At 66.2% G+C, this 57,671-nt stretch carries 50 protein-coding genes (2 of these 50 only partly in view); 20 read left to right on the forward strand and 30 right to left on the reverse strand.

What is annotated here, in order from left to right; translation table 11 throughout:
• From shc to D4Q52_RS09445, 5 genes are all read right to left on the reverse strand, one after another.
• Positions 1–1,782, reverse strand: partial view of a squalene--hopene cyclase gene (gene shc, locus D4Q52_RS09425; protein WP_119856299.1) — the 5' portion only. It extends 183 nt beyond the left edge of the window; the window shows 1,782 of its 1,965 coding nt (coding positions 1–1,782); its start codon is at positions 1,780–1,782; its stop codon lies off the left edge, out of view.
• A 42-nt stretch (positions 1,783–1,824) separates the two neighbouring features.
• Positions 1,825–3,081 (reverse strand): hydroxysqualene dehydroxylase HpnE, encoded by a 1,257-nt coding sequence (gene hpnE / locus D4Q52_RS09430; RefSeq protein WP_119856300.1) that lies wholly within the window; start codon positions 3,079–3,081, stop codon positions 1,825–1,827.
• Complete coding sequence (gene hpnD, locus D4Q52_RS09435; protein ID WP_119856301.1) at positions 3,081–3,920, reverse strand: presqualene diphosphate synthase HpnD; 840 nt, start codon at positions 3,918–3,920, stop codon at positions 3,081–3,083. Before hpnD ends, hpnE begins: the two co-directional genes overlap by 1 nt.
• A complete protein-coding gene (gene hpnC, locus D4Q52_RS09440) occupies positions 3,917–4,795 on the reverse strand; it encodes a squalene synthase HpnC (RefSeq protein WP_119856302.1) in 879 nt (292 codons plus the stop codon). The genes hpnD and hpnC overlap by 4 nt, the downstream gene beginning before the upstream one ends.
• Positions 4,796–5,010: 215 nt before the next feature.
• Entirely contained in the window at positions 5,011–5,250 is a 240-nt protein-coding gene (locus tag D4Q52_RS09445; RefSeq protein WP_119856303.1) for a hypothetical protein, read from the reverse strand.
• A gap of 402 nt (positions 5,251–5,652) precedes the next feature.
• On the opposite strand from D4Q52_RS09445, the gene D4Q52_RS09450 reads away from it, so the two are divergent.
• The 8 genes from D4Q52_RS09450 (at position 5,653) to D4Q52_RS09485 (ending at position 12,392) form a co-directional block, all read left to right on the forward strand.
• Complete coding sequence (locus tag D4Q52_RS09450; RefSeq protein ID WP_119856304.1) at positions 5,653–6,150, forward strand: hypothetical protein; 498 nt, start codon at positions 5,653–5,655, stop codon at positions 6,148–6,150.
• 206 nt (positions 6,151–6,356) lie between these two features.
• On the forward strand, positions 6,357–7,889 hold the full coding sequence (locus tag D4Q52_RS09455) for a pyridoxal phosphate-dependent decarboxylase family protein (protein WP_119856305.1): 1,533 nt from the start codon (positions 6,357–6,359) through the stop codon (positions 7,887–7,889).
• 2 nt (positions 7,890–7,891) lie between these two features.
• Positions 7,892–9,442, forward strand: a complete 1,551-nt coding sequence (locus D4Q52_RS09460; RefSeq protein ID WP_119856306.1) for a hypothetical protein — start codon at positions 7,892–7,894, stop codon at positions 9,440–9,442.
• Between the two features lie 86 nt (positions 9,443–9,528).
• Positions 9,529–9,966, forward strand: a complete 438-nt coding sequence (locus D4Q52_RS09465; protein ID WP_147407777.1) for a hypothetical protein — start codon at positions 9,529–9,531, stop codon at positions 9,964–9,966.
• Positions 9,963–10,769 carry a hypothetical protein gene (locus D4Q52_RS09470; protein WP_119856308.1) on the forward strand — a complete coding sequence of 269 codons (807 nt, stop codon included), beginning with the start codon at positions 9,963–9,965 and terminating at the stop codon, positions 10,767–10,769. The genes D4Q52_RS09465 and D4Q52_RS09470 overlap by 4 nt, the downstream gene beginning before the upstream one ends.
• A gap of 50 nt (positions 10,770–10,819) precedes the next feature.
• The gene (locus tag D4Q52_RS09475; RefSeq protein ID WP_147407778.1) at positions 10,820–11,305 is read left to right on the forward strand and encodes a hypothetical protein; all 486 of its coding nucleotides are present in this window, start codon (positions 10,820–10,822) and stop codon (positions 11,303–11,305) included.
• A gap of 42 nt (positions 11,306–11,347) precedes the next feature.
• Positions 11,348–11,818 (forward strand): hypothetical protein, encoded by a 471-nt coding sequence (locus D4Q52_RS09480; protein ID WP_119856310.1) that lies wholly within the window; start codon positions 11,348–11,350, stop codon positions 11,816–11,818.
• A gap of 7 nt (positions 11,819–11,825) precedes the next feature.
• Positions 11,826–12,392 carry a cysteine hydrolase family protein gene (locus D4Q52_RS09485; RefSeq protein WP_119856311.1) on the forward strand — a complete coding sequence of 189 codons (567 nt, stop codon included), beginning with the start codon at positions 11,826–11,828 and terminating at the stop codon, positions 12,390–12,392.
• Between the two features lie 98 nt (positions 12,393–12,490).
• Here the strand turns inward: D4Q52_RS09485 and D4Q52_RS09490 are convergent, their stop codons facing one another.
• From D4Q52_RS09490 to hpaR, 11 genes are all read right to left on the reverse strand, one after another.
• Complete coding sequence (locus D4Q52_RS09490; RefSeq protein ID WP_119856312.1) at positions 12,491–14,860, reverse strand: efflux RND transporter permease subunit; 2,370 nt, start codon at positions 14,858–14,860, stop codon at positions 12,491–12,493.
• A gap of 303 nt (positions 14,861–15,163) precedes the next feature.
• Positions 15,164–15,928 (reverse strand): ethanolamine ammonia-lyase subunit EutC, encoded by a 765-nt coding sequence (gene eutC, locus D4Q52_RS09495; RefSeq protein ID WP_119856313.1) that lies wholly within the window; start codon positions 15,926–15,928, stop codon positions 15,164–15,166.
• Positions 15,929–16,225: 297 nt separating this feature from the next.
• A complete protein-coding gene (gene hpnP / locus D4Q52_RS09500; protein ID WP_119856314.1) occupies positions 16,226–17,809 on the reverse strand; it encodes a hopanoid C-2 methylase in 1,584 nt (527 codons plus the stop codon).
• A gap of 247 nt (positions 17,810–18,056) precedes the next feature.
• Positions 18,057–19,439, reverse strand: a complete 1,383-nt coding sequence (locus D4Q52_RS09505; RefSeq protein WP_119856429.1) for an ethanolamine ammonia-lyase subunit EutB — start codon at positions 19,437–19,439, stop codon at positions 18,057–18,059.
• 74 nt (positions 19,440–19,513) lie between these two features.
• Positions 19,514–20,392 (reverse strand): transglutaminase family protein, encoded by an 879-nt coding sequence (locus D4Q52_RS09510; RefSeq protein ID WP_119856315.1) that lies wholly within the window; start codon positions 20,390–20,392, stop codon positions 19,514–19,516.
• Complete coding sequence (locus tag D4Q52_RS09515; RefSeq protein WP_119856316.1) at positions 20,389–22,890, reverse strand: circularly permuted type 2 ATP-grasp protein; 2,502 nt, start codon at positions 22,888–22,890, stop codon at positions 20,389–20,391. The genes D4Q52_RS09510 and D4Q52_RS09515 overlap by 4 nt, the downstream gene beginning before the upstream one ends.
• Before the next feature lie 23 nt (positions 22,891–22,913).
• Positions 22,914–26,258, reverse strand: a complete 3,345-nt coding sequence (locus D4Q52_RS09520; protein WP_119856317.1) for a DUF2126 domain-containing protein — start codon at positions 26,256–26,258, stop codon at positions 22,914–22,916.
• Positions 26,259–26,621: 363 nt separating this feature from the next.
• On the reverse strand, positions 26,622–28,145 hold the full coding sequence (locus D4Q52_RS09525; protein ID WP_119856318.1) for a UxaA family hydrolase: 1,524 nt from the start codon (positions 28,143–28,145) through the stop codon (positions 26,622–26,624).
• 167 nt (positions 28,146–28,312) lie between these two features.
• Entirely contained in the window at positions 28,313–29,089 is a 777-nt protein-coding gene (locus D4Q52_RS09530; RefSeq protein WP_119856319.1) for an HpcH/HpaI aldolase family protein, read from the reverse strand.
• 142 nt (positions 29,090–29,231) lie between these two features.
• A complete protein-coding gene (locus tag D4Q52_RS09535) occupies positions 29,232–30,317 on the reverse strand; it encodes a malate/lactate/ureidoglycolate dehydrogenase (protein ID WP_119856320.1) in 1,086 nt (361 codons plus the stop codon).
• A 71-nt stretch (positions 30,318–30,388) separates the two neighbouring features.
• Positions 30,389–30,922, reverse strand: coding sequence for a homoprotocatechuate degradation operon regulator HpaR (gene hpaR, locus D4Q52_RS09540; RefSeq protein WP_119856321.1), 534 nt, complete (start codon positions 30,920–30,922; stop codon positions 30,389–30,391).
• Between the two features lie 226 nt (positions 30,923–31,148).
• On the opposite strand from hpaR, the gene D4Q52_RS09545 reads away from it, so the two are divergent.
• The 5 genes from D4Q52_RS09545 to D4Q52_RS09565 all read left to right on the forward strand — a co-directional run bounded on the left by D4Q52_RS09545 (position 31,149) and on the right by D4Q52_RS09565 (position 37,003).
• Positions 31,149–31,547 (forward strand): 5-carboxymethyl-2-hydroxymuconate Delta-isomerase, encoded by a 399-nt coding sequence (locus D4Q52_RS09545; protein WP_119856430.1) that lies wholly within the window; start codon positions 31,149–31,151, stop codon positions 31,545–31,547.
• The gene (gene hpaE, locus D4Q52_RS09550; RefSeq protein ID WP_119856322.1) at positions 31,540–33,090 is read left to right on the forward strand and encodes a 5-carboxymethyl-2-hydroxymuconate semialdehyde dehydrogenase; all 1,551 of its coding nucleotides are present in this window, start codon (positions 31,540–31,542) and stop codon (positions 33,088–33,090) included. Before D4Q52_RS09545 ends, hpaE begins: the two co-directional genes overlap by 8 nt.
• A 253-nt stretch (positions 33,091–33,343) precedes the next feature.
• Positions 33,344–34,321, forward strand: coding sequence for a 3,4-dihydroxyphenylacetate 2,3-dioxygenase (gene hpaD, locus D4Q52_RS09555; protein WP_119856323.1), 978 nt, complete (start codon positions 33,344–33,346; stop codon positions 34,319–34,321).
• 158 nt (positions 34,322–34,479) lie between these two features.
• Positions 34,480–35,352 (forward strand): fumarylacetoacetate hydrolase family protein, encoded by an 873-nt coding sequence (locus D4Q52_RS09560; protein ID WP_119856324.1) that lies wholly within the window; start codon positions 34,480–34,482, stop codon positions 35,350–35,352.
• A 25-nt stretch (positions 35,353–35,377) separates the two neighbouring features.
• The gene (locus D4Q52_RS09565) at positions 35,378–37,003 is read left to right on the forward strand and encodes a thiamine pyrophosphate-dependent enzyme (RefSeq protein WP_119856325.1); all 1,626 of its coding nucleotides are present in this window, start codon (positions 35,378–35,380) and stop codon (positions 37,001–37,003) included.
• A gap of 233 nt (positions 37,004–37,236) precedes the next feature.
• On the opposite strand, the gene alkB is transcribed toward D4Q52_RS09565, so the two are convergent.
• Positions 37,237–37,884 (reverse strand): DNA oxidative demethylase AlkB, encoded by a 648-nt coding sequence (gene alkB, locus D4Q52_RS09570; protein ID WP_119856326.1) that lies wholly within the window; start codon positions 37,882–37,884, stop codon positions 37,237–37,239.
• Between the two features lie 22 nt (positions 37,885–37,906).
• On the reverse strand, positions 37,907–38,806 hold the full coding sequence (locus D4Q52_RS09575; RefSeq protein ID WP_119856327.1) for a LysR substrate-binding domain-containing protein: 900 nt from the start codon (positions 38,804–38,806) through the stop codon (positions 37,907–37,909).
• 98 nt (positions 38,807–38,904) lie between these two features.
• Between D4Q52_RS09575 and D4Q52_RS09580 the strand changes: the two genes are divergently transcribed.
• Positions 38,905–39,525 carry a pyridoxamine 5'-phosphate oxidase family protein gene (locus D4Q52_RS09580; RefSeq protein ID WP_119856431.1) on the forward strand — a complete coding sequence of 207 codons (621 nt, stop codon included), beginning with the start codon at positions 38,905–38,907 and terminating at the stop codon, positions 39,523–39,525.
• 60 nt (positions 39,526–39,585) lie between these two features.
• Positions 39,586–39,918: a YkgJ family cysteine cluster protein gene (locus D4Q52_RS09585; RefSeq protein ID WP_119856328.1), complete on the forward strand. Its 333-nt coding sequence runs from the start codon at positions 39,586–39,588 to the stop codon at positions 39,916–39,918.
• On the opposite strand, the gene D4Q52_RS09590 is transcribed toward D4Q52_RS09585, so the two are convergent.
• Positions 39,915–40,352, reverse strand: a complete 438-nt coding sequence (locus D4Q52_RS09590) for a hypothetical protein (RefSeq protein WP_119856432.1) — start codon at positions 40,350–40,352, stop codon at positions 39,915–39,917. The two genes, D4Q52_RS09585 and D4Q52_RS09590, sit on opposite strands and share 4 nt — an antisense overlap.
• Before the next feature lie 232 nt (positions 40,353–40,584).
• Here D4Q52_RS09590 and D4Q52_RS09595 point away from each other — a divergent pair, with 232 nt between their 5' ends.
• Positions 40,585–40,965, forward strand: a complete 381-nt coding sequence (locus tag D4Q52_RS09595; RefSeq protein ID WP_119856433.1) for a hypothetical protein — start codon at positions 40,585–40,587, stop codon at positions 40,963–40,965.
• 144 nt (positions 40,966–41,109) lie between these two features.
• Here the strand turns inward: D4Q52_RS09595 and D4Q52_RS09600 are convergent, their stop codons facing one another.
• The 3 genes from D4Q52_RS09600 to D4Q52_RS09610 all read right to left on the reverse strand — a co-directional run bounded on the left by D4Q52_RS09600 (position 41,110) and on the right by D4Q52_RS09610 (position 43,312).
• A complete protein-coding gene (locus D4Q52_RS09600) occupies positions 41,110–41,514 on the reverse strand; it encodes a DUF3307 domain-containing protein (protein ID WP_119856329.1) in 405 nt (134 codons plus the stop codon).
• A 217-nt stretch (positions 41,515–41,731) separates the two neighbouring features.
• Complete coding sequence (locus D4Q52_RS09605) at positions 41,732–42,622, reverse strand: DUF6537 domain-containing protein (protein WP_119856330.1); 891 nt, start codon at positions 42,620–42,622, stop codon at positions 41,732–41,734.
• A gap of 15 nt (positions 42,623–42,637) precedes the next feature.
• Complete coding sequence (locus D4Q52_RS09610) at positions 42,638–43,312, reverse strand: Crp/Fnr family transcriptional regulator (RefSeq protein ID WP_119856331.1); 675 nt, start codon at positions 43,310–43,312, stop codon at positions 42,638–42,640.
• A 259-nt stretch (positions 43,313–43,571) separates the two neighbouring features.
• On the opposite strand from D4Q52_RS09610, the gene D4Q52_RS09615 reads away from it, so the two are divergent.
• Positions 43,572–44,354, forward strand: coding sequence for an enoyl-CoA hydratase/isomerase family protein (locus D4Q52_RS09615; protein ID WP_119856332.1), 783 nt, complete (start codon positions 43,572–43,574; stop codon positions 44,352–44,354).
• A gap of 207 nt (positions 44,355–44,561) precedes the next feature.
• Here the strand turns inward: D4Q52_RS09615 and D4Q52_RS09620 are convergent, their stop codons facing one another.
• From D4Q52_RS09620 to D4Q52_RS09655, 8 genes are all read right to left on the reverse strand, one after another.
• The gene (locus D4Q52_RS09620; RefSeq protein WP_119856333.1) at positions 44,562–45,257 is read right to left on the reverse strand and encodes a nitroreductase; all 696 of its coding nucleotides are present in this window, start codon (positions 45,255–45,257) and stop codon (positions 44,562–44,564) included.
• Positions 45,258–45,432: 175 nt separating this feature from the next.
• Complete coding sequence (locus D4Q52_RS09625; RefSeq protein WP_119856334.1) at positions 45,433–46,677, reverse strand: acyl-CoA dehydrogenase; 1,245 nt, start codon at positions 46,675–46,677, stop codon at positions 45,433–45,435.
• Between the two features lie 115 nt (positions 46,678–46,792).
• On the reverse strand, positions 46,793–48,040 hold the full coding sequence (locus D4Q52_RS09630; protein ID WP_119856434.1) for an acyl-CoA dehydrogenase: 1,248 nt from the start codon (positions 48,038–48,040) through the stop codon (positions 46,793–46,795).
• A gap of 116 nt (positions 48,041–48,156) precedes the next feature.
• Complete coding sequence (locus D4Q52_RS09635) at positions 48,157–49,284, reverse strand: acyl-CoA dehydrogenase family protein (RefSeq protein WP_119856335.1); 1,128 nt, start codon at positions 49,282–49,284, stop codon at positions 48,157–48,159.
• A 157-nt stretch (positions 49,285–49,441) separates the two neighbouring features.
• The gene (locus D4Q52_RS09640) at positions 49,442–51,316 is read right to left on the reverse strand and encodes an AMP-binding protein (protein ID WP_119856336.1); all 1,875 of its coding nucleotides are present in this window, start codon (positions 51,314–51,316) and stop codon (positions 49,442–49,444) included.
• Between the two features lie 77 nt (positions 51,317–51,393).
• On the reverse strand, positions 51,394–52,200 hold the full coding sequence (locus tag D4Q52_RS09645) for an enoyl-CoA hydratase/isomerase family protein (protein ID WP_119856337.1): 807 nt from the start codon (positions 52,198–52,200) through the stop codon (positions 51,394–51,396).
• 240 nt (positions 52,201–52,440) lie between these two features.
• Positions 52,441–53,199 (reverse strand): SDR family NAD(P)-dependent oxidoreductase, encoded by a 759-nt coding sequence (locus tag D4Q52_RS09650; protein WP_119856338.1) that lies wholly within the window; start codon positions 53,197–53,199, stop codon positions 52,441–52,443.
• A gap of 554 nt (positions 53,200–53,753) precedes the next feature.
• Positions 53,754–54,449, reverse strand: a complete 696-nt coding sequence (locus D4Q52_RS09655) for a TetR family transcriptional regulator (protein ID WP_119856339.1) — start codon at positions 54,447–54,449, stop codon at positions 53,754–53,756.
• 130 nt (positions 54,450–54,579) lie between these two features.
• On the opposite strand from D4Q52_RS09655, the gene D4Q52_RS09660 reads away from it, so the two are divergent.
• The 3 genes from D4Q52_RS09660 to D4Q52_RS09670 all read left to right on the forward strand — a co-directional run.
• The gene (locus D4Q52_RS09660) at positions 54,580–55,755 is read left to right on the forward strand and encodes an acetyl-CoA C-acetyltransferase (RefSeq protein WP_119856340.1); all 1,176 of its coding nucleotides are present in this window, start codon (positions 54,580–54,582) and stop codon (positions 55,753–55,755) included.
• Positions 55,756–55,910: 155 nt separating this feature from the next.
• Complete coding sequence (locus D4Q52_RS09665; protein WP_119856341.1) at positions 55,911–57,455, forward strand: acyl-CoA synthetase; 1,545 nt, start codon at positions 55,911–55,913, stop codon at positions 57,453–57,455.
• 171 nt (positions 57,456–57,626) lie between these two features.
• Positions 57,627–57,671: the start of a DUF1328 domain-containing protein gene (locus tag D4Q52_RS09670; RefSeq protein WP_119856342.1), read on the forward strand. It continues 129 nt past the right edge of the window; 45 of the gene's 174 nt are visible here — the first part of the coding sequence; the start codon lies at positions 57,627–57,629; its stop codon lies off the right edge, out of view.

The raw sequence follows: 57,671 nt of genomic DNA on the forward strand, positions 1-57,671 counted from the left end.
CTCAACCCCGCGCGCCACGGCCGGATGATCGACCTCACCCGCAGCCATAAGCGCAAGCAAAGCCCATGCCGTCTGCGAAGCGGTCGAGGCTGATCTTTCGTAGCCCCGGTAGTCGAGCCGATAGCTGATCGCATCCTCGCCCCAGCCGCCGTCGGGATTCTGCACCGACTCCAGCCAGGCGACCGCCTTGCGGATCGCCGGATCCTGATGATCGAGGCCGGCGGCGTTGAGCGCGCACAGCACCGACCACGTTCCGTATACGTAATTCAGGCCCCAGCGGCCGTACCACGAGCCATCGGCCAGCTGCGTCTTGCGCAGATACTCGACGCCGCGCGCCAGCGCCGGGCTGGTTGCGGACGTTTCGCCGAGCTGCGCCAGCATCGACACGCAACGCGCGGTGACGTCCTCAGTCGGCGGATCGAGCAGAGCGCCGTGGTCCGAGAACGGGATGTTGTTCAGATAATACTCGGTGTTGTTCACATCGAAGGCAGCCCAGCCGCCGTCGTCGCTCTGCATCCCCTCGATCCACTCGCGGGCCCGGGCGATCGCGGTGTCGTAGGCCGGGTTCGGCTTGTCCTTGCGGGCGCGGTCCAGCGCCATCACCACCACGGCGGTGTCGTCGAGGTCCGGATAGTGGGCGTTGTTGTACTGGAACGCCCAGCCGCCGGGACGCACGTCGGGAGCCTTGGCGGCCCAGTCACCCTTGAGGTCGAGCACCTGACGCGGCAGCAGCCAGTCGAGCGCAGGCTGCACCGTCTTGGCCCCCTCGGTGCGATCGGCCTCGAACATTGCGTGGCTGGCCAGCGCCGTATCCCAGATCGGCGACACGCAGGGCTGGCAGTAGGCTTCGTCGCCGCGATCGACCAGCAGCAGTTCGATGCCGCGGCGCTGGCTCGCCCGCGGCGGATAGTCTTCGCCGTAGCCGAGCGCGTCGTACATCATAACGGTGTTGGCCATTGGCGGGAAAATCGCGCCGAGCCCGTCCTCGCCGTTGAGACGCTCCTCGATAAAGGCCAGCGCCTTTTCGATCGAGAGCTTGCGATACTTCTTCGGCATGTAGGGCTCGATCGCCCGCAGCACGCCGTCGATCGACCCGAACAGATTGAACAGGAAGGCGTTCTGGTGCGGCGACTTGGCCAGCAGGCCGATCGACTTCGGATCCTGCAAGAACAACTCGTCGATGCCGACGCCCTTGGCGTTGCGCGCCAGCGGCTTCAGCGCCGACAGCACCATCAGCGGCACGATCGTGGTGCGGGCCCAATACGAGATCTTGGTCAGCGTGAATGGCGACCAGCTCGGCAGCAGCATGATCTCGACCGGCAGCACCGGCACGGCGCGCCAGGTGGTGACGCCGTACATCGCCAGCATAAACCGGGTGAACACGTTGCTGTGGATCGCGCCGCCACGCGACCGGATCGCCTCGCGGGCGCGGGCCATGTGCGGCGCGTCGACGTCGTCGCCGATCATCTTCAGCGCGAAATACGCCTTCACGCTGGCGCTCATGTCGAAGTCGCCGTCGTGCACCAGCGCCCAGCCACCATGGGCGCCCTGGGTGCGGCGCAGATACACGGCGATCTTGGCCTCGAGCTCGGTGGCGACCGGCTCGCCGAGGTAGTGACGCATCAGCACGTATTCGGCCGGGATCGTTGCGTCGGCCTCGAGCTCGAACACCCAATGCCCGTCGTCGCGGCGGAAGCCCATCAGCGCGCTACGGGCAGCATCGATCGACGCCTCCAGCGTCCTGCCGCGCTCGGCGCCGGAATTGTGAATGCCGGAATCCATTTTCTTTTGCAGTCTCCGTGGTCGCCGGCCCGGCGAAATCGCTCAGGCCCGGCCCCGCGCCAGCACCAGATCCGCGGCGCGATTGCCCGAGCGGACCGACCCTTCGATGGTGGCTGGCAACCCCGTATCAGTCCAATCGCCTGCGAGGAACAGGTTTTTCCACTGGGTGACCGGCCCTCGACGCAGGGCATTCTGGGCCAGTGTAGCCTCGAACGTCGCCCGCCGCTCGCGGACAATTTGCCACGGCGGTAGATTCGCCGTGATCCCGGCGACCTGGCAGATTTCGGCCCAGATCGCGGCCGCGAGCTGGTCGCGCGGCGCGTCGACCAGGCGGTCGCCATTGCTGATGGTCACCGACAGCCGGTTCGGGAACGCGAACAGCCACTCCACCACCCCGCCGATCACCCCGGTCAGCGCCGGCATCCCGGCCGGCGGCGCATAGGCGAAGTGGGCGTTGACGATCGCCCGGTACTTTTGCGGCGTCTTGAGGCCGGGCAGCAGCGACGCCGCCGGGCGCGGCGGCACCGCCAGCACCACGGCATCGTCCGCCCCGACCGTGATCACATCCTCGCCGCCAAAATTCAGCGCGCCGACCCGGTCGCCGGCCGGCGTCAGCGACCGCAATTCATGGCCGAACTGTACGCCCGGACCACTGCGCCCCAGCTGCTCCACGGCCGGCTCGACCAGCACGGCGCTGAGGCCGTCGCGGGCGATCAGCGGCCGGCAGGCCTGGCCGCCCGCCAGCAGCGTCTCGCGCACCACGGCGCCGGCGAGCCCGGCCGAGCCTTCCGGCGGATCGACGTTGAGCGCGGCGAGCAGCAGCGGCGCCACCAGCCGGTCGTACAGCGGGCCGCGGCACGGGATGGTATCGCTGATCAGCTTGCTGGCCGGCGCCCACAGCAGCGGCGCCAGCGCCAGGTAATCGCCGATCGCGGTATCGGGCACGCGCCGCTTGGCGTCGAACAGCCACAGCGGCAGCCGCCCCTTGCCGAGATCGAGCTTCCAGCGCGCGTTCGACTTCAGGTCCATGAAATCGAACTCGGCGCCGGCCGGGCCGACCAGCCCCGCCTCGGTGCCGATCGAGCGCGCGTAGTCGCGCGCCGCATGATTGCCCGACAGCAGCAGATGGTTGCCGTTGTCGATCACCAGACCCGTCTGCGCGTCGAAATACGAGCGGCAACGGCCGCCGGCCTGCTGCATTGCCTCGTGGACGCGGACAGTAAAGCCTTCGCGCGCCAGCCTGGTGGCCGCCGCGAGACCCGAGATTCCAGCACCGATGACGTGAACTGTTTTCGACATCACACGATCGCGTATTGCAGCAGAATGCTGATCTTCGCCGCCTTGCCGAGTTTGACCGGCTCCCGCGGCGGCGCGAAGCCGCGCGCGATGAGCAGCTGAAGGATGGAGAAGTAGTACTTGCCCATGATCCGCGGTGCCTTGACGACACGGCGCGGATTGCGGCTCATCACCCGGTCGGCAGCATCGAAATGTTCGAGCGCACGCGCCACCAGCGGGGCGCAAACGTCCGGCACCGCCGGGTCCTCGGCCACCGTCACCGGGTCGAAGCTGGTGATGCCGGCGGCGAGCAGGCCTTCGCGCGGCAGATACAACCGGCCGAGACCGGCATCCTCGTCGATGTCGCGCAGAATGTTGGTCAGCTGCAGTGCGCGGCCGAGATGATGCGCCAGCAGGATGCCGTCCTGCTCCGGCAGGCCGAAGATCCGCACCGACAGCCGCCCCACCGCGCTGGCGACGCGATCGCAGTACAGATCGAGCGTGGCTTCGCTCGGCGCGCGGATGTCAGCGGTGACATCCATCTCCATGCCGTCGATGATCGCCAGGAAGTCCTCGCGCTTCAGCCCGAAGGCGCGCACTGACTCTTGATAGTCCGCCAGCCGTGGCGGCGGCGATCCGCGATACAGCGCGTCGATGTCCTCGCGCCAGCGCTGCAATCCGGCGGCCCGTACATCGCGCGGCTCATCGGAGTCGGCGATATCATCGACGTAGCGGCAGAAGCTGTAGACCTGGAACATCGCTTCGCGCTGCGGGCGCGGCAGGATGCGCATCGCGGCGTAGAAAGAACTGCCCACCGCGACACCCTGGTGCTCGGCGGGTTCGGACGTCGTCTGCATGGTCATGCGCGCGGCGCCGGCTTCGACACCGGTCCCCTGCCGAAGGTTCGCCGGGCGATCTCGGATCCGATCGCGCCGACCGAGGCGAACATGAATTCGACCGGCTTGAGATGCACCCGCTCGCTCAAGGGATCGCGCACCTTGAGCATGCTGACGATGCGATCGGCAAAACTCTGGATCACAGACACCTCCAGACCAAGCCGGAAATCCTTGACCTCGGCGGCGAGCGGCCGGCCCTCGCCGAGCAGCACGTCGTTACGCACGGCGAGATCCTGCAGACACTTCAGCAACGCCGGCGAGGATTTCAGCAGGCCGAGTTCGTCGACCTTGGCGCCGACGGCCTCCAGCGCATTGCGCGGCAGGTAGACGCGATTGAGATTGCGATAGTCCTTGCCGCAATCCTGCAGGTGATTGTTGATCTGCAGCCCGGCGCACAGCGCGTCGGAGGCCGGCCAGGTCGAGGTGCTCTCACCATGGACGTCGAGCATGAAGCGGCCCACCGGCATCGCCGAATAGCGGCAATAGTGGATCACCTCGTCCCAGTCCTCGTAGCGCAGCTTGGTGACGTCCATCCGGAACGCGGTGAGCAGATCGAGCGCATGGCGCGGCGGCATCCCGCGCGCGGCCAGCGCCTTGCGCAGCGCCACCGCCTCGGCCTGGGTTTCGCCGCGGCCGAGCAGTTCGGCCTCGAGCAGATCAAGATATTTGAGCTTGGTGGGCGCATCGAGCATCGCATGGTCGGCGATGTCGTCGGCGGTGCGGACGAAATTGTAGAACGCCAGAATCAGCTCGCGATGCCGCGGATGGATGATCCACGACGCCACCGGAAAGTTCTCGTCCCGGTGGGTCTTGCCGGATCGCAATTCGCTCGCAGACGTCATCGGCTCTGGCTAACGCTCGGTTCGGACATGGAAAAACGTCACGAACGGACCCGCCCGGCCCGGGCTGATCCGTTCGCGCACGCCATATACGGGAAATTCGCCGGTTAAACCAACGATATTGACTCAGCCCGGCCCAGACAGCCGCAGGGCCACGTCAGATCGTCGCCGCACCACCCGGACGGACGACCGGCGTCCGTCCGATGCAGTATCGGCGATTACTGGCCGTGGTTCACCAACACCTGGTTGCAGGCGCGGCTGATCTTCGGACGGTTTTCTTTGAGACAGGCGAGGATGGCGAAGTCACCCTGATCCATCAGGGCGCGGCAGTGGCGCGACACGTCACGCGAGCACGCCGCCTGCTCTTCGGGAGTGCCGCTGCGCTGTTGCTGTTGCTGAGCGAAAGCGCCGGTGGACAGCGGGACGAGCAGCGTCAGCGCAACCAAGATCTTTTGCATTTTAGTCCTTCGATAGTACGGGGAAAACCAGAAGCATCGTCGATCGGCGTCAAAGGCGCTCCAGACAGGCTGCGAAGCCTCGATCGACTCGTCGTGTGCAGACCGTCATTTAGCCGCGCGAATGCGGCCAAATTTGCGCACATAGTGCGACACTTGCGACCATGTTTCAAACGCCGGCATAGCCCCGCGCGATTTCTTCCTGCGCCGTTGCGAATTTACGACAGGAATGCGGCAAGGCCGGTGTGGCCGGCGTGCGCCAGCCGCGCGCCGACGTGGTACCGAGCTTCGTTGCGGGGAACCAACCCACGTATTATTTGATTTGAACCTGTCTGTACGCGAACACACTAACAGGCTGAACCGGCGCAGCGTCGTTTCGGCATGATTTCCCAGGGGTAGGCAAGAATGACACTGCTTCGTTCATCGTTTTCGTTTCACGCGCTGAAGGCGGCCGGCGTTGCTACGGCAATGCTGCTGTCGGCATCCGCGAGCCACGCCGAGGGCCCGTTTGCCGGGTTCGAAGGCTCGTGGTCCGGCACCGGCACCGTCGCTCTATCCGATGGTACGAAGGAGCGAATTCGCTGCCGCGCCACCTACAAGGTCGGCGGCGGCGGCAACCAGCTCGCGCAGACACTGCGCTGCGCCAGCGACAGCTACAAGTTCGACCTGACCGCGGACGTCGCCAGCAATGGCGACCGGATCTCCGGCAATTGGAGCGAAGCCAGCCGCAACATCAATGGCAACCTGCAGGGCAAGGCCGGCGGCGGCAACATCGAAGTGTTCGTCGAAGCGGCTGGCTTTGCCGCCAGCATTTCGTTGACCACCCGCGGCAACAAGCAGTCGGTCGCGATCAGCTCGAAGGGCGACATTCGCGGCGTCAACATCAGCATGACCAGGGGCTGATCCGCACAACAGCCTGCAACCTGAACCCCCTCGGAAGCGATTCCGAGGGGGTTTTTGTTTGTGGCTTCCTGCAACTCTAGCGTGTCAGTAACTACACTTACGACTTTTCTCCTGAGACCGCGGGCGCTCGCCGGCATTGCACATCCAAAAGTTGCATATAAACTCACTTATACAATTTCTGGTTGTGTAAATAAGGGACAGCCGTCATGGTGGTATTCAAGGGTCCGATCATTCCGACGCCGAAGACGCTGGACGCATTGTTCGAGCCGACGATGTTCCGGGACTATGTCGAATTGGTCAGTGGCAGGCTGGAGCATTATCTGGCCGACCGTTCGGTTCGCGGACTGGCGCTGAGCAATCCACCGGCGCTGTTGGAGACGGCACAGGCCCTCACCGAACGTCCTAGCGCCGCCAGCCCCGAGGCCGACGCCGGCCGGCTCGCCGCGATCCTCGATCTCTACATCCGCACCGGCATCCAGCTGTATTCGCCCGGCTATATGGGGAGGCAATTTTCCGGCCCGCTGCCGCTTGCGGCCGTGGTCGACCTGGCCGGCTCGATCCTCAACCAGCCCGCCTCGTTCTACGAGGCCGCGCAACTTCCGAACATCGCAGAGCGGATCATGGCGGACGAGTTGAACCGCTTCGTCGGCTTCGCGCCGCATCGGTTCACGATGGTCACCACCTCCGGCGGCTCGCTCGCCAATCTGACGGCGCTGCTGGCGGCGCGCAACGACCGGTTGCCGCATGCCTGGAGCGAAGGCCTCGCCGGCACCAGACAGCCTCGCCCTGCTATCGCCGTCGGTGCCGACGCGCATTACAGCATCTGCCGCGCCGCCGGAATCCTGGGGATCGGCGAAGGCCAGATCATCCGGCTGCCAATCGACCGCGAGCGCCGCATCGACATCGCCGCGGCGAAGCGGACGCTGGAGGCGGCGCGGCGGCACGGGCTGCAGCCGTTCTGTCTGGTCGGCTCGGCCGGCAGCACCTCGGTGGGCGCGTTCGACTCGATCGATCAGCTCGCCGACATCGCCGCCGAACAGGATCTGTGGCTGCATATCGATGGCGCCCATGGCGCCAGCCTGTTGCTCTGCGACCAACTCCGCCACCGGCTGCACGGCATCGCCCGGGCCGATTCGCTCACCTGGGATGCTCACAAGCTGCTGTTCGTTCCGGCAGCGTGCACGCTGCTGTTCTACAAGGACAAGGACAAGGCCCGCGGCGCCTTCCGGCAGGACGCCAGCTACGTGTTCGACAAACACGCCAACGGCCACGCCGACTACGAGGGCGCCGGCAAGAATCTGGAATGCACCAAGCGCGCGATGATCATGCCGCTGTGGGTGTCGTGGGCGATGTATGGGCCGGCTCCGTTCGCCGACAAGATCGCGCTGCTCTGCCGGGCGACCACGGATGCGGAGAAGATCATCGCCGGCGAGCCTGACTTCGAGACGCTGCACGTTCCGCAAGCCAACATCCTGTGCTTCCGCTATCGCCCGGCCGGACTGCCGGAGTCGCGGCTCGGTAATTTCCAGGTCGAAATCCGCGACCGCGTCCGCGCAGAGGGCGACTTCTTCATTTCGCAGGTGGAGCTCGACGGCACCGCCGCGCTGCGGCTGGTGATGATGAACCACCGGATCGAGCCGACGCATGTGCGGCAGCTGCTACGCCAGATCCGCAAAATCGGACTGGAGATTCTGGCGGGCGCAGAGCGCGCGCAGCCCGAGGTCAGCCAATGGGTGTGAAGATGGCCGTCGCAACCGCATCGAGCCGCAAGTCGCAGCGGAGCGAAGAGACTCCGGTGACGCGGCTGATTCCGCCGGAGGAATTGCAGCCGAACTCGGCCGACGCCGTGGCGCAGCTCCCGGCATTTCTCGGCAAGCTCCGCAGCTGTGAACGGATGCTGCGGACACCGTTCGCCGAAGCCGCCGCCGCGGTTCAGGATGCTCTGGTGCTGCGGCGGCTGCAGCAGATGGTCAATACGCTGCGCCTGAACCCGTTGTGGGCGGAGCGGCTGACGCACGCCGGCGTCAAGGCGGCGCCGCGCGACTTCGAGCAGTGGCAGGCGATCCCGCTGTCCACCAAGGAGTTGATGCAAGACTTCTACATGGGCGAGCGGCCCGGACTGGTGGTGCCGCTACGCCGTGGCGGCTTCGAGATCGTCGCCAGCGGCGGCACCAGCAGCGGACTGCCGGCCGAAACAGTGTATTCGCTGCGCGAACTCGCCGACACCTACGAACTCGCCGGCGAGTTCATGGGCCGCTATCAGCTCCGCGATCATCTCGCGGGCGAGGCGCCGAAATGGGTGCTGACCACGCTGGCCGATTACCAGATGTGGAGCAGCGGCACGATGGTGGGCGGCGTGCTGCAGAAAATTCCCGGCGTCAATTACATCGGCGCCGGCCCGGTCACCCGGGACGTGTATCACCACATGATGAGCTATAGGGGTCCGAAGGCGATCCTCGGCATCTCGGCCGGCATCGGCCTGCTGAGCGAGCTCGGGCTCGGACTTGCGGAGCAGGCCCGCGGCGAGCTTCGCGTCGCGCTGTATGGCAGCGGCTTGCTACCCCAGCGCAAGCAGGCGGAATTGCGGGCACTTTATCCAAACCTCGCAATCCTGAGTTACTTCGCCGCGACCCAGGCAGAGACCATCGGGCTGCAGCTGTCCACCGCCTCTCCGCTGCTGGCCACTGTCCCGGGTCTGCATCTCGTCGAAGTCGTCGATGCCGATGGCCGCTGGGTCGCCGAGGGCGAAGTCGGCGAACTCGTCGTGACACGGCTGCATGCCCACGAAGCGCCGCTGCCGCGCTACAAACTCGGCGACCGCGTGATCAGGCGGCCGAACCTGACCGGGCCCGGCTTGCGGACACACCAGTTCGAATTCGCCGGGCGCAGCGGCGACGTGATCCATCTGTGCGACACCCAATACGCCGCGCCGCAGGTCTATGCGGCGCTGAGTCGGAAGACCAAGCCACTCGGCTTCGATCTCGACGCGGCCTGTCACGACCTGCAGTTCTGCAACGACCGCCGCGGCAAGACCCTCACGCTGCTCGGCGCGGTCGACAATCCGGCCGCGCTGAATGCCGCGCTGGCCCATGCGCTCGGCCACGACGGCGTCCGCCGCATCTTCGTCGACGCGCTGATTCAGGCGCTGTCACTGTTCAACCAAGGCGAAGCCAACGTCCCGGCGATCGACCGGACCGGCTACCAATTCGAGCTGCGCTTCGTGGCGCGGTCTTCCGACGAGATCCACCGCACCAGCGTCGGCAAAGTGCCGTTGTTGCGAGACCAGACCTGACGAAATCGCCCGGCGAACGCGCCACGGCGACGGCGATGACCAATGACACCGGTCGGTCAGCCGATCCGGCAACGCGGAGAATGATGATGCATGCGGTCAATATCGTCACCATCGTCGACACCATCGCCGCGTTGTCGAGCGGCTCGTTGCGCAATCACGTCTACATGGCCGATGACGGCTGGTGCAGCGAACGCAAGGGCACGGCAGAGCTGGCCACCGCTTGTTATCCGGGCCAGCCGATCAGCTGGACGGTGCACGCGATCGACGTGCAGAGTCCCGCACTAATCTCCGAAATCCGCATCCTCGATCTGGCCCCCCACGGTCCGGCGGCGAGATTCACGCCGGGTCCGGAGGCGGGCGGTGCGCCGCAGTGGACTTATTGGTCCGGGCTGGTGCCCTGCTGCCTGCCGCCGGGACGCTACGGCTACCGGCTGCAATTTCAGCTTGGACGCGGCGAGCGCAGCGTCCTGTCGATCGACACCCCGGCGCTCAACGTCCTGTCGTGGACCGGAGCACAGTCATGAGCCAGCAGCTCGGAATCGTCCTGATGATCGACAGCGCCGCGGCGATCGAGGCCGGGTCGCTCGAGGGAAATATCTATCTCGTCGACAACGGCAAATCAGCCGGGTCGACCGGCGAAGGCACGCCGCATCTGGTGACAAAGATCAACGGCGTCAGGATCACCGGGCAGCCTGACGTGCAGGTGCTGAACTGGCTGCCCTACGGGGTCTCCAGCCCGCCGCCGACGCTGCCGCAGCCGTTCTTCCTCGACGCGCCGTCGCGTGAAGCACTGGCGCGGCACGTCCAGTCGGCCGAGCCGCGTCTCGCGGCCCGGCGCCTCTCCGCCCAGCGCCTCGCTGCCGGAGAGGAGCCGGCTCCAGTGCCGGAGCCCGAGCCGGAGCCGGTGCTGCCGCGGCTGACACGACGGATCGTCGATGTTCTCGGCCGCGATCTGCGCGAGGCGGCGAGCCCGGCGCTTCGCGCCAACATCGCCGCCCGCGCCGCTCCCGAGGGCACGCGCGTGCATTACCCCAATCCGCTGATCAGCAACATCTACGGCGAAGCGGTCGATCTGCGGGTGATCTACCCGGCGCAATACGGCTCGCCCGATCTGTTCTCCGACGGCCTGTACTGGAGCGCGAGTGTCGATACCAGCCGGGTCGGCTACTACTCCTACCTGATCGACGTCGTGCTGTTCTACTCGGAGCTGAGCGGCGGACAGTGGGTCGAGCGGTCGATCACCCTGCCCTACGCGGCTTATCTCGACGTCACCGATCATACGGCCATCAACGGCTTCTCGGCCACGCCGGCGATCCTGCCGGCCTGAGCGACGCCGCCAACCAGGCGCCGATGTGGCGCACCGTGCTGGAGAGTGACATGAACACGATCGCGATCGTCTCGGTGGTGGATGTAGTCGGCGCGCTGGCCGCAAACGATCTGACCGGGAGCTTCTATCTGTTCGACGACAACAAGAGCAAAGGCTCGCGCGACGAAGGCACCGAGGCGCTCCAGACCAGGGTCTCCAAGGGCGACCAGGTCGTGTGGACGTCGATCCCGCTGGAGTGCGAGGCGTATATCAGCATCAGCGGCGTCGAGATCGACAAGAAGTACAAGGATTATTGCGACGTCAGAAAAGACGTCTATCCCGGCACCAACGTGGTGTACTGGCTCGGCGAGATCAGGAAAGAGCTGGACGGGCCGATCCCCTACACTCTCAAATTCAAGCTCGGCAGCCACAAGGGCGAATTCGCGATCAGCACGTCGCCGGCGCTGATCGGCGATCCGCCCGCGCCGGCCCAGGCCGCCCCCGCCGCAGCCGCAACCGCTCCGGCCCCGTCGCCGTCGCCCGCAAAGCCGCGGTGAGGTTCGGCGCGCGGCGAACACCCCCAACAATGGAGAGACCGGATGCTGCTTCCGCTGAATTCCGTCCAGCTCAACATCGTCGCCGTGCTCGACATCGGTGGCGCGCTGATTAAGCAGTCGCTCGAGCAGGAGTTGTTCATCATGGACAATTGCGTGACTTCCGACGGCTCGCGCAGCGACGGCCAGGGCACGGTGGCGCTGAGCACCACCTGTACGCAGGGTCAGGTGATCAACTGGATCATTTATCCGATCGGCAATCTCACCGGCGCGCGGATCAGCAAGATCCGCTTTCTCGATCGCGAGGTCTGCACGCATCTGCAGATCTACGGCGCCCCGGCGATCGCGGTGTCGCCGTCCTACACTCCCGGCGTGACCCCGGTCTACGATTACTGGGCCGGCATGGTGCTGCCCGACCTGCCGCCCGGCCGCTACAACTATCAGCTCGAAGTGCAGGTCGGCGGCTGCCTGCTGCAAACCGAGTCGCCGTCGCTCAACGTGTTGCCGCTGCAGTGAGGTCGCGATGACCCGGGCGCTGCTGATCGTCGATGTGCAGAACGACTACTTCCCCGGCGGCGCGCTCGAATTGACGGGGATGATCGAGGCCGCCGACAATTGCCGCCGGCTGCTGCAGCATTTCAGGTGGGCGCGCGCGCCCGTCGTTCACGTTCGGCATCAGGCGCCGGCCGAACTCGGGGCGCTGGTGGTGCACACGAGCGGCGCCCAAATCCACGCCAGCCTGCGACCGACCGCCGGCGAAGCGGTGATCGCCAAGACCAGCCCCAACGCGTTTCGCGGCACCTGGCTGCATCCGCTGCTGAGCCGGGCGGGCATCGCCGAACTGGTGATCTGCGGGGCGATGACGCAAACCTGCATCGACTCCACCGCCCGGGCGGCGTTCGATCTCGGCTACGCCGTTACGGTGGCGGCCGACGCCTGCGCCGCCCGGGGTCTGCGGTGGAACGGCGTCCAATTTCCCGCCGCGCAGGTTCAGGCGGTGATCCTGGCGGCGCTGCAGACGCCGTTCGCGCAACTGCCGAGCACCGCCGAACTGATCGCAGAGTCGTCGCGACGCGCCGCGAATGCCTGAGGACAGGCAGCTCCAGCTCATACCAAATCTTGAAACGAAACCCTCGGACCAGCTGGCCCGAGGGTTGTTTGCTGCGCTTGCCGATGGGGAAAGGCGGCCTACACCACCGGCCCCGCCTTGCGGCTGTTGCCGCGCAGCCGCTCCGCGGTGCTGATCAGCCACATCGCGGTGGGGCGCAGGATGAACAGATCGGCGATCAGCGCCGCCACCATCGCGAAGGCGCTGAGCCAGCCGAACAGCCGCAGCGACGGCAGGTCCGAGAACACCGTGACGCCGAGGCCGCAGGCCAGCACCACCGTGGTGAGGATCAGCGCCGGGCCGACCAGCACGGTGGCGCGCTCGACCGCGAGCGCCGCGCTGGTGCCGGGCGGGCTCTCCAGCCGCAGACGATTGAGGAAGTGAATCGTCGCGCTGAGGCCGAGGCCGAACGACACCGTCAGCGCCACGACGCTGGCAAATTGCAGACCCTCCCCCATCAGCCACAGCAGCGTGCCCGACAGCACCACCGGGAAGATGCCCGGCAGAATGCAGGCGAACATCACCACCACCGAGCGGAAGGCGAGGCCGATGAACACCGCCACCAGCAGGAATTCGATGGTGAGACCATGATTGAGCTTGGAGATCATGTCGGCGCTGTTGCGCGCCGCGATCGCCGACAGGCCGGTGACCGCAACCTCGTAGCCCGGATATTTCTGCCGCACGGTGTCGAGCGCGTGGTCGAGCTTCTGTACCACCGGAAGGATCTGCGCGGAGTCGAGATCCGGCACGCGGCCGGACACCACCACGGCGGTCTGGTCGGCCGAGATAAAGCGCCGCGTCAGATGCTCGGGGATGACGTCGACATATTCCTTGAGGGTCGCGACGTCGTCGGTGTGCGCCTTCTCGGCGAGCCAGCGGCGCAGCGTTTCCAGCGACCAGACGTTGCCGACGCCGGCCTGCTTCTCGACCATGCTGTGGACGTCGGCGATGACCTGCAGGGTCTCCGGCGAATACAGCGTCTGGCCCTTCGGGAATTCGATCAGCACGTCGATCGGATTGGCGCCGGTGAGCTTGGCGTCGAGCCGGCCGCTCGCCTGCACCGCCTGCTCCTTGTCGGGCACCTGATCGGCCAGCCGGTAGCGCGGTTCGAGATTGGCGTAGATCACGCCGAGACCGCCGACCAGCAGCAGCGCCAGCAGGCTGAACAGGCCGGGATGACCGACCATCCGCTGCGCGATGAAGGCGCAGAACCGGCGCAGCGCGTTGACGCCGAAATCGGCGCCCTGAAACTTCGCCGCGAACGCCTGCTCGTTGCGCACCAGCAGCACGCCGAACACCGGCACCAGCGACAGCACCGCGATCAGGGCGATCACGGTGGCGACGAGGCCCGCCTCGCCGAACGCGCGGATCAGGTCCGAGTCGGAGAATTGTAGGGCGATGAAGGAAATGCCGGCGGTGGCGTGGGTCAGCACGCAGGCCGGGCCGACCACCAGCACGGCGTTCCTGAACGCGGTGTATTTGTCCTCGCCGGCGATCAGCCGGTCTCTGGCCGCGAAGGTGAGCTGCATCGAATCGGCGAAGCTGATCACCATGATCAGCGGCGTCATCACGTTGAGGAACATGTTGAGGCTGAAGCCGGCCCAGCCCAGCACGCCGAGCGACAGCAGGATCGCCAGCAGCGGCGGAAACGCCGCCACCACCATGAACGAGATCTTGCGGAAGAACAGGATGGCGATAATGCAGCCGGCCAGGATGCCGGCGATGTTATAGATCAGGCCGTCGCGCTCGACGGCGTTGCGGATTTCGAGCTGCATCACCGGCACGCCCGACAGCTCTCGAGTGAGGCCGGTGCCTTCGAGATCTTCGGTCATCACCTTGCGGATCTCGCCGATCGTTCCGGACAGCTTGTTGTTGCTGACGATCTCCGGCGACAGCGACAGCACGATCAGCGCCAGCGTCCCGTCTTCCGACAGCAGCTTGCCGCGGATGATTTCGTTGCTCTTCACGGTGGCGATGAACTTGTCGTAGGCCTCGCCTTCCGGCAGTTCGTTGGGAAACAGCGCCGCCGGCAGCTTGCCGGGCTCCGGCGCCTGGCGCGCCGAGAACAGCGAGATCAGCCCGCGGACGCCGTCGACCAGCTGCAGGTCGGTGACGAGGTCACGCACCTTTTCGAGGTTTTCGCGCTCCAGCAGCGTCTTGCCTTCGACCACCACCAGCACGTCGTATTCGGTCGACGGGAAGCGCTTGGTGACCTCCTCGTACTGCTTGAACTCCTTGGTATCGGAGCGAAACAGCTGGCTCAGCGAATCGTCGATCTGGATGCGCTGAATGCCGAAGATCGCGCCGACGATCAGCACCGCCAGGATGATGCAGGACAGGATCGGCGCCCGAACCGCGATCAGGCCCATCCGCTCCAGCCCGAAGGCGATGCTGAGCCTTCGGCGATGCGCCTCGTCGACTTCGGGATCCGGGACGTTCTTGTTCAGCATGCGCTGTTCCGTTCTGGCGGTCATTCAGGTTCGCGACAATTCCGGCACGATTGCGACCTCGCCGCACCGGAAGACGCTCAAGCGGGTCCAGTTCTGATCGAAATCGAACCAGCGCTCTAGAAGGTATTCGACGCAATTCCCAGCGCGACGCCATCTCCGTGTCGCTCGGAAACGATCAACTCCGTGACGGCAGGCGATGGGATCATCGGGCGGATGTACAGGCTCGTGCGCCGTTTCAGGGAGCACACAGGGCACACTCGATCAGATTCGCGGGCCCCACGCGATCCGGCGCCATGCCGCGCGTCAGGGCGCCGGCAGCTCTGGCGCGGCGCCACCATCCCCGCTTTCGTCCTTGAGGGCAACACCGCAGATCCCGCGTGACAACGCCTCACGCACCAGCCACGCAATCTTGAACGCAGCTTCGGCCGGGCTGATACCGGCGGCGTGGATATTCGACACGCAGTTTCGGTCCGCATCGGTGCGGCCGGGTCCTGGGCCAAGTGTCACATAGGCGCCGAGACTGGCAGGCGCCGACAGGCCGGGACGCTCGCCGATCAGCACCAGCACGATGCGGGCCCCGAGCAGCGTGCCGATCTCGTCGCCGAGCGCGACCCGGGCGCCGCTGGCCACCACGGCAGGCCCGACACTGATGCCGCCGGCCGCCAGCCGCGGCAGCAACCGGCGGACGACCTCGGCGGCCTGCGCGGTGACGGCCGTCGGCGACAGGCCGTCGCCGACCACGATCGCCAGATCGGCGGCCGAGCCGTGCTGCTGCAGCACGGCGCGCGCCGCAGGATCGAGGCGCCGGCCGAGGTCCGGGCGGGCCAGATAGTCGCGGCGATTGGCTGCCTGGCTCGCTGCAGCCAGCGGCGCCAAACCCAGCGCAGCGAGTTCCGCCGCGAGGCCGTCCGCGTTGAAGGCGGCGTGAACCGCATCCCGGGCGCGGGCATGCGCCAGCGTGAAATCGAGCAACGCGTCGGTGGTCAGGCTGACGCCGGAGCGGCCGAGCGCGACGCGGGCCGGCGTCAGCCGGCGCAGATCGGCGAATGAGCGAGTTGGCGTTGTCATGCCTGCTCCGCCAAGCGACTGCCGCGCGGGATCGGCTCAATGCTCGGCCAGAGCTGTTGGCCACTTCCTCTCCCCACGTCATGCCCGGCCTTGTGCCGGGCATCCACGCCTTTGCAGCGCCACCGCAAGAAAGGCGTGGATGGCCGGGCCTTCGCCGCGCCGAAGGGGCTTCGGCCCCGCAGGCGGGACAAGCCCGGCCATGACGACTGTAATGAATGAACGACAAGGCGGACGCTCTGCCTGCTGGTCGCAAACGGACCAGCCGACACCAAGTGTCGGGCACTCACCGCCACCCGACTACTCCGCCGGCACCGAGGCTTCGCGCAGCCGGATCGAGTAGTTGGACGCGTTGGCCTGGCCCTGCGAAGCCTCGCGCGCGTAGATGATCAGATGGTGCGCCACCACCATCACCAGCAGCAGGTTTTCGATATCGCCGCGGATCAGCCGCTTCAGCGCGAATTTCCAGAACGCCAGCTTGTAGTCGCCGCGGACGCCGATCTGCCAGAAAATGTTGCGCAATATGGTCAGTCCGCGCTTGATGTTGGCCTTGGAGGCGCGCTGCGGCGTCACCGGATGCAGCCGCGTCTTGTAGGCGTGCTCGATCTGATACTCGTAGCGCTTGAGCAGCGCCTCGGGCTCGTAGGCGCGCGCCATGCAGTCCTTCCACATCGCCACGACCTGATCGTGCGGCAGCAGGAAGTCGACATTGGACTCGCGGCTGTCGTCGTGGACCAGCCGGCCCTCGCGCTCCAGCCGGTCCCACAGCGGCGTCTTCGGCAGCGCCTGCAGCAGGTTGATGGTGAGCAGCGGGATCTGCGACTGCTCGATGAACTGCATCAGGAATTCGCCGGTCTCCGGCGTGTCGGTGTCGAGGCCGAGAATGATGCCCGACACCACTTCCATGCCGTAGCTGGAAATCGTCTGCACGCCTTCGAGGATCGGGACCATCATGTTGTGGTCCTTGTGCATCGCCTTCAGCGCCGTCGGATCCGGCGTCTCGATGCCGCAGAAGATCGTGCAGAAATACGCTTCGCGCATCAGCGACAGGATCTCCGGCCGCTTGGCGATGTTCAGCGTCGCCTCGCAGGCGAGCTGCAGCTGGAAGCCGGTGCGCTTCTGCCATTCGACGAGGTGCGGCAGCAGATCGAGCGCGGCCTTGCGATTGCCGATGAAATTGTCGTCGACGAAATACACCGAGCCGCGAATGCCGCATTCGACCATGCGGTCGAGTTCGGTGACGATCTGCTCCGGCGTCTTCAGCCGCGGATTGCGGCCGTACAGCCCGGGGATATCGCAGAACTCGCACTGATACGGACAGCCCGACGAATACTGCACGCTGCCGAGCAGATATTTGCTGCATTCCGCCAGCTCATAGGCCGGGATCGGAAACAGCGTCATATCGAGCCGGTCTTCGGTGGTGAAGACGATCTGGCGCTGCGGCCGGCTGACGTCGTGCGCCAGCCGGGCGATCAACTGATCGGTGGCGTCGCCGAGTTCGCCGATGTGCAGATAATCGAAGTTCGGATAGTGATCCGGACAGGCGCTCACAGACGGGCCGCCGATCGCGACCGCCAGATCGAAATCATGGGCGCGGCGGCAGATGTCGTTCATCTGCTGGCGCTGGATGTGCATGCCGCTGACGAACACCGCGTCCGCCCACTCGAAATCTTCCGCCGTCGCGGCGCGGATATTCTCGTCGACGAATCGAACCGACCAGTCTTCCGGAAGATAGGCCGCAATCACCAGCAAGCCTTGCGGCGGCATGAACGCGGCGACGCCGTCCATCAACGGGTAAGCATGCTGAAACGTGCCGAAGGATTTGGTGTAACGCGGGAACACACACAGAATGCGACGGCTCGTGTTGCCGGATTCAGCTCTCATCAGACCCCCACAGGGAACAATTCTTCAAGCCCGTCCTTGATCTGTTTGCCGGAGCCCAGAGCGGTTCGAATGACGGGGCGAATTCAAGCCGTCTGACCTAACCGTTCAATGCCGAATCTGGTTCCGAATTCCGCAAAACAATACCAACCGAACTTCGCTATCCCGATCTAATCACGGTGCAATTCGTGCGGCCACTGATTTCTTCGGGAGCCTTGCGGGACAGCACGGCCGTGGAGCTGCAGACGCGTCAGGCGATCAGACGGCTGGCAAATTCAGGCAAACGTCCATCGGTCGCCGCGAGGCGGAAGTCTGCACCGGCGAGACCAACGCGCCGCAGCCACTCGTCGAACTCCGGCGCGCGCTTCAGGCCGAGCAGGTCGCGGACGTACAGCGCGTCGTGGAACGAGGTCGACTGGTAGTTCAGCATGACGTCGTCGGCGCCCGGCACGCCCATGATGAAGTTGACGCCGGCGGTCGCCAGCAGCGTCAACAGCGTGTCCATGTCGTCCTGATCGGCCTCGGCATGGTTGGTGTAGCAGATGTCGACGCCGAGCGGCAGGCCGAGCAGCTTGCCGCAGAAATGATCCTCCAGCCCGGCGCGAATGATTTCCTTGCCGTCGTAGAGATATTCGGGACCGATGAAGCCGACCACGCTGTTGACCAGCAGCGGCGCAAACGCCCGCGCCACCGCGTGGGCGCGCGCCTCGCAGGTCTGCTGATCGACGCCGTGATGGGCGCCCGCGGACAGCGCCGAGCCCTGCCCGGTCTCGAAATACATCACGTTGTCGCCGACCGTGCCACGCTTCAGCTTCAAACCCGCGTCGTGGGCCTCCCTCAGCAGCGCCAGGTCGATGCCGAAGCTGCGATTGGCCGCCTCGGTGCCGGCGATCGACTGAAACACCAGATCGACCGGCGCGCCCCGCTCGATCAGCTGCAGCGAGGTGGTGACGTGGGTGAGCACGCAGCCCTGGGTCGGGATGTCGAGACGCGTGACGACGTCGTCGAGCAGCCGCACCAGATCGCCCAGCACCGCCGGGTCGTCGCTCGCCGGGTTGATGCCGATGCAGGCGTCGCCGGCGCCGAGCAGCAGGCCGTCGAGAATCGACGCGGTGATGCCGCGGGCGTCGTCGAACGGATGATTGGGCTGCAGCCGTACGCTCATTCGTCCCGGCAACCCGATGGTGTTGCGAAAGCGGGTGACGTTCGTGCACTTCTTCGCCACCAGGATCAGATCCTGATTGCGCATCAGCTTGGACACCGCCGCCGCCATCTCCGGCGTCACGCCGCGGGCGATCGACGCAAGCACGGCCGAGGTCACAGCATCCGACAGCAGCCAGTCGCGAAAGCCGCCGACCGTGAGCGAGGCGATCGGCGCGAACGCCTGCGCATCGTGGCCATCGACGATCAGCCGCGTCACCTCGTCGTCTTCGTAGGGGATCACCGACTCGTCGAGAAACCGTCGCAGCGGCAGGTCGGCCAGCGCCATGCGTGCGGCGACCATCTGCTCGGCAGTTTCGGCGGCAATGCCGGCGAGCCGATCACCGGAGCGCGGCGGCGTCGCCTTGGCGAGCAGGTCGCGCAAATTGTCGAACACATAGGCAACGTTGCCGATGACGTGACGATAGGACATGGCCTCTCCGGCGCCGCGCCCGGCGGGCGACGCGCTGCATCGTAGCATCGGTGATGCCGATGCGCGACCCGCGCTTACTCCACCGGGATCACGTCCACCGCCACCGCCAGCTTCTGCCGCCGCGAGCCGACGATGACGCCGTCGACCGGCGAGACGTCGGAGAAATCGCGCCCGACCGCCAGCACGATGTGATCGTTAGCGACGAGCAGGTCGTTGGTCGGATCGAAATCCACCCAGCCGGTCTCATTGCCACACCACACCGACACCCACGCATGGGTCGCATCCGCGCCCTGCAGCCGCTCCTTGCCTGGCGGCGGATAGGTGCGCAAGTAACCACTGACATAGGCGGCCGGCAGCCCGAGCCCGCGCAGTCCGGCGATCATCACATGGGCGAAATCCTGACAGACGCCGTGCCGCTTCTCGAACACTTCGGCGAGCGGCGTCGAGATCACCGTGGCCTTGGAGTCGTATTTGAAGTCGGTGTGGATCCGCCGCATCAGCTCCGCGGTCGCCGCAAGGATGCCGCGCGCCGGCGTAAAGCTCTTGGCCGCATAGCGCGTCACGGCCGACTGGATCGGCGCCAGCGCGCTCGGAAAGACGTAGCCGACCGGCGCGTGGGCATCGAGGCTGGCGCATTGCAGCGCCGATTCGCGCACGCTCTCCCAGGCGCTGCTGCCGGCATCGCGCGCCGGCGGCACGCGGTCGATCGCGACCCGCGAGCGGCTGTCGATCCGCAACGCCTTGTGCGGCGTCTCGATGACGATGCTCTCGGTCGGGATGCCGAAGAAATCGACGCGCGTTGTTCGCGTCGCCGGCTTCGGCTTGATCTCGATACTGTGCGAGATCAGCTTCTGGTGCACATCGGTGACCGGCGTCAGCCGCAGCGAGCAGCGCGCGAAGCTGACCTGGCTGCCGTAGCTGTAGCTGGTGACATGACGGATATCGTAGATCACGCCAGCCCCGTCAGTTTCTCCGGCCGCGTCGCGCTGGCGCCGTGCGGGAAATAGTGCGAGCCGATCGCGTCGGCGAGCGACAGAAGGTCCTGCTCGAGCGCGAACAGCTTGCGGCTGTCGAGCTCCGACGCTTCCGCCGTGGTCAGCGTCGCCTGCAGCGCCACGGCGAGCCGCTGCGGCCGCTCGATCATGCCGCCTTCCTTCAGGGTCGGCAGGCTGGCGATGTGCTCGTTGAGCTCCTGAACCTGAAACGCGACCGAGCGCGGATTATACGGATCGAGCACCGCGAGATCACGCACCGGCGCCAGCAGCGGCGCCAACAGATAGCGCGACCGATAGGTGATCTGGCAATCGATCAGCGTCAGCAGGACGTCGAGGTCTTCGGCGGAGGCGTCCTCGCCGGCGAACTGCCGTGTCCAGCGCGCGGTGTTGATAGCGCGCTCGATGCGGCGGCCGAGCCGCAGGAAGCGCCAGCCGGCGGCGCGGTTCATGTTTTCCTGCGACAGGCCGGAGAAGCTGGCGAGCTCCTGCAGGGTGATCTCGGCGAGCGCGATCACCGCCTCCTCGTCCTCGGCCGGCTCCGCCAGCCGATCCGCCGTCTGGGTGATCACCTGCCACGCGTCCGGCGACAGCCGCTCGCGCAGCGAGGAGGCGTTGCGCTGCGCGGCGCGGATCAGCGACAGCGCGGAGCCGAACTCCTCCTCGCTGTGCAGCGCGTCGGCGGCGATCTTCGCGGTCTGGGTGCGCGCGGTCAGCGAGGTCGCGCCCCAGCTGATCAGCAGCCGTTGGATGCGCTCGATCGCCTGATGCTGCGGACCCTTGCCGGGGTCGCGCTGCGGCACGCTGAGCGCCCGCACCAGCCGCAGCGTCGCCTCGGCGCGTTCGAGATAGCGGCCAAGCCAGAACAGATTGTCGGCGGCGCGGCTCGGCAGCAAGCCGGTGATGCGCCGGATGCGGACATTGTCGACCGCCGGCAGCAGCGACGCGGTCGACACCGCGCCTTCCGACACCACCCAAACGTCGGCGGCACGGGCGCCCTCGCCCATCGACACCGCGCGCGAGTCCAGCCGCTCGGCGATCCGGCAAAAGCCGCCGGGCATGATCGACCAGCCGTGCTCGGTGGCGGCGGCGAAGACGCGCAGCACGAACGGCCGCGGCGCCAGCTTGCCGTCATCCCATACCGGGGTGGTCGACAGCCGGACCTGCTCCTGCGCCACGTAATCCATGCCGCGCGTCGCGATCGCCTCGCGCAGATGATCGCGCACCACCGGCGGCAACTCGGCCGGCAGCACCGGCCCCTTGTGCGAGAACCCCGGCAGCGTCTGGCCGTAGGCGCCTTCGATGACGAAGTCGTCGAGCCGCGACAGCACCTCCTCGCGCGCCGAGGCCTGGCCGCACCACCAGGTGGCAATGTGCGGCATCCTCAGATCTTCGCCGAGCAGGCGACGGCTGAGGCTTGGTAGAAAGCCGAGAAGCGACCGCGCCTCGATGACGCCGGCGCCGGGCATGTTGGCGACGACGACGCCCGACTTGCGCAGCACGTCGATCAGGCCGGGCACGCCGAGCTGCGACGAGGCGTCGAGTTCGAGCGGGTCGAGTGAATTGGAATCGACCCGGCGCAGCAGGACGTCGAGCCGCTTCAACCCGGCGACGGTGCGGATGTGGACGCGATCGCCGGACACCGCAAGATCGTCGCCCTCGACCAGCAGAAAGCCGAGATAGCGCGCCAGCGTGGCGTGTTCGAAATAGGTCTCGCTGAACGGTCCCGGGGTCAGCACGCCGATCCGCGGCTCGTCGCGGTCGGCGCTGGCGCGCAGGCTGTCGCGAAACGCCTCGAAGAACGGCGCGACGCGCTCGACATTCATCGATTTGTACAGATCGGTGAAGGCGCGGGACAGCACCAGGCGGTTTTCCAGCGCGTAACCCATGCCGGACGGCGCCTGGGTGCGATCGCCCAGCACCCACCAGCGGCCGTCGGGGCCACGTCCGATATCGGCCGCGTAGATCCGCAGATAGCGCCCGGCCGGCGGCTTCACGCCCGCCATCGCACGCAGATATTCCGGGCTGCCGGCGATCGCCGCGGGTGGGATCGCGCCCGAGGCGATCAGCTGGCCGTCGCCGTAGAGGTCCTGCAGCACGGCTTCGAGCAGTGTGGCGCGCTGCGCGATGCCGGCGGCGATCTGCTGCCATTCGGCTTCGTCGATCAGCAGCGGCACGTGGCTCAGCGACCACGGGCGCTCGGTGGCATCGGTCGGCGCCCGGTACGTGACGCCGGCGTCGCGCAGATGCCGGTCGGCGGCGCCGAAGCGGCGCTCGATTTCGTCGGCCGACAGCGCCGCGAAGGCGTCGAAATAGCGCGACCACACCGGGCGCGGCATGCCGTCGTCGCCGAGGAATTCGTCCGGGATGCCGGGCAGCCTCGTATAATCGCGCGTCCATTGCGCGACCTTTCGGTCGCGCGGACGGACGCGTTTCGCCTGACTGCCGCCCTGCGCCATGGAAGCCCCCTCTGCAGCTTGAATCAATGCAGCAGCGGGGTGCGCAAGTCGAGGGTCAAGGGGAATTCAAGTGTGCGTTCTTCGTGCGGCGGGTCGATCTTGCCCGGGGTGTGGCCGTGATCCTGGAAGCGCGCCAGCCGCCGCGCCTCGGCTTCGTAGGAATTGACCGGGCGCGTTTCGTAGGACCGCCCGCCGGGATGCGCCACATGATAGACGCAGCCGCCGAGCGAGCGGCCGTTCCAGGTGTCGACGATGTCGAACACCAGCGGCGAATGCACCGGGATGGTCGGGTGCAGCCCTGCGGCCGGTTGCCACGCCTTGAACCGCACCGCCGCCACCGCCTCGCCGGAGCGCGCGGTCGGCGTCATCGGCAGCCGGCGGCCGTTGCAGGTGATGACGTGGCGGCCCTCGACGAAGCCCTCGGCCTTGACCTGGAGCCGTTCGACCGAACTATCGACATAGCGCACCGTGCCGCCGGCGGTGCCCTCCTCGCCGAGCACATGCCACGGCTCCAGCGCCTGCCGCACCTCCAGCGTGACCCCGCCGTGATACACGCTGCCGAACACCGGAAAGCGAAACTCGAGCTGCGCCGTGAACCACTCCGGCTCGAACGCATAGCCGGCGCGGCCGAGCTCGCCGAGGACGGCGCGGAAGTCCTCCCAGAGGAAATGCGGCAGCATGAAACGGTCGTGCAGCGCCGTGCCCCAGCGCACGAACTTGCCGTCGAGCGGCTGCTTCCACAGCATCGCGATCAGCGCGCGGATCAGCAGCTGCTGCGCCAACGACATGCGCGGATCGGGCGGCATCTCCAACGCGCGGAATTCGACCAGGCCGAGCCGGCCGGTCGGGCTGTCCGGCGAGAACATCTTGTCGATGCAGATCTCGGCGCGGTGGGTGTTGCCGGTGATGTCGACCAGGATGTTGCGAAACAGCCGGTCGGCCAGCCACAGCGGCGCTTTCACGCCAGGCGGCGGCACCTGGGCCAGCGCGATCTCCAGTTCGTACAGCGAATCGTGCCGCGCCTCATCGATCCGCGGCGCCTGGCTGGTCGGGCCGATGAACATGCCGGAGAACAGATAAGACAGCGACGGATGCCGCTGCCAGAACAGCACCAGACTCTTGAGCAGATCGGGCCGGCGCAAAAACGGCGAGTCGGCCGGGCTGGCGCCGCCGACCACGACGTGATTGCCGCCGCCGGTGCCGGTGTGGCGGCCGTCGATCAGGAAGCGATTGGCGCCGAGCCGAACCTGCGCGGCTTCTTCATACAGGCCGAAGGTGGTGCTCACCGCCTCGCGCCAGTTCTGCGCCGGATGGATGTTGACCTCGATCACGCCGGGATCGGGCGTCACCTTGATCACTTCGATGCGCGGATCGAACGGCGGCGGATAGCCTTCGACATGGACCCGGAGCTGCATTTCCTCGGCCGTTGCTTCGACCGCGGCGATCAGCTCGAGATAGTCCTCGATCTTCTCGGTCGGCGGCATGAAGGCGCACAGCACGCCTTCGCGGATCTCGATCGACATCGCGGTGCGGACGCCGCCCTTGCGCAGCTTCTGCTCCTCGACGGCCTGATTAGCAGCGCCCGTGGTGGCCACCGGCTGTTCGAACACCGGCATCTGCTCGGGCTCGGCCGCCGGCGGCGGCGCGAAACTCATCGGCGCGTAGTTCGGCAGCGGACCGCGCGGATCGAGCGGATCGCGCTCGGTGATGTACGGATAGTCGTCTTCGGGGATATGCGGCAGCGAGGCGATCGGCAACCGCAGCCCCATCGGCGAATCGCCCGGCACCAGAAACAGGTTGCCGCGGCGCAGTTGCCAGCGCTCGCTGCGCCAGCGCTTCTTCGGCTGCTGCGCTTCGGCCTGCCACGCCTGGATCGGCAGCACGAATCCCTTCGGCGTAGTCAGCCCGGAATCGAACACCCGCGCCATCCGCGCGCGCTCTTCCGGATCGGCGAGCTTGCTGTCGGACGGATCGACGTTCGGCGGCAGGCTGGCTTCCTTCTGCAGCCAATGGTTCGGATCCTCGAACGCCGGCAGCACGTAGTCGGTGTCGATGCCGAGCCGCTTGGCGGTGCCGATCGCGAACTGCTCGGCCTCCTCGACCTTGGCGGGGCGCTGGCCGAACACCGGCGCGATCAGGTCGGCATTCTTCCAGATCGGCGCGCCGTCCTTGCGCCAGTACAGGCCGAACGCCCAGCGCGGCAGGCTTTCGCCGGGGTACCATTTGCCTTGGCCGAAATGCAGCAGGCCGCCCGGCGCGAACCGGGTGCGCAGCCGGCGGATCAGATCGTCAGCCAGCATCCGCTTGGCGCCGCCGACCGCGGCGACGTTCCACTCCGGCGATTCCATGTCGTCGATCGACACGAAGGTGGGCTCGCCGCCCATCGTCAGCCGCACGTCCTGCGCGGCAAGATCGGTGTCGACCTGATTGCCCAGCGCATCGAGCCGCGCCCAGGATTCGTCGGAGAACGGCAATGTGATCCGCGGCGCCTCGCGAATACGCTCGACCTTCATCTCGAAGTTGAAGTCGACATTGGCGAAGCCGACCACGCCGGAGATCGGCGCCGCCGTGCGATAATGCGGCGTCGCGGCGACCGGGATATGGCCCTCGCCGGCGAGCAGCCCCGAGGTGACGTCGAAGCCGACCCAGCCGGCGCCGGGCAGATACACCTCGGCCCACGCGTGCAGATCGGTGAAGTCGCTCTCGGCACCCTTCGGGCCGTCCAGCGCCTGGATGTCGGGCTTGATTTGAATCAGGTAACCGGAGACGAACCGCGCCGCGAGGCCGAGATGGCGCAACGTCTGGATCAGCAGCCACGCCGAGTCACGGCACGAGCCGCAGCCGTTGCTGAGTGTCTCCTCCGGCGTCTGCACGCCGGGCTCCATGCGGATGATGTAGTTGACGCGCTCGCGCAGTTTGGCGTTGAGGTCGACCAGGAAGTTGACGGTGCTCTCCGCCTGCCGCGGGATCTGATCGAGATACGCCTGGAACAGCGGCCCTGGCTGCTCGGTGACCAGATAGGGCGCGAGTTCGTGCTGCAGGTCGGCGCTGTAGGCGAACGGGAAGCTCTCGGCGTAGCTCTCGACGAAGAAGTCGAACGGATTGATCACCGTCATCGCCGCGGTGAAGTCGACCTCGATCTTGAGCTCGCTGGCCTTCTCCGGAAACACGAACCGCGCCAGCCAGTTGCCCTGCGGATCCTGCTGCCAGTTGATGAAGTGATTGGCCGGCGTGACCTTCAGCGAATACGACAGGATCGGCGTCCGCGTATGCGGCGCCGGACGCAGCCGGATGGTCTGGGGGCCGAGGTCGATGGGGCGGTCGTATTTATAGTGCGTGACGTGATGTAGGGCGACGAAGATCGACACAGGGCAGCTCCAGCATTCTTTTTAAGCAGAACACCGGAACCCGGACCAATCAAGTGCGAACAAAGGGCAAGGCGTGCTTAAGGATGGGGCGGAGCCCCAAGCACCGCGTCATCGCCCCAAGCACCGCGTCATCGCCCCACCCACCACGTTAGCGCCCGCGCAGGCGGGCGACCCAGTATTCCAAAGCGCTCGAGTTTGTGGCGCGCGCCGCCTCTGCGTCATTGCGAGGAGCGAAGCGACGAAGCAATCCAGCTCCGTGCACCCGGCTGGATTGCTTCGCCTTCGGCTCGCAATGACGTGGACAAGCAATCGTTTCAATGGCCGACGTGAAGCCCGGCTCTCAGTTCCAGGCTTCACCGCCCCCTACATCGTCGCCCCCTGCACCCACGGCGCAAACTCCGCTGCGCCGAAGTCGAAGCTTTCGCTTTTGGTCGGCTGGCCGGACGCGGTCTTCAGGATCAATTCGAAGATGCGCTGGCCGCATTGTTCGACGCTCTCGGCGCCGTCGAGGATGGTGCCGCAGTTGATGTCCATGTCGTCTTCCATCCGGGTGAACATCGGCGTGTTGGTGGCGAGCTTGATCGACGGCGCCGGCTTGCAACCGAACACGCTGCCGCGGCCGGTGGTGAAGCAGACCAGATTGGCGCCGCCGGCGACCTGGCCGGTGGCGGCCACCGGGTCGTAGCCGGGCGTATCCATGAACACGAAGCCCTTGCGCGTGATCGCCTCGGCGTAGTTGAGCACGTCGACCAGATTGGTTGAGCCGGCCTTGGCCATCGCGCCCAGCGATTTCTCCAGAATGGTGGTGAGGCCGCCGGCCTTGTTGCCGGGCGACGGATTGGCGTTCATCTCGGCGCCCTCGCGCGCGGTGTAGTCCTCCCACCAACGCATCAGCCCGACCAGCTTCTCGCCGACCTCACGCGACACCGCACGGCGCGTCAGCAGGTGCTCGGCGCCGTAGGTCTCCGGCGTCTCCGACAGCACGACCGTGCCGCCGTAGCGGACTAACAAGTCGCTCGCGGCGCCGAGCGCCGGATTGGCCGAGATGCCGGAGTAACCATCCGAGCCGCCGCATTGCAGCGCGACGGTGAGTTCGCTGGCGGCGACCTTCTCGCGCTTGACATTGTTGGCATCGGCCAGCGCCTCGCGCACGAACGCCACGCCGGCCTCGACGCTCTTGCGGGTGCCGCCGAGTTGCTGAATCTCGAGTTCGCGCAACCTTCCGGCGAGCTTCTGCTCGGCCATCAGCCCGCCGATCTGATTGATCTCGCAGCCGAGCCCGAGCACCACCACGGCGGCGAAATTGGCATGGCGCGCGTAGCCGCCGAGGGTGCGGCGCAGGATGGTCAGCGGCTCGTCCTGCGTCATGCCGCAGCCGGTCTTGTGGGTCAGCGCGACGACGCCGTCGACGTTCGGGAAATCGGCCAGCGGATCGTGGCCGCTGAATGGGTTGCGCTTGAACACGTCCGCCACCATCGAGGCGACATGGGCACTGCAGTTCACACTGGTGAGGATGCCGATGTAGTTGCGGGTGGCGACGCGGCCGTCGGCGCGGACGATGCCGTCGAAGCTGGCGGGTGTATCGACATAGGCGGTCGGCCGCGCGTCGACGCCGTACGCGTAGTCGCGGGAAAAGTCGCCCATGCCGCAATTCTGCGTATGCACCCACTGCCCCGGCGCGACCGGCTGCGTCGCGAAGCCGATGATCTGGCCGTAGCGCCGGATCGGCTCGCCCGGCGCGATGACGCGGATCGCCACCTTGTGGCCGGCGGGAATGCGATCGCTCGTGCTGACACCGGGCGCCACCTCCACGCCGGGCAGCAACGTCGTCCGCGCGATCAGCACCGCGTCGTCGGGATGCAGGCGGATGGTCGGGGATGGGGACACCAGCAGTCTCCTTGGCTCGCGAGGTAGCCGCACTCACAATCGTCATCGCCGGGCTCGACCCGCCTGCCGGGCCGAAGCCCCTTCGGCGCGGCGAAGGCCCGGCGATCCATCTTGCGACGAGGGATGGATGCGCGGGTCAAGCCCGCGCATGACGCCGTGCTTGTTACTTACGCCTTGCCACCCGAATTCTTCCGCGTCTCGCCGACCCACTGCCGCGCCGCGACTGCCATGATGCCGCTGTCGTTGAGCAGCGTCACCAGCTTGAAGCCGAGCGCGATGTTGCGGGCGGCGCCTTCGGGGCCGGAGCAATGGATGCCCGGATAGATGCCGCGCTTCTCGCATTCCTTGAGCAGCTTGTCGTAGATCTTCAGGATCTCGGGCTCGTCGCGGTCGAGCTTCGGTACCAGGCCGTAGGAAAAGCCGAGATCGCTTGGGCCGATATAGACGCCGGCGATGCCCTCGACGTCGAGGATCGCCTCCATGTTCTCGACCGCGGTGCGGGTCTCGATCATCGGGATGCACAGCGTCTCGTCATTGGCGGTCGTCTGATAATTGCCCGACGAGCCGTACAGGCCGGCGCGGATCGGGCCGTTGCTGCGCGTGCCACGCGGCGGATACTTGCAGTACTGGACGAAGTTCTCGGCTTCCTGCTTGGTATTGACCATCGGGCAGATCACCCCATAGGCGCCGCCGTCCAGCACCTTGCCGATGACGCCGGGCTCGTTCCACGGCACCCGCACCATCGGCGTCACCGGATGCGCCTGCATGCCCTGAAAACAGGCCACCATCGACTGATAATCCTGCACGCCGTGCTGGATGTCGACCGTGATGCTGTCGAAGCCGCACTGCGCCATCACCTCGGCCGAAAATCCCGACGGAATCGCCAGCCAGCCGTTGACCACGACCTTGCCGTCGGCCCAGAGTTGTTTGACTTTGTTTGCCATCTTGTTCCTCGCGTTCTTGCTGGGCGATATTGTTAGTTCAAGCCGTCATTGCCGGGCTTGACCCGGCAATCCATCACCTTGCGAAGAGAGATGGATGCGCGGGTCAAGCCCGCGCATGACGACTGAATGCGGAGTGAGCACCTCACGCCGTCGCCGCCTGGATGGCCTGCTCGGACACGCCGACTTCCCGCGCGGTCGCGACGATCGCCGCCCAGGTGTCGTCGGGCAGCGGCACGCCATTAGCCGTGCGCTCGGCGCGGGTCTTCTGTTCGGGATCGCCTGGGATCAGAACCTGGTCGACACCGGCGACCGTCCTGGCGCTCTTGAAGTAATCGATGTAGCGCGTCACTTCGGCGTCGAATACGTGCGCCGGGTCGATCCGCGCCGGATCGACATAGATCGAGAACATGCCGTTGGCGAACGGCCGGTCCGGCCCGGTGGCGCCGTTGCCGGTGAGCGCGCCGCCGAGCAGTTCGCAGATCAGCGCCAGGCCCGAGCCCTTGTGCTCGCCGAAGGCGCGGATCGCGCCCTGGCCGTTGACGTGGTTGATCGGGCCGTCCTTCTCGTGCGGCCCGTAGAGCGTCGCCGGGTCCTCACTAAGGCTGCCGTCGGGATTGATCAGCGCACCTTCCGGCAGCTTCTTGCCGCCGCGCGCGGCGACCAGCACCTTGCCTTCCGCGACGATCGAGGTTGCGAGATCGAGCACCACCGGCGCGGCGCCAGGACGCGGAATGCCGACGCAATACGGCGCCGTCGACAGCCGGCGCTCGACGCCGCCGAACGGCGCGACCAAAATCGATCCCGCCGCGGTGACGAAATGGATCGACACCAGGCCCTCGGCCGCGGCCATCTCGGCCCAGTCGCCGATCCGGCCGATGTGGCCGGCGTTCTTCAGGCCGACCGCAGACAACCCCTGCGATTTGCATTTGTCGATGCCGATCCGCACCGCCTGCGGGCCGACGGTCTGGCCATAGCCGAACTTGCCGTCGACGATCGCCAGCGACGGCAGATCGACCGGCACGTCGACCACCTGATCGGGATGCACCGCGCCGGCGTTGCGCCAGCGGATATAGACCGGCACGCGGATCACGCCGTGGCTGTCGTGGCCAGTGAGGTTCGCGGTGGTGAGATAGGAGCCGATGCGGCGCGCTTCGTCCTTCGACGAGCCGGCACGCTCGAACACCGCGGCGACGAAATCGATCAGCCTGTCGACCTGCAGCGTCACCATGGCAGCGTACGCCCGCGACGAGAAATCTCGCGGCCGCGGCCTTGCCGCGCCGGCCAGCGCTGCCCGATCATTCATCGCCCTCCCTGTGCGGCCGCGCGTTTCGCCGGCCGTCGGTTGCCCGGCGCAGTTGACCGAAAATCCGCGTCGCTGTCCACCGCATCAGCCGCATGCCGCACCGGCATCGCAGTCAGGTGAGCCTCGAGTGCAATCAACATATCCTGCAGCGCAGCGAGTTTTGCGTTGCCGAAGTGAAGCGCGATATCGGTGTAGATCCGTTCGGAGGACGGCGCGACGGTCTCGATCAGTTGCAAGCCCTTGGGCGTGATCGACACCCGATTGCGGCGCTGATCGTTCGCGGCGAGCTTGCGCGCGATCAGCCTGCGGCCCTCGAGATCGCGCAGCATCCGCGACAGGCTCGGCCCGAGCAGGAACGCGCGCTCGGCCAGTCCGGCGACCTCGATCGCTTCGACATCGGTGAGCGCGCGCAGGATGCGCCATTGCTGCTCGCTGAGCCCGTGGGCGCGCAGCAGCGGCCGGAAATGCCGCATCACCGCCTCACGGCCGCGCAGCAACGCCATCGGCAGCGAGCGCGAGAAAGTCCGCATCGGGAGTTGTTTGTTGCCCCCGTGCTTGTCGTCGTCATCGCGAGACGCATCGCGTCGTCCCGATCCGGCCTTAGGGCGTGCGGCTGGATTGCTTCGCTTCGCTCGCAATGACGGAGGGGCGGACTTTTGCATCGCAACACGCACGGTTTCGGTTTGAGCCGGATCATTTAACATGTTAATCATTCGCCGCGCGACGGTTTTGTTGAAAGAGCCGCACGGGATCATCATGCCGCATTTCACCATCGAATATTCCGCCAATCTCGACGACCGTGTCGACATGGCCGATGTCGTCGAGCTGGTGCGCCGGACCGCGATCGAGACCGGGATCTTTCCGGTCGGCGGCGTCCGCGTCCGCGCCATCCGCTGCGAGCACTACGCCATCGCCGACGGCCGCGACGGCTTCGCCTTCATGGCGATGCTGCTGCGGCTCGGCGAAGGCCGCGACCTTGCGGCGCGCAAGAACGCCGGCCAGCACATCTTCGATCACCTCTCGCACTTCCTCGATCCGCTGTTCGCGGACGAAGGTTTTTCGCTGTCGTTCGATATGCAGATCAACGACAAGGAAACCAGCTGGAAGCGCAACTCCATCCATGATCTCCTGATCGCCGAGGCCCGCCATGGCTGATGCCGCTCCCCCGTCCAGTACATCGCCCGCGCTGCAGGCCAATCTCGACCGCGCCGCGCCGCTACTGAAGCAGCTACGCGCCGATGGCATCAAGCATCTGATCAACGGCGAGATCGTCGCATCGTCGTCCGGGGAGACGTTCGAGACGCAATCGCCGATCGACAACGCGGTGCTGGCGCAGGTCGCGCGCGGTACCGTGGATGATATCGACCGCGCCGCCAAGGCAGCGAAAGATGCGTTTCCGGCGTGGCGCGACATGGCGCCGAGCAAGCGGCGCAAGATCCTGCACAAAATTGCCGACGCGATCGAAGCGCGCGCCGACGACATCGCCGTGCTGGAGTGCGTCGACACCGGTCAGGCGCATCGCTTCATGGCCAAGGCCGCGGTCCGCGCCGCCGAGAATTTCCGCTTCTTCGCCGACAAATGCGCCGAGGCGCGCGACGGGTTGAATACGCCGAGCGACGAGCACTGGAACGTCTCCACCCGCGTGCCGATCGGACCGGTCGGCGTGATCACGCCGTGGAATACGCCGTTCATGTTGTCGACCTGGAAGATCGCGCCGGCGCTCGCGGCCGGGTGCACCGTGGTGCACAAGCCGGCGGAGTGGTCGCCGGTGACGGCCGACATGCTGACGCGGATCTGCAGGGACGCCGGCCTGCCCGCCGGCGTGCTCAACACCGTGCACGGTTTCGGCGAAGAGGCCGGCAAGGCGCTGACCGAACACCCGGCCATCAAGGCGATCGCCTTCGTCGGCGAGACCGCGACCGGCGCCGCCATCATGGCGCAGGGCGCGCCGACGCTGAAGCGCGTGCACTTCGAACTCGGCGGCAAGAACCCGGTGATCGTGTTCGACGACGCCGATCAGGGCCGCGCGCTCGATGCCGTGGTGTTCATGATCTACTCGCTGAACGGCGAGCGCTGCACCTCGTCGAGCCGCTTGTTGGTCCAGCAATCCATCGCCGACACATTCATCGACAAGCTCGCGGCCCGCGTGCGCGCGCTGAAGGTCGGCCATCCGCTCGATCCGGCGACCGAGGTCGGGCCCCTGATCCATCAGCGTCATCTCGACAAGGTGTGCTCGTATTTCGACATCGCCAAGAAGGACGGCGCTACCGTCGCGGTCGGCGGCGCGCGCCACGACGGCCCGGGCGGCGGTCACTATGTGCAGCCCACATTGGTCACCGGCGCGCGTGGCGACATGCAGGTGGCGCAGGACGAGGTGTTCGGCCCGTTCCTCACCGTGATCCCGTTCAAGGACGAAGCCGACGCGGTTCAAATCGCCAACGACATCCGCTACGGCCTCACCGGCTACGTCTGGACCGGCGACATGGGCCGGGCCCTGCGCGTCGCCGATGCGCTGGAGGCCGGCATGATCTGGCTGAACTCCGAGAACGTCCGCCATCTGCCGACGCCGTTCGGCGGCATGAAACAGTCCGGCATCGGCCGCGACGGCGGCGACTACTCGTTCGAGTTCTACATGGAAACCAAGCACGTCTCGCTGGCCCGGGGCACCCACAAGATCCAGAAGCTGGGGGCTGTGTAGTGCTGGCTCTCTCCCCAAGTCATTCCGGGGCGATCGCCGCGCAGCGGCGGGCGAACCCGGAATCTCTCCCCGCCCGCTTTTGTCATTCCGGGGCGCGCGAAGCGCGAACCCGGAATCCATACTCTCTGCCGGCGCGGTCGTGCACAGCCGCCAACACGGGGCTTATGGATTCCGGGCTCGCCGCTGCGCGGCGCCCCGGAATGACCAATTTTGCTGCTGTGAACTAACAACTAGGATTTCTGGGGACCCTGCAATGCCGGTGCCGCAACACGTGTTCGATCCGCCGTTCAATATCGTCCGCTCGAGCCATGTGGTGCTCGACGTCACCGATCTGAACAAGAGCGTCGAGTTCTACGACAACATCATCGGGCTGCACGTCGAGGATCGCGACGACAACGCCGCGTACTTGCGAGGCAGCGAAGAGCATCAGCATCACTCGCTGGTGCTGCGCAAGGCGGAACAGGCCGCGGCTGCGCGGCTCGGCTTCAAGGTGGCGAGCGAAGCCGATCTCGACAAGGCCGGCAGCTGGTTCGCCGAGCAGGGCGTGCTGTATTCGTTCGTCGATCGCCCCTTTCAGGGCCGCACGCTGCACGTCACCGACCCGTTCGGCTTTCGGCTCGAGTTCTACGCCGTGATGGAGAAGCGGCCGCATCTCTTGCGCCGCTTTGAGCGCTACAAGGGTTGCCATCCGCAGCGGCTCGACCATTTCAACGTGTTCGCGGCCGAGACCCAGGACACCATCGACTTCTACGCCAAGCTCGGCTTCCGCCTGACCGAATATGCCGAGGAGGATGGCGACGGCGGCCGCATCGCCGCCGCCTGGATGCATCGCAAGGGCAACGTCCACGACTTCGCCATCACCAACGGCAAGGGCCCGCGGCTGCACCACTTCGCCTATTGGGTGCCCGGCCCGCTCAACATCATCCATCTCTGCGACGTGATGGCGTCGAGCGGGCTGGCGCTGGAGCGCGGCCCGGGACGGCACGGCATCTCCAACGCTTTCTTCCTCTACGTCCGCGACCCCGATGGCCACCGCATCGAGCTGTATTGCAGCGACTACCAGACCATGGACCACGACCATGAGCCGCTGCGCTGGTCGCTGCGCGACCCGCGCCGCCAGACCCTGTGGGGCGCCCCCGCGCCGCGCTCCTGGTTCGAACAGGGCTCGCCGTTCGCCGGCCAGGAGGTGCGCGAGCCGCGCTTCGTAGCCGATGTGGTGATTGCGGATTGAAGGTGATCCGGACAAGATCGCCGCGTCCAACTTCTGTCATTTCCGGTGCGCGCGAAGCGCGAGCCCGGAATCCATAATCCCCGTCGGTGAATATGGATTCCGGGCCTGCGCTGCTAGCGCAGCGCATCCCGCAATGACACCCTCAAAGGCTGATCACCATGACCACCCCTCGCCTCGCCACCTTCACCGTCAACGGCCTCACCCGCTACGGCGCGGTGTGCGATCATGGCGTCGTCGATCTGTCGGCGCGCCATGCCAATGATTATCCGACGCTGCGCGAGGTGATCGCGGCCGGGGCGCTGTCGCGGATCGTCGACGAGGCCGACCACACCGCGCCGGACTTTGCCCGCGACGCGGTGAAGTTCGAGCCGCCGATCCCGCAGCCGGAGAAGATCATCTGCGTCGGCGTCAACTATCCGGAGCGCAACGCCGAATACAAGGACGGCAGCGAGGCGCCGAAATTCCCCTCGATGTTCATGCGCACGCCGCGCTCCTTCGTCGGCCACGGCACGCCGCTGGTGCGGCCGAAGGCGTCAAAGCTGCTCGACTACGAGGGCGAGCTGACGCTGGTGATCGGCCGGGGCGGTCGCCATATCGCCGAAGCCGATGCGCTGAGCCACATCGCCGCAATCACGCTGTGCAACGAAGGCACCATTCGCGACTGGGTGCGGCACGCCAAGTTCAACGTGACGCAGGGCAAGAATTTCGACCACACCGGCAGCCTCGGTCCGTGGCTGGTGCCCTACACCGACGAGGCGCAGATCGCCGACATTCGTCTCACCACCCGCGTCAATGGCGAGACCCGGCAGGACGACCGCACCTCGCGAATGATCTTCTCGTTCCGCTATCTGATCCACTACATTTCGACCTTCACCACGCTGGTGCCCGGCGACATCATCGTCACCGGAACGCCGTCCGGCGCCGGCGCGCGCGCCGAGCCGCCGGTGTATCTGAAGCCCGGCGACGTCATCGAGGTCGAAGCCGACGGCATCGGCGTGCTGCGCAACGGCGTCGTCGACGAAGCCGACTGATCACTCCATCGAGACAGGACATTCCATGAGCGTCATCACCGGCGGCGAAGCGATCGTGCAGGGCCTGGTCGCGCACGGCGTCGACACCGTGTTCGGCCTGCCCGGCGCGCAGATCTACGGGCTGTTCGACGGCTTCGCCAAGGCGCAGATGAAAGTGATCGGCGCCCGGCACGAGCAGGCCTGCGGCTACATGGCGTTCGGCTACGCGCGCGCCAGCGGCAAGCCGGGCGTGTTCAGCGTAGTGCCCGGCCCCGGCGTGCTGAACGCCGGCGCGGCGCTGCTCACCGCGTTCGGCTGCAACGAGCCGGTGATGTGCCTCACCGGCCAGGTGCCGAGCGCTTACTTGGGCAAGGGCCGCGGCCATCTGCACGAGATGCCGGATCAGCTCGCCACCCTGCGCAGCTTCATCAAATGGGCCGAGCGCATCGAATATCCGGGCGCCGCACCGGCGCTGGTGGCGCGGGCGTTTCAGGAGATGCTGAGCGGCCGGCGCGGCCCGGTGGCGCTGGAGATGCCGTGGGACGTGTTCACGCAGCGCGCCGAAACGGCAGCCGCGCTGAAGTTCGATCCGGTGGCGCCCCCGGCGCCCGATCCGGACCGCATCGCCGCAGCGGCGAAGCTGATCGCACAGAGCAAAACGCCGATGATCTTCGTCGGCGCCGGCGCGCTGGAGGCCGGCGACGAGATCCTCGAACTCGCCGAGAGCATCGACGCGCCGGTGGTGGCGTTCCGCTCCGGCCGCGGCATCGTCAGCAACCGGCACGAATTGGGCCTGACCTTTGCGGCGGCGTATCAGCTGTGGCCGCAGACCGATCTGATCATCGGCATCGGCACCCGGATGGAGCTGCCAACCACGTTCCGCTGGCCATTCAAACCCGACGGGCTGAAGTCGGTGCGCATCGACATCGATCCGGCCGAGATGCGCCGCTTCACGCCGGATGCGGCGATCGTGTCGGACTCCAAGGCCGGCGCGCGGGCGCTGGCCGATGCGGTCAGCAAGGTCGGCTATACCAAGACCACCGGACGACGCGAGGTGATCCGCGCCGCAACGGCCAAGACGCAGCAGGACATCCAGGCGATCCAGCCGCAGATGGCGTATCTGAAGATCCTGCGCGACGTGCTGCCGGACGACGCGATCGTCACCGACGAACTGTCACAGGTTGGTTTCGCGTCGTGGTACGGCTTCCCGGTTTATCAGCCGCGCACCTTCCTCACCTCCGGCTATCAGGGCACGCTGGGCTCAGGCTTCCCCACCGCGCTCGGCGCCAAGGTCGCCTGCCCGGACAAACCGGTGGTGGCGATCACCGGCGACGGCGGCTTCATGTTCGGCGTACAGGAGCTGGCGACCGCCGTGCAGTACAACATCGGCGTGGTGACGCTGGTGTTCGACAATTCGGCCTACGGCAACGTGCGGCGTGATCAGCTGCACGGCTTCGAAGGCCGCGTGGTGGCGTCGGATCTGGTCAATCCGGATTTCGTCAAGCTCGCCGAGTCGTTCGGCGTCGGCGCGGCGCGCGTGACCTCGCCCGACAACTTCCGTCCCGCGCTCGAAAGAGCCCTCGCCGCCGGCGGCCCGCAACTGATCGCCATCGACGTCCCGCGCGACAGCGAGGCCAGCCCGTGGCCGTTCATTCACCCGGCGAAGCCGTAGGCCACGCGGTGTCATTTCGGGGCGCTGACGAAGTCAGCGAACCCGGAATCCAGAGCTGTTCTGCCAGTTCGAATCACACATTGGGATTCCGGGTTCGCGTGCAAGGGCTCGCGCCCCGGAATGACGAGCGAGAGCGGTCTCGTAGGATGGGTTGAGCGCCAGCGAAACCCATCGCCGCGCCAAAAAGCTTGATGGGTTTCGCTGCGCTCAACCCATCCTACGCGGCACGAAGCTTACAGCGCTTTGCGGAACGTCAGGTTGATGCGCTGGCGGCCGAGCAGCGGGTGCTCGCCGTCTTTCAGCGTCAGCACACCGTGATACACGAGGCGCGTCGGGCCCCCCCAGACGAACACGTCGCCGTGACGCAATTCGTAGCGGCGCGGCTTGTCGCTGCGGGCGAGGCCGCCGAACTGGAAGGTCGCCGGCAGGCCGAGCGACACCGACACGATCGGCGCCGAGAAGTCGCGCTCGTCCTTATCCTGATGCAGCGCCATTTTGGCGCCCGGCACATAGCGGTTGATCAGGCAGGCGTCGGGATCGAAGCCGGCGAAGCCGGCCTCCGCGGCCGCGCGCTGCGCCAGATCGCGCAGCACCGGCGGCATCTGCGGCCATGGCTGCGCGCTGTCCGGATCGTCCGACGCGTAGCGATAGCCGCGGCGATCGGTGACCCAGCCGGCGCTGCCGCAGCTGGTCATCGCCACCGACATCGCATGGCCGCCGGGCGTCACCATGTGACGAAACGGCGCCCGCGCCACGACTGCGTCGATCGCTTCGATCAATGCGCGGTCCTCACCCCGGGCGAAGCCGCGCAGCAGCGCCGCGCCGGGCGCGATATCCTCGCGGCGCGGCGGCTCGGGCGCACTGTCGAATAAATCGGCCATGGTCACGCGTATCGCCCTTTCGTCATCGCTCGCCGAACCGCCAATCACCGTCCTCCGCTAACAAATCGACAAATGCCCGCACCTTGGCCGACAGCAGCCGCGAGGTCGGGTACACCACCGCGATCGGCAGCGGCGGCACTTCGTAATCCGCGAGCACGACGCGCAACCGTCCCGCCGCGATCGCGTCCGCCGCCTGATAGGCCAGCACTCGCGTCAGTCCACCGCCGCGCTCGGCGTCGAGGATCGCGACGTCGGCGACGTTGCTGACAAGCCGCGGCGCGCAGGTTACGCGCACGTCGCGGCCGTCGACCACGAAACGCCAGTCGACCGGCGCTCCCGGCTGACCGAAATGCACAACGTCGTGCGCCGCGATCTGTGCCGGCGTCGCCGGCGTACCGCGCGACGCCAGATAGTCGGGCGATGCCACCACGATCCGCCGCATCGTCCCGAGCTGCCGCGCCACCAGGCTCGAATCGGCGAGATGACCGATCCGGACGGCGCAGTCGACGCCGTCGTCGACCAGATTGATCATCAGGTCGGACAGCCGCAATTCGCCGATCACCTCAGGATATCGTTTCAGATAATCCGACAGCAGCGGCGCGATATAGCGGCGGCCGAAGCCGACCGGGGCCGACACCACCAGCCGTCCGGACGGGCGGGTGCGCTCGGCCGACGCGGAGGCGTCCGCCTCGTCAAGGTCGGCGAGGATCTGCCGCACCCGCTCGAGATAGCGCGTTCCAGTGTCGGTGAGCGCGACCGACCGCGTCGTCCGCTGCAGCAGCCGGGCGCCGAGATGTTGTTCGAGCGCCGCGACCAGCCGCGTCACCGCCGACGGTGACAGCCCGAGCTTGCGCGCGGCCGGCGCAAAGCCCTGCAGATCGGCAACGGCGACGAAGGCCGTCATGGCATCCAGGCGGTCCACGGCATCATTTCAACCAGCGCAACAATGAAGTGTCAAATCACCTGATTGCTTCGGATGATCTGCAGACCGATATTCCGCCGCATCAGCAGGAGGTTCTCATGACCCTGGCACTGCAAGCATCCAGCGATATCGCCTTCACCCCGGCCGTCAAGTCGATCCAGGCCCGCAAGGGCTCGCGCGAGGCCTATGCGCGGGTCGAGCGCCACGGCGGCTGGGCGACGACGATCGACGACAACCTCGCCGCCTTTCTCGCCGCGCAGACCAGCGTGCTGCTCGCCACCGCGAGCGCCGGCGGCCAGCCTTACGTCCAGCATCGCGGCGGCCCGGCCGGCTTCCTTCATGTGCTCGACGAGCACACGATCGGCTTCGCCGACTTCAAGGGCAACCAGCAGTTCATCACCCAGGGCAATCTGGCGGAGAACCCCAAGGCTTATCTGTTCGTGATCGACTACGCGCACCGCCGGCGCATCAAGATCTGGGGTCGCGCACGGGTGGTCGAGGACGACCCGGAGCTGATCGCCCGGCTGATGCCGACGGACACCAAGGCGCGGCCCGAACAGGCGATCCTTTTCGAGGTCGAGGCCTGGGACAGCAATTGCCCGCAGCACATTCCGCAGAAATTCGACGCCGCCGATGTCGCCGCGGCGATCACTTCGCGGGACCTCCGGATCGCCGAGCTCGAAGCATTGCTCGAGGCCGCGACCAAGCCGCGCGACTAGCGATCCGCATCGCCCTCGCAGGCGGTTTGCTATCCTGGCGGTTCAGCCTAAACAGGCGGGATGACGACACAAGCCGCAGCCGCCACAGCCAGCCCCTGCCAAAGCTGCGGCGCGTGCTGTGCGTATTCGGCCAACTGGCCGCGCTTTACGGTCGAGGACGACGCCGCGCTCGACGCGATCCCTGCGGAACTCGTCAACACGCGGCTGTCCGGCATGAAGTGCGAGGGCGAACGCTGCTGCGCCCTCGCCGGGACGATCGGGGAGGCCACCGCCTGCACCATCTATGCGCTGCGGCCGGAAGTCTGCCGCGAGTGCCAGCCGGGCGATCCGGAATGCGCGATGGCCCGCCGTCGGCATGGCCTTCCGGCGCTGCCGGAATCGATCTCCGGCTAGGCCAGCCCGGCCAGGCTCGGCTCGGGTTCCTGCTCCGCCTGTAGCGGAAGCTCATCATCGAGATCGTCATCGTCGAGCGGCGCCAGGCTCGACAACGGCGTGGTCGACAGCGTGATCGCCTTGCGATGGCTGTAATTGGCTGACGGCCGGTGGCGAGGCTTCGCTTCCTCCCGGGCCAGAGCCGCCAGCACGGAGCCGACCCGGCCACCATGGTGGATCAGATCGCGGACATCGCAGCTTGCGGCGATGGTGAGCGCCAGCGCGTGCAGATGCGCGCGGCGGTAGCAAAACAGAGCCAATTGGGCTCGAACGTCGGACGAGACACTTTCCACCAGGGCAGGCAGACCGTTCTCGTTGGCGCGATACATGGCGCCAAGGAGATCGTCCCGAACGGGACAGTGGTCGTTTTCGAAGGCTTCACGGCTCGACAACATCGGCGTTTCTCCGAGGGCGACAACGATCGAGAGCATGCGATCGAAGTTGTTAATGAGCTCTTAACTATCCCTGTGGAACCGAGCGCACGGCTTTGCGCGATTCGCATGGAACGAAAACGCGATCACATTTTTTCCGATCGTCCTGTTGTGATCAGTGCGGCGTTTGGTTTGGCGTTAACCTCATCGTTGCCCGGTTCCAACAAGCCGCCTGCTGGTCACGATGGAGGATGCGATGAGCGAACCCGTGACACTGTTCCCCAACATGATGGTCCACGATATCAAGGCGTTCGCCCCGGCCGGTGTGGCCTTCTGGCGAACCGAAGAAACCATTCTGGCCGGCATGAGGGAGTTTTCCGAAGGATGGTTCGAACGCCGGCGACTCGGCACCCGTGCGGCGCTCGAAGCCGCCCAGCGGATCGGCCAGGCCGCCACCCCGCTCGATGCGCTGCGCGAGTATCAGGACTGGCTCAGCGGCGCGATGGCCCGCGTGCTGGAAGACGGGCTCGCATTCCAGCAGCAGTTCACCAAGGCCAACGCAAAGATCGCGTCGCGCCAATCACAGGCTGAGACCCCGTCGCCCGGCGCTGGCGTGGAGGAGCGTCTCAGCGCCTGAGACGACGAGCAGCGCCTGTCCTCATGGATTGGTGGAGTCATCCCGCCAAGACGAGCTGCGCCGGCTTTGGCCTTGAACGGCGAGATTCCGGGTTCGCGCAACGGCGCGCGCCCCGAAGGCCACCGCTGATGCGAGCTCATCCGATCAGGGATTGGCGGCGAGCAGCACCGACAGGCCGAAGCCTGTAAGGTGATGCAGGGCCTGGTCGGTGCCGATCAGCCACCAGAACCAGCGCGACTCCGGCGTGATGTTGTAGGTCGCGACGCAGAACCCCTTGGCGCGATCGATCGCGAGATGAATCGCAAAATCGATCAGGCCGACGAACCAATAGCGCGGCGCCACAACCAGCATCAGCGCGGTGGTCAACAGCAGATGCACGCCGCAATGCGCCAGCAACGGCAGCGCCCAGCCGGTCTTCTGGTCCTTGCCGAGCGCCATCCATTTGTTCTGCAGATAGAAATCGGCGAACACATGCTTGATCGTGAGCGCGAGCATCCATCCGACGAGCGCACCAACGGAAACCGTCGACGACATGTGGGGAAGGATCAAGCTCACGCCCTTTGCTGGGCCCGGGGGAAGCGTCGACACGTCAACGGCTTTGCGCCGTCAGGCTCGATCCGACATTCCGCGCGGGCGCGAAGCACCTCGCCGGTCAACGACCGTGATGGCTTTATGACATCTTCGGTTCCGGAATGCACGCGGGGGAAAGTCCGAGGCGGGATGCGGGGCGGCTTTATTGTGCGCGGCCGTGCGGCTTTGCTCGCGATCATCGCGTCGGCACCGATCCCTCAACCGCGGTTGCGTCGCCACCGTCACGGATCGCCGCGAGGCAGCGCTTGAGCGCAGTCTGCCGCCGGTCCGGCACCGCGGCGGCGCGCGCTTCGGCGATCGCCGCCGGCAGATCATCCACCGCCAATGTGCCGGCGAACACCGGCTTGACCAGGCTGTCGATGATCAGCGTCCAGTTGGCCAGGCCGTAGCGGTAGGCGTCGCCATAGCCGCCGATCATCGTGGCGCTCTGCACCACGGCCCACACCGCCTCCGGCCGTTTGGCGAGGCAGCGGTCGATCATGTGCAGCCAGCGCTCCACGAAGGTCCGCTCCTGCGCGTAGCGGATCGACAGCATCCGCCAGCGCCGCAGCCAGGCCTCCATCCGCAGCCGGCGGATGCCGAGCCAGTCGGTGGCGTTGAACCGCATCTTGAGGTGGATATGCTGCCAGCCCAATGCGCCCAGCAGCCTGAGGAGCGGCCGCGCCAGCACCACCGGCAGCGCCGATACCCATTCGTCCATCCGAAACCGGCATTTGCGGTCGACGCGGACCCTGGCGACTCCGTCCGGTCCGATCCTCGCTTCGATCAACGCCAGCTGCGCCAGCCTGAACGGATCCTCATAGGTCATCCGCGCCAGCATCAGCCGGGCGATTTCGTGAAGCAGGTCTTCGTCGACGTCCGGCCGCCGCGCGAAGCGCGCGATCCGCTCGAGATACAGCAATGCGTGGCGGCGGCCCTGATACACCACGAGCTGCTCGACGGCGTCGCTGACCAGCGCCTGCATCGCCGGCGACAGCCCGGCCGGCAGCTGCAAAGCGACAACGCGGTCGCGCTCGCCGATGATCTCGGCGAGCGTGGACCGCATCGCATCGACATAGCCGACCATCGCTGCCCCTCGCCGCTACGCCGTCTCGCTCGCGACTTCGACCGGCACCGGCAGATGCGCCTGCGCCAGCCGGGCTTCCAGCGTCTCGATGTTCTGGAACAGCCGCGCGCTGGCGAGCCGCAGGAAGTAGAAGCCGAACTCCGGATTCTGAACGTACAGCTCCTCGACCTGACGATAGCTGACGCCGAGCACCATGCCGGACTCGATGCATTCCAGGGTCTGGGTCCGGGTGTTCGACGGCGACAGCATGCCGAGCTCGCCGACGATGGCGCCGACCGGCAGCTCGATGCCGGACTCGACCAGGCGGAAGCGGCCGCTGACGATGTAGTACATGTGCTCGGCCTTCTCGTCCTTGTAGAAGATCTCCTCGCCGGCCTGGCACTGCCGCTTGGTCATGAACGGCTTCAGCCACTCCATCGACAGGTCGCTGTTCACCGACTTCTTCACGTCGCGGACCAGTTGCAGCATCTGCTGCAGCCGCCAGACATTGACCGGCAGCAGCACGGCGTGCAGCGCCATGGTCGGGTAGTTGTGGGTCGGGATCGAGATCGCGATCAGCAGCACGTTGGCCAGGATGCCGAAAACGCGCAGCGGGATCATCGTCCGCATCGTGGCGGTGGCGACCACGAAGATGGTGGCAAACACACTGCCGGCCATGCCGGCATGCTGGGCGATGTGGGACATATCCATGAGGCCAACCCGTGTTCGCGAAGCTGATCGAACCGACGACATCCAGCGCGCGGCGCCGAACCGCCGCTGCGCGCGTCTGGCATACACGTTGGAACGAACGGGATTATAAACAATCCACCACCCGGAACGCCACCGCTGCCACGGCCGGCCGCGGCGAGCTCGCAAATCATTGACGGCAGGGGCCGCCCGCGGGCAGTTTGCCGCGCCCGCCGCCCGTCGTGTTGCAAGACTGCCACCTCGCCTTCCGGAGATACGCCCGATGTCGGACGCCGATAGCGCCAGCCCGCCCGTTCTCAGCATCGACGGCCCACGCGCCACGATCCGGTTGAACCGGCCGCACCATTTGAACCGGCTGCTGGCCGACGACCTCGCCGCCCTGCTCGAGCAATTTGCGCAGATCGACGCCGATCGAGCGGTCCGCGTGCTGGTGCTGACCGGAACCGGGCGCGCGTTTTCGGGCGGGTTCGATCTCGAGGAGATCTCCGCCCGCGCCAGCTGCGAGACCGAGAGCGACTCCTCCGCCGCGGTGTTCGGCGCCGTGGTCGATCGTCTCGAGGAGCTGCGGGTGCCGACGATCTGCCGGCTCAACGGCGGCGTCTATGGCGGGGCGACCGATCTGGCGCTGGCCTGCGACTTCCGCATCGGCGCCAACAGCGCCGAGATGTTCATGCCGGCGGCGCGGCTCGGGCTGCATTACTATCCAAGCGGCATCAAGCGCTACGTCACGAGGCTCGGCGTCGACAATGCCAAGAGGCTGTTCCTGACCGCGCAGCGGATTGACGCCCGCGAAATGCTGCGGATCGGTTACCTGACCCAGATGGTGCCGATGGACCGGCTCGACCCAGAAGTCGACGCGCTGGCAACGACACTGGCCGGCCACGCGCCAGATGCCGTTGCCGGCATGAAACGCGCCATCAACGAATTCGCCCGGCAGACGTTCGACGAACAAGCCGCCGACGCCCGCTCCCGCGCCTCGATGCGCAGCGACGAGATCAAGGAAGGCATCGCGGCGTTCAAGGAAAAACGCGCGCCGAAGTTTTGACGACTTGGCGCTAACCTAACTTTTGTCATTCCGGGGCGCGCGAAGCACGAGCCCGGAATCCATATTCTCAGTGCTCGCGTCAAGGCAGAGCGATGCAACGTCGTATCCACAAAGAAGCGTCAGGGACTATAGATTCCGGGCTCGCGCTGCGCGCGCCCCGGAATGACGGGGAGAGGTTGTGCGCCGCCTCAACCATCGTCGCGCCCCTCACTCCACGAACGTCGCCACCTCGCCGAGCGCGGCGCGGTTCGTGCGGTAGCTGTTGGCCTTGTGCTCGGCGTCGGCATAGCCGAACGAGATGCCGCAGACGACGCGGCGGTCGTCGCCGAGTCCGAAATGCTGGCGCACCAGGCCGGCATGAAAAGCCAGCGCCGCCTGCGGCACGGTGGCGATGCCGAGCGCCTGGGCGGCGAGCATGAACGAGGTGACGTAGCCGCCGCAATCGACCGCGCCGTAGATGCCGAGCGCTTCGTCGGTGGTGATGATCGCGACGTGCGGCGCGCCGAAGAAGTTGAAATTCTCCAGCGCCTGCTTGGCGGCGGCGGCCTTGTCGCCGCGGGCAATGCCGACCGCGTTGTAAAGCTGAAAGCCGCTCTCGCGGCGGCGGTCGAGATAGACGCCGCGATACTCGCGCGGAAATTCGAAATCGCCCGACATCGGCGCGCCGCCGGCCGCGGCCGGATAGATCGCGTCACGAAACTTCGTGGTCGCCTCGCCCGACGTGATCACCACCTGCCACGGCTGGCTGTTGCACCACGAAGCCGTCTTCTGCGCCGCGCCAAGAATCCGCTCGATCGTGGCGCGCGGCACCGGGTCGGACTTGAAGCCACGGCACGAATAGCGCGCCGCCATCAGGTCTTCGAGGACGTCGATGGGGGCGGCGGAAGTAAGCGCGTCGGTCATGATGGCCTCATTGCTTGATGGTCGTCATTCCGGGGCGCGCGCAGCGCGAACCCGAGATCTGAACGCATACGGCGTAGCATTCATTGTCAACAACTGCGGGATTCCGGGTTCGCGCCAGCTTCGCAGGCGCGCCCCGGAATGACATCGCAGATGGCAAGGAAGCGCACTTGCTTCCTCACCGCCCCCTGGTCGGGATCTTGTTGAACGGCACGTCCTTGTCCACCCGGATATCGCCCGGCAAACCCAGCACGCGTTCGGCGATAATGTTGCGCAGGATCTCGTCGGTGCCCCCGGCGATGCGCATCGACGGCGAGCCGAGCAGCATCGCCTGGAAGCTGCCGCCGGCTTCGGCCTCGGCCGGATCGGTCAGCACGCCCGCGGCGCCTTCAAGGTCCATCGCAAACGCCGCGATGTCCTGCAGCATCGGGCCGGCGACCAGCTTGCCGATCGAATTCTCCGGCCCCGGCCGCTCGCCCTTCGACAGCGCCGAGATCGAACGATACGACGTGTACTTCAGGCCGCTGGCCTTGACCGCCCAGTTCGCCAGCTTGCTGCGCACCGCCGGATCGTCGATCGCCGGGCCGTCGTCGGTGACGAAGTCATTGCAGAACGCAAAAATTTCCGGGAAGCCGGTGGCGAGCCGCGCGCCGATCGACATCCGCTCGTTCATCAGCGTGGTCAGCGACACGTTCCAGCCGTCGCCGACCGCGCCAAGCCGCTGGCTGTCGGGAATGCGCACGTTGGTGAAGAACACCTCGTTGAATTCCTGCATGCCGTTGGCCTGCTTGATCGGCTTGACCTCGACGCCGGGGCTCTTCATGTCCAGGAAGAACATGGTGAGGCCCTTGTGCTTGGGCACGTTCGGGTCGGTGCGGGTGATCAAGAGACCGTAGTCCGAGTAGTGCGCGCCCGAGGTCCAGATCTTCTGGCCGTTGATGATCCAGTCGTCGCCGTCCTTCTCGGCACGGGTGCGCAGGCCCGCAACGTCGGAGCCGCCCGCCGGCTCGGAAAACAGCTGGCACCAGATGTTTTCGCCCGAGGCGAGCTTCGGCAGGTACTTGCGTTTGTCGTCCTCGCCGCCATAGGCCATCACGGTCGGGCCGCACATGCCCTCGCCGATCTGGAACGGCTGCGTGAGCTTGCCGTAGACGCCCTCTTCCTGCTGCCAGATCACCTTCTCGATCGGCGTGGCGCCGCGGCCGCCGTATTCCTGCGGCCAGGTCAGGCACGACCAGCCGCCCTCGGCCTTCTTCTTCTGCCAAGCCTTGCCGACCTCGACGATGTCGGCGTTCTTCAGGCTGATGCGGCCGATCCCGGACTTCGCCAGTTCCTGCTCGTATTGCTTCGGCGCGTTGGCGTCGATCCACGCGCGCGCCTTGGCGCGAAACTCGGCTTCCTGCGGGGTATCGTCGAAATTCATCTCGGCCTCTCGTTCTGATCTCAGCGCCGTAGGATGGGTTGAGCCCTTGCGAAACCCATCAACGACGCACTTTGCTAAATGATGGGTTTCGCTGCGCTCAACCCATCCTACGTTGCTAGGCCCGCCCCCGCGTCGGGATCTGATTGAACGGCACGTCCTTGTCGACACGAATGTCGCCAGGGAGGCCGAGCACGCGTTCGGCGATGATGTTGCGCAGGATCTCGTCAGTGCCGCCCTCGACGCGGGTCGCCGGCGAACGCAGCAACATCGCCTGGAAGCGGCCGCCAACGTCGGCATCCTCGGGCGCGCTCAGCACGCCCGCAGCGCCCTGCAGGTCGAGCGCGTACATCGCGACCTCCTGGATCATCGAGCCCGCGACCAGCTTGCCGATCGAGTTCTCCGGCCCGGGCCGCTGCCCCTTGGACAGCGCCGAGATCGAGCGGAAGCTGGTGTACTTCAGCCCGCTCGCCTTCACGGCCCAGTTCGCAAGCTTCGAACGCACCGCCCGGTCGTCGAGCGCAGGCGCACCGTCGAGCGTCAGCGAGTTGCAGTAGTCAAGCAGCTCAGGGAAGCCGGTCGCCACATTGGCGCCGATCGACATGCGCTCGTTCATCAGCGTGGTCAGCGACACGTTCCAGCCGTCACCGACGGCGCCGAGGCGCTGGCTATCCGGAATCCGCACGTTGGTGAAGTACACCTCGTTGAAGTCGGAATTGCCGTTGGCCTGTTTGATCGGCCGGATCTCGACGCCGGGGCTTTTCATGTCGAGGAAGAACATCGTCAGACCCTTGTGCTTGGGCACGGTCGGGTCGGTGCGGGTGATCAGGATGCCGTAGTCCGAATAGTGCGCGCCGGAGGTCCAGATCTTCTGGCCGTTGATGACCCAGTCGTCGCCATCCTTCTCGGCGCGGGTGCGCAGACCGGCGACGTCGGAGCCGCCGGCAGGCTCGGAGAACAGCTGGCACCACACCTGCTCGCCGGAGCCGAGCGGCGGCAGATAGTGCCGCTTCTGGTCCTCCGACGCGTAGGCCATCATGGTCGGGCCGCACATGCCTTGGCCGATGATGAACATCGCCGTGAGCTTGCCGAACACGCCCTCTTCCTGCTGCCAGATCACGCGCTCAATCGGCGACGCACCGCGGCCGCCATATTCCTTCGGCCAATGCGGCACGGCCCAGCCGGCGTCGGCCTTCTTCTTCTGCCAGGCCTTGGCGACATCGAGGACGTTGGCGCCCTTCAGCACGACGCGGCCGAGCGACGCCTTGCGCAGATCGTCCTCGTATTGCTTCGGCGCATTGGCGTCGATCCAGGCACGCGCCTTGGCACGGAATTCGGCTTCCTGCGGGGTATCGTCGAAGTTCATTTGCTCATCCTCGAAATCGTCTTCGTAGGATGGGTTGAGCGCAGCGAAACCCATCATCCGACGCGAAAGGGAAGATGGGTTTCGCTGACGCTCAACCCATCCTACAAAATCGTGCGTTACGCCGCGTTCTTCTGGCGCATGCGGTCGATCAGTTGGTCTTCCCAGTAGGACTGGCTGCCGAGCGCCAGCGCCAGCGCGTTGGAGCGGCGATAGTACAGATGGCAGTCGAACTCCCAGGTGAAGCCCATGCCGCCGTGCACCTGGATGTTCTGCTTGGCGCAATGCTGGAACGCCTGCGTGGCGCTGATCCGCGCCGCAGCCGCGGCTTCGGCGAGTTCACCGGCGTCAGTCGAGAGCGCCCAGGCGCCGTAGTAGCAGTTCGAACGCGCCAGCGTCGCCGAGACGTACATGTCGGCGAGGATGTGCTTGACGGCCTGGAACGAGCCGATCGGACGGCCGAACGCGATGCGGTCGAGCGCGTAGTCACGGCCCATCTCCAGCGCGCAGTCGGCGCCGCCGACCTGCTCGAATGCGATCAGCACCGCGGCGCGGTCCATCACGCGCGACAGGATGCTCCAGCCCTCGCCCGCCGCGCCCAGCGGCTCGGCCTTGGCGCCGTCGAACACCAGCTCGGCCTGCTGCCGCGACGGATCGACGTTCGAGAGCGGCTTGGCGGTGACGCCGCCGGCCTTGAGATCGACCAGGAACAGCGAGATGTCGGCCTCGCGGCCGCTATTGCTGGTGCGCGCGGCGACGATGGCGAAATCGGCGATGGCGCCGTCGGCGACCGGCTTCTTGGTACCGGAAATCGTGCCGTTCGACGCCGTCACCTTGACGGCCTTATGCGACGGATTGCCGGTGCCTTCGAACAGCGCCAGCGTGCCGATCGCCTCGCCCGACGAAATCTTCGGCAACCACTTCTGCTTCTGCGCATCCGTCCCCGCGAGCAGCAGCGCTTCGGCGGCGAGATACACGGTCGAGGCGAACGGAACCGGCGCCAGCGCGCGGCCGAGCTCCTCGGCGATCACGCAGAGCTCGAGATGTCCCGCACCGCTGCCGCCGAATTCCTCGGGGATCGCAACGCCGAGGAAGCCCATCTCGGCGAGGCCCTTCCACAGCTCACGATCGTAATCCGCCTTGCCCTCGAGCACGGCACGCACCGCCTTTGGCGGGCACTTCTCGGCAAGAAACCGCCGGGCCTGATCGCGCAGTTGCTTCTGGTCGTCGGAGAAATCGAAGTTCATGGCCGTGTCTCGTTTGTTGTTAGTTGTTAGAGTTGGTCATTCCGGGGCGCGCGCAGCGAAGCTGCGTGCGAACCCGGAATCTGAAACTGGCTCCGTCGAGATTCCGGGTTCGCGCGAAGACGCGCGCCCCGGAATGACGAGAGTTTGATTGCGCGGCTCACTTCAGCACCACCACCTCGTCGTCCGGCGTCTCGGCATACAGCCGCTGCACCAGCGCGGCGCGGCGGTCGAGGCCGGCGCGCTGGTTGATGTAGCCCTTGTCGGTGAGTTCGTTGCCGTCGATCGACGGCGGTTCGCTCATCAGCATGGCGCGGGCGATGCGCATCGAGCTGACGCCCTTGACCTCGGCATTGTGCTTTTCGAGGCCGGCCTTGAACGCCGCGCGCACCGCCGGATGCTGCACCACGTCTTCGAAGGTCGCGTCGGGATTGCCGACGATCTGCCGGCAGGCGTGCAGGTTCGGCCACGCCAGCAGGCCGATGAACTCACGGTCCTGCCCCGCGACCAGCGCGTCCTGCACCACCGGCGTCGCCGCTGCGATCGCGTCGGTCCGCACCGTGCTGACATGCACGAAGGTGCCGGTCATCAGCTTGAAGTCTTCGACCACGCGACCGGCGAAGATGATCCCCTTCACCGGATCGTTCGGATCGACGAACACGCCGGCATCACCGATCTTGTAGAAGCCTTCCTCGTCGAACGCCTTCTCGGTCAGCTCCGGCTGGCCGTAATAACCCGGCATCACATTGATGCCGCGCAGCCGCAGCTCGTACTTGTCGCCGATCGGCAGCATCTTCAATTCGACGCCGGGGAACGGCAGACCGATCAGGCCGACGCGCTCGGTGTCCCAATAGGTGCCGGTCGAGGTCGGCGCGGTCTCGGTCGAGCCCCAGCCGGTGTAGAACACCAGCCGCTCACCGGTGGCGCGCACGGCCAGCGCCTGCATGCGCTCGTAGAGATCGTCCGGCAGCCGCGCGCCCCCATAGGCCATCAGGCCGAGGTTCTTGAAGAAGTTGCGGCACAGCGCATCGTCCTTCTCCATCGCGCTCGCGAGCGCGGCGTAACCGGCCGGAACGTTGGCGTAATAGGTCGGCGACAGCTCGCGCAGGTTGCGCAGCGTCTCTTCGATCATGCCGGGCACCGGCCGGCCGTCATCGATGTACATCGTGCCGCCTTCGATCAGCAGCGGATTGAACGACGCATTGCCGCCCATGGTGTGGTTCCAGGGCATCCAGTCCAGATTGACCGGCAGCGGGCCGTTCGGATCGCGCAGCCGCACCTGCATCATCATCGCGGCGTTGGCGCACATCATGCGCTGGGTGTTGATCACCGCTTTCGGCATGCCGGTCGAGCCGGAGGTGAACAGCAGCTTGCCGACGGTGTCCGGGGTGATCTGTGCGACCGAGCGCTCGACATCGGCGGTCACCGGCGTCGCCGCCATCGCGGCAAACGGCACGCTGGTGATGCCTTCTGCCGGATTGGCGACGTGCACCACCTGCACGCCGGTGAGATCCAGCGCATGCAGCGCTTTGCTGAACTGCGCGCCGTCCTGCACCAGCACCACGGCGGGCTTGACCAGATCGAACAGATATTTGAGCTTCTGATGATCCAGGCTCATCAGCGAATAGGCCGGCGACACCGGCGCGGTCGGGATCCGCGCCTGCATCGCCGCCATCATCATCAGCGCGTGCTCGATCGAATTGCCCGACAAGATCGTCACCGGGCGGCCTTCCGGCAGCTGCAGGTTCAGCAGTGCCTGGGTCAGTCCGTCAACGGTGCGCTTGGCTTCGGCATACGACACCTTGCGCCACTGCCGGTCAGCGCCCGCGCGTTGGGCAAGCCAAGTGTGATCGGGGCGCTGCTTGGCCCATTTCGCCAGCGCCATCGGCAGATGCGGATCGTGGTCCATCAGCGGGAAGCGCGACTTCATCACGATGACGCCACCCTCGCGACGATCGACCTCGATCTCGCGCGGCAACCAATTGACCTTGCGGAAGGCCGGCTTGGTCAGCACTGCGGCGGCGCTTGAAGTCATTCCTGGTGTCTCCCGTGTTGGCCTCTTGTCGGGCCGCTGGTTTCTTGATTGTCGCGGGTCACGCCCACGCGCCGTGCCTAGCGGCGAATATACACCGGCTTGCGCTTCTCCAGGAAGGCCGCGATGCCCTCGGCGAAATCTTCGGAGCGTGAGCACAGCACCTGATTGCGATCTTCCATCGCGATCACCTGCTCGATCGAGCCGGCGTCGACAGCCATATTGAGGCATTCCTTCGACAGCCGCAAACCGACCGGAGAGGCCGCCATCATCGCGTCCACAAAGGGCTGCGCAGCGGCGTCGAGCTGATCGTCCTCGACCAGTTCCGAAACCAGTCCGGTCATCAGCGCGCGTTCGGCGCCGATGAATCGGCCGGTGAGGATCAGCTCGGACGCAACCGACACGCCGACCAGACGCGGCAAAAAGTAGCTGGTGCCGATATCGCAGCCGCCGAGGCCGAGCTTGATGAAAGCGCAGTTCATGCGCGCCGTCCGTCCGGCAATACGGACATCAGCGGCGAGCGCCAGCGCGAAACCGCCGCCGGCGGCGGCGCCCTGCACCAGCGCGATGATCGGCTGCGGGCAGCGGCGCATCAGCATCACGATATCGGCGATCCGGCGCTGCGAATCCAGCGAGTCAGCGACGCCCGGCGGCTCCTGCTGCTTGCCGCGGCGGCTCATCGCCTCTTTGAGATCGAGCCCGGCGCAGAAGTTCTTGCCGGCGCCCTTGAGCACGACGACGCGGGTGTCGCGATTGCGCTGCAGCTGGCCGAAATAAGCGTTGAGCGCGTCGACCAGTTCGGGGCTGAGTGCATTCAGGCTGTCGGGACGGTTGAGCGTCACCCAATCGACGCCATCGCGATGATCGACCAGCAGCACCTGGGACACGCTTCTCACTCCCGCAACTTGTTGTTCTTATGCCCGCTGTGGCGGAGCTTATTATTTTGCCGCGCGGCGCGTGGCCGCCGCATCAGCGTTAGTTGCTGCGCCCTCTCCCCTTGTGGGAGAGGGCTTGTTTGCCGGTGGCCGCGCACTCGGCCCGGTGAGGGGTCCGGACTCGTGGCGCCCCCTCACCCGGCAGCCTTCGGCTGCCACCCTCTCCCACAAGGGGAGAGGGTTTAGTCGTGACTACCGCGGCGCCATGCGGATGGCGCCGTCGAGACGGATCGTCTCGCCGTTCAGCATCGGGTTCTCGACGATCTGCACCGCGAGCGACGCGTATTCCGACGGATCGCCGAGGCGGGCCGGATGCGGCACCTGGGCGCCGAGGCTCTTGCGGGCTTCTTCCGACAGGCCCATCAGCAGCGGCGTCAGGAACAGGCCGGGCGCAATGGTCATGACGCGGATGTTCATCGAGGCGAGGTCGCGCGCCACCGGCAGGGTCATGCCGACGATGCCGCCCTTCGAGGCCGAATACGCCGCCTGGCCGATCTGGCCGTCATAGGCCGCGACCGACGCGGTGTTGATGCAGACGCCGCGCTCTTCGCCAATCGTCGGCGCGCTCTGCATGCGCTCGGCGACCAGACGGATGCAGTTGAAGCTGCCGATCAGGTTGACGTTGATGATGCGGGTGAAGTGATCGAGCGGATAGGCGCCGTTCTTGCTGACGGTCTTCACCGCGCCGCCGATGCCGGCGCAGTTCACCAGCACGCGGACGATGCCGTGGGCGGCTTCGGCCTTGGCGATCGCTTCCTTGACGGGCGCTTCCTGCGACACGTCGCCGACGCAGGCGACGCCGCCGATCTCGGCCGCGACCTTGTCGGCGTTGTCCTTGTTCATGTCGAGCACGGCGACCTTGGCGCCCTTGGCGGCCATCGCACGCGCCGTCGCGGCGCCGAGTCCCGATCCACCACCGGTGATGAGAACGGAGACGTCTTTCAACTGCATTGGATATCCCTTTCCTTGGGCGCTTTCTTGAAGCTTGCGGTCAAGCCTTGATGGGCCGGTCCTTGGGCGTTTCCTGAACTGTTCGACAGACCTCGGCCGGGCCCTTTGGCGTGCTCTTCTTGCGCTTTCGAACCGGGATGTTCAACGGACCCTTGGGCGTTTCCCCGATTTATCGTTTCCGGACAGCTCTGCGCCACGTCGGCGCGGCCATCCTGGTCAAAAGGCGTTCACAGGCGCGCGAGCGTTCCTGAGCGAGCTGTTTGGCTCGATTTGTTGTTGCGCTCTCACCCCTTGCGCCGCGTGGCCGCCTGCTGGGTGAGACGAGATCGAATCGTCAAAGATACTCGGGCGTTTCCTGGCTGTTTTCTTGTTGTTATCGACACACTTCAAACGATGTCCCGGGGGTGCCTGCTGTTCCATTCCGCCTGCCTCTTCCGGGCAGATTCCGTGAACTGGTCCTTGGGCGTTATTGTTGTTGTTCGGATTTTCTTCGGCGTGTCCCGGGTCCTGGATGAAGGTCTCTGAAGTTTTCTTGGGGTCGTTTCTTCTTGTTATTAACTGGTCACCGCGGCGGCCGGCTGCGCGCGCGACGCGCGGTCGCCCTTTTTCAGCAGCAATCCGCCGAGGATGATTTGTTCGATATGCGCCACATAGGCGCGGCACACCTCGTCGGTGACGGGACCGACGCCCGCCGCCCGCATCATGGTCTGCCGGCCGAAGAACAGATGGTCGCAGGCGCCGATCAGCGTGGTGTAGAACAGCACCGGATCGACATCGCGGAATTCACCCGCCGCGACGCCCTCGGCGATCAGCTTGCGGTGGAAGTCGAGCAAGGGCCCGACGAAGAACTTGGTCACTTCGTCGGCGGCCTCGCGATTCGAGCCGTGCAGCAAATAGTGGATCAGCCGGTTCAGATACGGAAACTGATGATACGCCTTGATGATGCCGGCGATGTGCAGCTTCATCTTGGTGCTCGGCGACAGCGGCTGCGACAGCAGGAAATCGAGATGCGTCATCTCGTGCGCCGCGTCGCGCTCGAGCAGCGCCAACAGCAGGCCGTCCTTGTTGCCGAAGTGATACTTCACCAGCGCAGCGTTGACGCCCGATTTATGCGCGATGTCCGACAGCGAGATCTCGACCGAGTTGCGCTCGATCATCAATTCGCCGGCCGCAACCAACAGCTTATCCGCGGTGGAATTCTTCACCACCGGTACTCGGGTCGCCAGCGCTTGGGTCGGTTGAGCTGCCATCGCCGTGGCAATTAGCCCATCGCGGCGCCGGGCTCAAGCGTTAATTGATTGATTGACTAAATCGGCCCTCGCCCCTTAAATCCGCCGCCATCGGCACAGCCGAAACAATCAACATCAAGGGAGAAAACCCATGGCCGAGGCCTATATCGTCGCCGCTGCGCGCACCGCCGGAGGCCGCAAGGGCGGCCGTCTCGCCGGCTGGCACCCCGCCGATCTCGCCGCCTCCGTGCTCAATGCGCTGGTCGATCGCTCCGGCGCCGCGCCGGACCAGATCGAAGACGTCATCATGGGCTGCGTCGGCCAGGCCGGCGAACAGGCGGTGAATATCGGCCGCAACGCGGTGCTGGCGTCGAAGCTGCCGGAGAGCGTGCCGGCCACCTCGATCGACCGGCAGTGCGGCTCGTCGCAGCAGGCGCTGCATTTCGCCGCACAGGCGGTGATGTCCGGCAGCATGGACATCGTGATCGCCGCCGGCGTCGAGAGCATGACGCGCGTGCCGATGGGTTCGCCCAGCATCCTCGCCGCCAAGGCCGGCATGGGCACCTACAAGAGCCCGCAGATGGAGAAGCGCTACCCGAACATCCAGTTCAGCCAGTTCACCGGCGCCGAGATGGTGGCGGAGAAGTACGGCCTGTCCAAGGACGAGCTCGATGAATACGCCTTCAACAGCCACCAGCGCGCGATCGCCGCGACGCAAGGCGGCAAGTTCAAGGACGAGATCATCCCGCTCGAGATCACCCGCGCCGACGGCACCACCGATACGCATCACATCGACGAAGGCATTCGCTTCGACGCCACGCTCGACGGCATCAAGGGCGTCAAGCTGATCAACGAGAACGGCGGCCGCCTCACCGCCGCGACCGCCAGCCAGATCTGCGACGGCGCCTCCGGCGTGCTGGTCGTCAACGAGAAGGGCCTGAAGCAGCTCGGCGTGCAGCCGCTGGCGCGCATCCATCACATGACGATGCGCGGCGGCGATCCGGTGATCATGCTCGAAGCGCCGCTGCCGGCGACCGAATACGCGCTGAAGAAGGCCGGCATGAAGATCGACGACATCGACCTGTTCGAAGTCAACGAAGCCTTCGCGTCGATCCCGACCGCCTGGCTCAAAGCCACCGGCGCCGATCCGTCCCGCCTCAACGTCAACGGCGGCGCGATCGCGCTCGGCCATCCGCTCGGCGGCTCCGGCACCAAGCTGATGACCACGCTGGTGCACGCGCTGAAGCAGCAGAACAAGCGCTACGGCCTGCAGACCATGTGCGAAGGCGGCGGCATGGCCAACGTGACGATCGTCGAGCGGCTTTAAGACTGCACACCAACCATCTCTCCCCGTCATTGCGAGCGCAGCGAAGCAATCCAGAGGCTCAGTGCACGGCGCTGGATTGCTTCGTCGCTTCGCTCCTCGCAATGACGGCAATTCAGAGCGGAAGCAATCCGCCGCATCACCATGAGGAAACACCCATGACGCATCCGTCGATTCACGCCCGCACGACGCCCGACAAGATCGCCTACCAGATGGCCTCGACCGGCAAGGCGATCACCTATCGGCAGCTCGACGAGCTGTCGAACCAGGGCGCGCAGCTGTTTCGGACGCTCGGCCTCAAGCCGGGCGATCACATCGCGCTGCTGATGGAAAACCGGCTGGCGTTCATGGAGATCTGCTGGGCCGCACAGCGCGCCGGGCTATACTACACGGCGATCAGCCGCTACCTCAAGCAGGACGAAATCGCCTATATTGTGCAGGATTGCGGCGCCAAGGTCGTGATCACTTCGCCGCAGGGCGCTGATGCGATCACCCCGCTGCTCGGCAAGCTGCCGGGCGTCGAATTCTTCATGGTCGACGAGCCGGCCGCGGGTTTCCGCTCCTGGGACAAGGAGGCCGGCGCGCAAAAGACGACGCCGATCGCCGACGAAGTCGCCGGCTACGACATGCTGTACTCGTCCGGCACCACCGGCCGCCCCAAGGGCATCAAGCGCGAGTTCGAAGGCAACGCCATCGACGTGCCGAGCCCGTTCCTGCGGCTGCTGTGCGAAAAGATGTGCGGCATGAACGAAGGCAGCATCTATCTGTCGCCGGCGCCGCTGTATCACGCAGCTCCCTTGCGCTTCAACATGATGGCGATCACGCTCGGCGGCACCTCGGTGATCATGGAGCACTTCGACGCCGAGCAGTTTCTGGCGTTGGTCGAGAAATACAAGGTGACGCAGTCGCAGCTGGTGCCGACGATGTTCGTGCGCATGCTGAAGCTGCCGGACGAGGTCCGCGCCCGCTACGACGTGTCGAGCCTGAAGGGCGCGATCCATGCCGCCGCGCCCTGCCCGGTCGACGTCAAGGCGAAGATGATCGAGTGGTGGGGGCCGATCCTGATCGAGTACTACGCCGGCTCCGAGGGCAACGGCGTCACCGTGTCGACCTCGCAGCAATGGTTGAGCCATCGCGGCACGGTCGGCAAGGCGGTGGTCGGCACCATCAAGATCCTCGACGAGGCCGGCGACGAGCTGCCGGTCGGCGAGATCGGCACCGTGTATTTCGCCGACGCGCCGTCGTTCAGCTATCACAACGATCCGGACAAGACCAGGAACGCCTACAACGACAAGGGCTGGTCGACGCTCGGCGACGTCGGCTATCTCGACGACGAGGGCTTCCTGTATCTCACCGACCGCAAGAGCTACATGATCATCTCCGGCGGCGTGAACATCTACCCGCAGGAGACCGAGGACGTGCTGCTGACGCATCCGGACGTCGCCGACGTCGCGGTGTTCGGCGTGCCGAACGAGGAGATGGGCGAAGAGGTCAAGGCGGTGGTGCAGCCGCGCGACGGCGTCACGCCCGGCAAGGAGTTCGAAGCCAAGCTGATCGGCTTCTGCCGCCAGCATCTGTCGCCGATCAAGTGCCCGCGCTCGATCGACTTCGAGGCCGAACTGCCGCGCACTCCGACCGGCAAGCTGGTGAAGCGCCACCTCAAGGATCGCTATTGGCCCAAGAAGGAAGCCGCCGTCGCGTAAGCCGCGGCGCCGGCTTCGCCGGACTCGCGGGCAGTTGCAAGACCTCTCCGCCTCGCACGGAACTAGAACTGTCGACGCTGCGGGAACCGAAGCCCGCGGCGTTTGTTCGTGCAGCGCGCGTGAGGAAACCGCCTCGTCACGAGTCGGGAAGGCGCTGGGAGAGCTTCGACGATGTTGAAATGGGCTATTATCTTTCTGGTGATCTCGCTGGTGGCG

The organism is Rhodopseudomonas palustris (assembly GCF_003591005.1).
Classification (GTDB): domain Bacteria; phylum Pseudomonadota; class Alphaproteobacteria; order Rhizobiales; family Xanthobacteraceae; genus Rhodopseudomonas; species Rhodopseudomonas palustris_K.

Coding starts and splice junctions, on each gene's coding strand:
- hpnE (WP_119856300.1), bottom strand. CDS start 3,081: ATGTCGAAAACAGTTCACGTCATCGGTGCTGGAATCTCGGGTCTCGCG.
- hpnD (WP_119856301.1), bottom strand. CDS start 3,920: ATGACCATGCAGACGACGTCCGAACCCGCCGAGCACCAGGGTGTCGCG.
- hpnC (WP_119856302.1), bottom strand. CDS start 4,795: ATGACGTCTGCGAGCGAATTGCGATCCGGCAAGACCCACCGGGACGAG.
- D4Q52_RS09445 (WP_119856303.1), bottom strand. CDS start 5,250: ATGCAAAAGATCTTGGTTGCGCTGACGCTGCTCGTCCCGCTGTCCACC.
- D4Q52_RS09450 (WP_119856304.1), top strand. CDS start 5,653: ATGACACTGCTTCGTTCATCGTTTTCGTTTCACGCGCTGAAGGCGGCC.
- D4Q52_RS09455 (WP_119856305.1), top strand. CDS start 6,357: ATGGTGGTATTCAAGGGTCCGATCATTCCGACGCCGAAGACGCTGGAC.
- D4Q52_RS09460 (WP_119856306.1), top strand. CDS start 7,892: ATGGCCGTCGCAACCGCATCGAGCCGCAAGTCGCAGCGGAGCGAAGAG.
- D4Q52_RS09465 (WP_147407777.1), top strand. CDS start 9,529: ATGCATGCGGTCAATATCGTCACCATCGTCGACACCATCGCCGCGTTG.
- D4Q52_RS09470 (WP_119856308.1), top strand. CDS start 9,963: ATGAGCCAGCAGCTCGGAATCGTCCTGATGATCGACAGCGCCGCGGCG.
- D4Q52_RS09475 (WP_147407778.1), top strand. CDS start 10,820: ATGAACACGATCGCGATCGTCTCGGTGGTGGATGTAGTCGGCGCGCTG.
- D4Q52_RS09480 (WP_119856310.1), top strand. CDS start 11,348: ATGCTGCTTCCGCTGAATTCCGTCCAGCTCAACATCGTCGCCGTGCTC.
- D4Q52_RS09485 (WP_119856311.1), top strand. CDS start 11,826: ATGACCCGGGCGCTGCTGATCGTCGATGTGCAGAACGACTACTTCCCC.
- D4Q52_RS09490 (WP_119856312.1), bottom strand. CDS start 14,860: ATGCTGAACAAGAACGTCCCGGATCCCGAAGTCGACGAGGCGCATCGC.
- eutC (WP_119856313.1), bottom strand. CDS start 15,928: ATGACAACGCCAACTCGCTCATTCGCCGATCTGCGCCGGCTGACGCCG.
- hpnP (WP_119856314.1), bottom strand. CDS start 17,809: ATGAGAGCTGAATCCGGCAACACGAGCCGTCGCATTCTGTGTGTGTTC.
- D4Q52_RS09505 (WP_119856429.1), bottom strand. CDS start 19,439: ATGTCCTATCGTCACGTCATCGGCAACGTTGCCTATGTGTTCGACAAT.
- D4Q52_RS09515 (WP_119856316.1), bottom strand. CDS start 22,890: ATGGCGCAGGGCGGCAGTCAGGCGAAACGCGTCCGTCCGCGCGACCGA.
- D4Q52_RS09530 (WP_119856319.1), bottom strand. CDS start 29,089: ATGGCAAACAAAGTCAAACAACTCTGGGCCGACGGCAAGGTCGTGGTC.
- D4Q52_RS09535 (WP_119856320.1), bottom strand. CDS start 30,317: ATGGTGACGCTGCAGGTCGACAGGCTGATCGATTTCGTCGCCGCGGTG.
- hpaR (WP_119856321.1), bottom strand. CDS start 30,922: ATGCGGACTTTCTCGCGCTCGCTGCCGATGGCGTTGCTGCGCGGCCGT.
- D4Q52_RS09545 (WP_119856430.1), top strand. CDS start 31,149: ATGCCGCATTTCACCATCGAATATTCCGCCAATCTCGACGACCGTGTC.
- hpaE (WP_119856322.1), top strand. CDS start 31,540: ATGGCTGATGCCGCTCCCCCGTCCAGTACATCGCCCGCGCTGCAGGCC.
- hpaD (WP_119856323.1), top strand. CDS start 33,344: ATGCCGGTGCCGCAACACGTGTTCGATCCGCCGTTCAATATCGTCCGC.
- D4Q52_RS09560 (WP_119856324.1), top strand. CDS start 34,480: ATGACCACCCCTCGCCTCGCCACCTTCACCGTCAACGGCCTCACCCGC.
- D4Q52_RS09565 (WP_119856325.1), top strand. CDS start 35,378: ATGAGCGTCATCACCGGCGGCGAAGCGATCGTGCAGGGCCTGGTCGCG.
- alkB (WP_119856326.1), bottom strand. CDS start 37,884: ATGGCCGATTTATTCGACAGTGCGCCCGAGCCGCCGCGCCGCGAGGAT.
- D4Q52_RS09580 (WP_119856431.1), top strand. CDS start 38,905: ATGACCCTGGCACTGCAAGCATCCAGCGATATCGCCTTCACCCCGGCC.
- D4Q52_RS09585 (WP_119856328.1), top strand. CDS start 39,586: ATGACGACACAAGCCGCAGCCGCCACAGCCAGCCCCTGCCAAAGCTGC.
- D4Q52_RS09590 (WP_119856432.1), bottom strand. CDS start 40,352: ATGTTGTCGAGCCGTGAAGCCTTCGAAAACGACCACTGTCCCGTTCGG.
- D4Q52_RS09595 (WP_119856433.1), top strand. CDS start 40,585: ATGAGCGAACCCGTGACACTGTTCCCCAACATGATGGTCCACGATATC.
- D4Q52_RS09605 (WP_119856330.1), bottom strand. CDS start 42,622: ATGGTCGGCTATGTCGATGCGATGCGGTCCACGCTCGCCGAGATCATC.
- D4Q52_RS09610 (WP_119856331.1), bottom strand. CDS start 43,312: ATGGATATGTCCCACATCGCCCAGCATGCCGGCATGGCCGGCAGTGTG.
- D4Q52_RS09615 (WP_119856332.1), top strand. CDS start 43,572: ATGTCGGACGCCGATAGCGCCAGCCCGCCCGTTCTCAGCATCGACGGC.
- D4Q52_RS09620 (WP_119856333.1), bottom strand. CDS start 45,257: ATGACCGACGCGCTTACTTCCGCCGCCCCCATCGACGTCCTCGAAGAC.
- D4Q52_RS09625 (WP_119856334.1), bottom strand. CDS start 46,677: ATGAATTTCGACGATACCCCGCAGGAAGCCGAGTTTCGCGCCAAGGCG.
- D4Q52_RS09630 (WP_119856434.1), bottom strand. CDS start 48,040: ATGAACTTCGACGATACCCCGCAGGAAGCCGAATTCCGTGCCAAGGCG.
- D4Q52_RS09635 (WP_119856335.1), bottom strand. CDS start 49,284: ATGAACTTCGATTTCTCCGACGACCAGAAGCAACTGCGCGATCAGGCC.
- D4Q52_RS09640 (WP_119856336.1), bottom strand. CDS start 51,316: ATGACTTCAAGCGCCGCCGCAGTGCTGACCAAGCCGGCCTTCCGCAAG.
- D4Q52_RS09650 (WP_119856338.1), bottom strand. CDS start 53,199: ATGCAGTTGAAAGACGTCTCCGTTCTCATCACCGGTGGTGGATCGGGA.
- D4Q52_RS09655 (WP_119856339.1), bottom strand. CDS start 54,449: ATGGCAGCTCAACCGACCCAAGCGCTGGCGACCCGAGTACCGGTGGTG.
- D4Q52_RS09660 (WP_119856340.1), top strand. CDS start 54,580: ATGGCCGAGGCCTATATCGTCGCCGCTGCGCGCACCGCCGGAGGCCGC.
- D4Q52_RS09665 (WP_119856341.1), top strand. CDS start 55,911: ATGACGCATCCGTCGATTCACGCCCGCACGACGCCCGACAAGATCGCC.